The following is a 57,671-nucleotide window of genomic DNA, read 5'->3' on the forward strand; positions in this document are numbered from 1 at the left end:
TGAATTATGGTTGGTTTTGACTATGTCAAAACCCGCACTCTGGCATATGTTCAATCATATGATTGATTACCTATCATTGTTCAGTTTTCAAAGATCTGTTATCAATTTGCACTACTTCATTATTAAGTACTGTCGTAATTGACGACTTGATTATAATAACATTATGACCACTTTCATGTCAACACATTTTATAATCTTTTTTGAAGTTCATTTTAAACCTCTAAGTGTATTGCTACACTCATTAAGAAACAGCCGCTCAAACGACTGTATGCATATTATAGTACAATGAAAATATAATCGCAACCCCCAATTCTCAATTTTACAAAATCTTCATTTTATTTTCATTTTTAACTATAAACCTAATAATTGATTTTACACAATTAATCATGTACAATGTAGCTGTAATAAAGAACTTTCAGCACAAATTAGTTTTCTTTTATAAGCGTTTACCAATATGAATATTACATTATTGTAAGGAGATTGAGTATGAAACTATCAAAACATTTATTATCAAAAGCTGTAGCTATAGCTACTATATGTGCTACTATGGGAACTACCACATTAGCTGCACCACAGGGCACATTTGATACTTCAGAAATTAATATTACTGGTCAATCGTCTCGATCTGTAGCACCTAACTATGCGATTTTAACCCTTGGTATTACAAGCCAAAATACCAATATCAATGCTGCAAAATCTAATAATGATCGTATTATGAGTAATTTAATTAGTCAATTAGCTAACTTAGGTGTTGCCAAAAAAGACATCTATACATCTAGCATTTCCATCAATCCAACGAGTGACTATCAAGACGGCAAACGCATCAATACAGGTTACAATGTATCAAATCATGTAACAGTTAAGATCAATAACCTTGATAACGTAGGAAAGGTTGTCGATGCCGCTGTTAGCGCTGGTGCTAACGACATCAACAACCTTTCATTCCAAAATGATGTGTCTCAACAATTATCTGATTCTTTAACTACAGAAGCGATTCAAAACGGTCGCCATAAAGCAGAAGTTATCGCAGCTGCCCTCGGTCGTACATTGGGACCAGTAAAAACTGTTTCCATTAGCACAACTGAAACTAGCACAATGGACTCTGGTTACTATCGTAACCCAGTAATGCTAAAAGCAGCTCTCGAAACTGCTACACCTGTAGAAAAAGGCTCTTTAATAGTTTCCCAAGACGCTAACATCACTTATTATCTACAATAGAATTTTCCGGTACCACACCTTCGTGTACAGCTACAATGCCGCCTGTCAATTCATGATAGGTGGCATTTTCATATCCTAGAGATTTCCAGATTTCTAAAATCTCACTTTGATGAGGGTATCTACGTAAAGATTCTGGAAGCCAGGCATAGGAAGAGTTATCTTTGCTCAATTTTCCTATAATAGGCAATATATATGAAAAATAGAAGTTATATAACTGTTTAAACCCAAACATACTTGGTTTTGCAAGTTCTAACACCACAACCTTCCCCCCTGGTTTTACCACGCGTTGCATTTCAGACAATACCTGCTTAATATCTGGAACATTTCGCATTGCAAAGCCACTCATTGCAGCATCAAATGTATTATCCTCATATGGTAAGGCCATGGCATCACCTTGTACTAAATTTACTTGATTAAGTAAACCAGCAGCCTCAATACGAACACGACCTTGATTTAACATTTCACTATTAAAATCTAATGCCTCTACCTTCAAAGTGGGCTCTTGACATAATGCTTCCTTCGTAAATACACAAGTGCCACATGCCACATCAAGTACATATTGGTGAGGACCGATATTCATCGCTTTTACAGAGAATTTACGCCAAAAATAATCTTGTCCAAAGCTTAACACCGTATTCATTAAGTCATAGTTTTTTGCAATATTAGAAAAAACGCCTTGTACAAATTTCTCTTTATCTGCATACGTTTTAAATTCTTTAGTATTCATTATGGACCTTTCACAAATCAAGAACTATGTTCAAGAATTATATATGGCATAGTATACCACACTATAGGAACGCTAAAAAGAATCCTAATATATATACTCTATATAGTGACTATGTAATATATACATACCTACTAAAAACACTGGTATTTAGTATTTTCCGCTACATAATATAAAACTAAACACACATATCTATTTTTTACCTATATTCATAATAAATATATACGACTATCGATTATAATATCTATTGCCACCATTTCATGTTCGTTGTATAATGACATATGTCCATGTTGAAAGGATACTTTATCATGGGATTTTATTTGTTTTTATATAAGTATTGGAGTGTACTATGAATCGATTTGTAAAATCAATCAATAGAGTCAGTCTAATCCAACAAATTATCATAGGTTTGATTATTGGTATTTTAACTGCTCTTTATGTGCCCGATGTGGCCAATGAACTTGCTTTATTAGGAGTCCTCTTCGTTGGAGCGCTAAAAGGTATCGCCCCTATCCTCGTATTTTTCTTAGTAATTGCTGCGATTAGTAAACATCGCTCTGGACAAAAAACAGGTATGGGCTCTGTTATAACCTTATATTTACTAGGTACATTCCTATCTGCGGCTTTAGCAGTAATCGTAAGTTTCTTTTTCCCTACTACATTACACCTAGCAACAGGTGCAGCCGATGCCGCACCACCTCAAGGTATCGTAGAGGTTATGACAACATTACTAAAAAATGTAGTTGATAATCCTGTAAAAGCATTAATGACTGCTAACTACATCGGTATTTTAGGTTGGGCACTTATCATTGGTGGTGCTTTACGCCATGCACCAATGAATACGAAGGAAGTTATGGAGTCCATTGCACAAGCTATTACTACTGTAGTAGGTTGGATCATTCGATTCGCCCCTCTTGGTATTATGGGCCTTGTAGCAGAATCCATTGCTACTAACGGCATCGAAGCCTTGATTGGGTACTTTCAATTACTCGTATTATTACTTGGTTCTATGATCTTTGTAGCACTAGTAATCAATCCAATTTTATCCTTTATTTACCTTCGTCGTAATCCATACCCATTGGTATTCAAATGCTTACGAGAATCTGCAATCTATGCGTTCTTTACACGTAGTTCTGCTGCAAACATTCCCGTAAACCTTGATTTAGCCAAACGATTGAAACTTAATCCAGATATGTATTCCGTATCCATTCCATTAGGAGCTACAATCAATATGGGTGGTGCAGCAATTACAATCACAATCATGACATTAGCTGCGGCGCATACATTAGGTATCGTTGTAGATATTCCTACCGCAATCCTATTATCTGTTATTGCCACTATTGGTGCATGTGGGGCTTCCGGTGTTGCAGGCGGTTCCTTGTTACTCATTCCATTGGCTTGTTCCCTATTCGGTATATCCAATGATGTAGCAATGCAAGTTGTAGGCGTAGGCTTTATTATCGGCGTATTACAAGATTCCACGGAAACTGCACTTAACTCTAGCACAGATATCCTCTTCACTGCTACTGCTGATTATGCAAAACGCGGTTATCATCAAGATTGGAACTAAAATTTTTTTAGACGGTCCTTTGGGGCCGTCTTTTTTTTGTAAACTAATTGTACATTCTTTTATAGGACTTTGTGAAAGTTACATATATCCGCGCCTCTTAATTTTCTGGAAATAATATTATGTATTTGGATCAACTAAATATAAACTTTCACCAATCACTAACAAACTATATTGATTTTCTTCAATGTAGTGGTATAATATAGTTAATGATAATAACTATTAGTAGATATATAGGAAGGAATCAACATGAAACAATACGATATTATTGTAGTTGGTACAGGCGGCGCAACCATCGTAGCTGATGCTGCGCTCAAAAAAGGCCTTAAAGTGGCAATCATAGAAAAAGGTAAATTTGGTGGTACATGTCTAACTCGCGGTTGTATTCCTACAAAAGTTATGGTTACAGCAGCTAATGCAATTCAAGAAACAAAAGAATTCAAAAAAATTGGCGTTAACGTTGGACCTGCTACTATGGACTGGCATACTGTGTCCAAGCGTACTTGGCATAAAATTGACGAATCTGCAGGCATCTATGATTATTACAATGCCTATGACAACGTAGATGTGTATCGTGGTGCAGCAAGCTTTGTATCTGATAAAGTGATGAACATCCATCTTAACGATGGGTCTGGCATTGTAGAAATTACAGCGCCTACAATTATCCTTGGTACTGGTGGCTATAGTAATGTACCTAATGTACCAGGTCTTCAAGAATCAGGGTTCCTTACTAGTGAAAGTCTCTTTGGTGATAAATTCCCTAAACAGCCATATAAATCCCTTGCTGTACTTGGTGCGGGTCCGATTGGTGTTGAGTTCGCTCATGTATTTGATTCCGCTGGTACAAAAGTAACAATTCTACAACATAATGTACGTTTAGTTCCTAAAGAAGATGCAGATATATCGGAACACTTGCTTAACAACTACAGAGAACGTGGTATTAACGTACTTCTAAACCAAGACACTGTTGAAATCCGTCAAGAAGATGGCCTTAAAGTGGTAGTTACTAAAGATCGTACTACTGGCCAAATTACAGAAACTAAAGTTGAAGAAATCCTTGTAGCTGCAGGTATCCGTCCAGCTGTGGAAGAGCTTCACCTTGAAAATACTGGTATCGAAACATGGCCTAAAGGCTGGATTAAAACTAATGAATTCTTAGAAACATCCGTTGATGGTATCTACGCTTTAGGTGATGTAAATGGTGAACCTGCATTCCGTCACCGTGCAAACTACGAAGCAGATATCATTGCTCACAATCTCTTCTATGCAACAAGTGAAGAGGATTACCGTTGGGCAAGGTATGATACATTACCTAAGGTTACATTCTCCTATCCTGAAATTGGTAGTGTAGGTCTCACAGAGGCAGAAGCTATCAAAGCAGGTTACAATGTAGGGGTTGGGAAGAACTTCTACTCCTCCACTGCAAAAGGCTATGCAATGGGTATCAACCCTGGAGATGTAAACGATGGCTTTGTAAAAATTGTAGTAGATAAAGACACCAACCATATCCTTGGTATGCATGTCGTAGGTCCTCAAGCCTCTATCCTCTTCCAGCCTTATGTGAACCTTATGAATAGTGGTGTAACTCCGTTGACAGCCATCAATGAAGAAATCGCTTCTGAACGCACTAAACGTTTACGTGAAAAAGGTATTACTCGTGAAATGGACCCTAGATCCGTTATCACTGTAGGCGAAACTATGAGCCCACATCCATCCCTCGTCGAGGTTATCATGTGGACACAAGTGTACTACGAAAATCGTTGGTAATACAACTATAGTTATAAATAATAAAAGGACTAAACCTAGGCGCAGTCCTTTTGTTGCAAACATATCTATTGTAAAAAAAATATTCTAACATAAGAGCACTATCAACCGATATTTTATAGTATCGGAATCGCAAAAAAGAGCCAAAGGCATTGCCTTCGGCTCTTTTCTTATTAATCATCAATAGATAGGTTAGCGGCCCATATCTATATCAGAACCCCAAACGAGATTTGTTTTACGACCATCAAAGCCTTGATCTGGCTCAGGTGGTAATTTATAGGATTTAGATTGTTCTACATAAGCACCTGTCTCAGCATCTACTGTAACAACTACTTTTTTACCATCTTGATGCATAGTCACATAGTATAAAACTTTACCATTATGAGCTTCAATTTTCCAGCCCTTCATAACAGCATCATTTCCAAGTTGTTGTTTTGCAACACGTTCTGCTTGTGTTGATTCAATAACTTTATCTTTATTGAAAATCTCACCAATAACTTTCTTAGGTTTGCCCCCCTCTTCCATATCAGAAGCATTACCAGTGATTACGTCAATTTTCATCTTGTACTGATGATACTTACTATAACCAACTACTTTATAACCATAGTTCAAGTCATTAGAGTTGAGCTCTACAGAATGAAGCGCCGCATTTGGATAGCGATTTTGAAAAATAGTTCCAATTTGGCTCATAGTCATAACTATGGACTCGCCAGGTGCACGTTTTACAGAAATATCCGTACTTGTTTCAGGCTTTGTTTTGCGTGCATCTGCCACACTTGGTGTAGCAACGGATAACATGCCCACTGCTAATACCCCCGTTAATGCCATAGAAATCAACTTTTTATTCATTATAATCCTCCTACTAGATACTATGCTTCTATTAATCAAACTATTAGTACACTAGAATTTCTATAAGTTCATGCTATATTCAGCAACACGAAAAATATGTAAATAGTCATATCATTTAGACAATATACTATAAACCTTCATTAGATGCAAGTCGTCCATCTACATCAGTCATAATCAATTTATAGCATGTAGCCACTAAAGGTACACCGATCAACATACCAGTAACCCCCATCAAACTACCGCCTACGATAACAGCAGCAAATACCCACAAACCTGGTAATCCAACAGAGTTACCTACAATTTTAGGATAAATAAAGTTACTTTCAATTTGATGAAGTACCTCTAAAATAATTACATAGATGAGAGCATCCATAGGGCTAACAGTAAGTAGCATAACGGCTCCAATGATACCACCAACATAAATACCTAATAGTGGAATCAATCCAGTTAGACCAATTACACAGGCAATCGTTGTAGCATATTCAATATTAAATAGCCATAAAGTAATTCCTACCATCACGCCTAGAACCAAGGCATCTATAAACTGACCTACAAAAAAATTGCTGAATGTTTGAACTGCTACGCGAGTTACATAACTAACTCGATTTACCCACTCATCTGATGCATATGCCTTTAATATACGTTTACCTTGTAACATAAGGCGTTCCTTATCAAGCAACATATAAACAGCAAAAATTAAGCCAAGACCTATGTTCAAAGTCCAAGACAATACGGTGCCCATTGCATTTACAATATATGTGCCACCTTTTGTCCCCCATTCACGAGTATATTTAGCAAGATTCTCTCCACTTAGGGCATCTATAATCGTTTGATTCGACGCCATTGGAATTGTTTCTGTAATATGTTGCATCCATGTTTGGAAGTCCGTATACAATTGCGGTGATGCAGCTACAATAATCGACATAGAATGAATCAATTGAGGTAAAGCCAACCGAGCAATAAAATACACAATAACGCTAATTGTTACAAAGGATAGCAAAAGACTCAACGGGCGACGTATTTTATACTTCCATCCAGAGTCACACTTAGGCCATAGCCATCGTTCATAACGAACGACTAGAATATCCAATACGAAAGCAATACAAGCACCCACAATGAGCGGAACAAAGGCCGTAAAGATAGCGTCAAGACCACTAGCAATATCACTTATACGTAGTGCCATCATAATCATAATGCCCGCTAGTATAATAGCTCCTATGAGCTGTTTGTAATATTTGAATTCTTTCATAATAACCTACTTCACATAACACTATTAATAAGCTACACCTATATAACTATACGATTCTCACATCGCATACATTACCAAAGCATAATGAACATTGTATGACCTAGGATTGTATGCAATTTTAGTATAACACAAAAGTCCACCTTATCGCATGCTCGAATTCTCGATAAATAAGAGAGCATGATTGAAGGTGGACTTATTGTAGGCCTAATCTAGATTAGTCTAGAGATTAGCGATGAATATAAACGTCTACACGACGGTTTTCAGCTTTACCTGCTGCTGTAGAGTTAGTTGCAACTGGTTTAACATCACCATTAGCAATACCGATAAGACGATCGGCAGATACACCATGGTTAACTAAATATTGAGCCACATGTTGTACGCGGCGTTCAGACAAAGCAATGTTGTATTGAGGATTTGCATCAGTATCAGCGTTACCCATCAATTTAACTTGGTCTTGAGAATATTGGTTAGCAGCATTTACAGCAGCTGTTAAGTTTGGATATTGGTCTGCACGAGCAACATCTTGGTCGGAGTCAAAGTAGATAGATTGTACATAGTAATCCAATTTAGGAGTTTTATATGCAGGCGCTTCTACAGTAGGAGCTGGAGCCGGAGTGTATACAGGAGCTGGTGCTGGAGTGTATACAGGAGCTACGGATTTGTGACCACCGAAACGGTAAGATAATCCTACTACAGGACCTTGGAAGGAAATATTAGACTTATCATCACGTTTAGTATTGATATAACGATACCCTGCATTAATATCCCAGTCTTGGTTAACTTTATAACCTAAACCTGCTTCCCAAGTAGTAGTTCTCTTAGTCCCTACACCCGCTTTACCATAAACGTCTACTTTGGAGCCAAGGTTAGCTTTACCAATTACACCCAATTGAGCAATATTATTTGCTTTAGGGAATGTATCACCAGAAATGTGAGCATAACCGCCATATACTGCGAAATTTTTGTTCAAGGATTGAATCAAATTAACTTCTTGCATTCTGTCACTATAGCTCATACCGTTATATTTATCGTTCAAACCATGGTATTGGTATTGCAACGCTGTTTTATCTGTGAAAGCGTATGTTACACCACCATCAAAGTTCCATTTTGCATCAGAAGTCCAATCTTTAGTTTTTGCTTTAGAATCAGACGCACCAAGATCAACTTGAAACTCACCTTTATTGAATTGAGTTTGAGGAGTTGCACCTGCTACGGACACACCTACAGCAGCAACTGCCAATAAAGCTAATATTTTTTTATTCATTATAATTCCCTCCAAAAACAGCCCTTATAATACTTAGGCTTTGGTAATAATATGCTTATATTTTACACAATTTTTCAATATAATTCAACATTCTTCATGAATATTTGATGAATTTTTAGTTATATCTATCTATAAATATTATAAATATAAATATTTAAACCCTCTCTATTGCCGAATCACTGCGATTCTCTGCACATATTACATTCCCGAAATTATAATACTATTTATCTTTTTTAAGATTCTCTAACAATAATAAAATTACTGGTCTTATAAGTTCATCAAAATCATTATTATATATACTAATAGATCTAACTATAATTGAACGAATAAAAGCTCCCTTATGCACTAAGGAAGCTTTTATCATTTCATATGTATATCCCTTACATATATACGTGAAATCAGAAGTTTCTGGTCAGATAACACATTCCCCAATGTGTCATTTTTTTCACATTACGTATTGTACATCAAAAATTTTTAATAGACAAGAGTTTATTCACTTCTTTTTCATGAATCCTTCTAAAACTTTCAATGTGAAAAAGAATTTACATCTCATTAAACAACCTTATGTTGCCATGTTCCTCGAATAAATCTCAAATAAGAACAACATAATCTTAGAGACTGATCGAAGCACAAAGATAACCATGCCCCAAAAAGCCCTAAACCTAGTGTAATGCACAATAAATAAGTAATAATAGGACGAATGATTGCTACGCTTACAAGAGAATATTTCATGATGTAATATGTATCTCCTGCCCCTTTCAACACACCGGAATACACTTGCTGTAATGCTTGAGGGAATGCAGCGATAGCCATAATGCCCATCAAAGTGGCTGAAAGTGTAACAACATCACTTTCACGAGTATATAACTGTACTAAAAAATCACCAGGACCAATAAAGATTAATGCACTTACAAGGCCCACGACTAAACCAATACGAGCACCAATTTTACCATAAGTACGTGCAATATCTGGTCGTTTGTGTCCCAGACTTTGCCCCGTATGTGATGCACCTGCAAATCCAAGACCCATCGCAAAATAGTAAAATATATCCATTAAATTCATACATACGTAATGTGCTGCTAAAGGTACCGCACCTAAGGAAGCAACAATCATAGTGTATGTATACATACCGAACCGCTCAAAGAACTGTTCTCCTAAAGAACTGCCACCGACATGAAACATTGTATGTAATACGGGCCTTTCAAAAGTCCATTTCGACGGATGGCGCAATGTTAATCCAGTAGAAGTATGTTGTGAAATCGTACGCAACAACAATAATGCAATAATAGCACTACTGATCATAGTGGATACACCTGCCCCCATAACGCCAAGTTCAGGGAAGAAACCAATACCATAAATCAAGAAGAAATTCATTATCGTATTCAAAATATTCCCTACTACATTAGATTTAAAAATAACTTTAGTGTTACCATATCCAATGAGTGCAGCCCCTACGATTTGGCTAAAGGACTGAAATATTAAGCTAATAACTATGAAACGACCATACCAAACGGCTGTTTCAATATAGCCATCTTCAGCACCCGTAAAACGTAGAATATGCTCTAAATTCAAGAAACATATCAATAATAACGGTACATAAATAAAAAAATTCAATAAAATAGATTGCTTGAGTACGGCATTCATACCATCTACATCACCTTCACCATGACGACGAGCTATAATTGCCGTCACAGCAATGGATAAGGCTCGACAAAAGATGAGCATTACCATCTCAGGTTGACCCATAATGCCTACCGAAGCAAGAGCTGACGCACCTAAGGCACCAACCATCGCCAAATCAATGGCAGTCATAAATTGTAACATCAAGCCTTGTAATGTAGCTGGCCAAGCTATTTTTAAATAATTACCATATAGCTGCTTTGTAGTTCCTACAGGTCCTAATCGTTCTGCAACAGGCAACATGGTATCTACTGAAAGCCATCGTTGTATACGGTCTAACATCCTATCTCCTATTCATGTAAGATCATATAGTAAAGGCATTACTTCACCTCTTATATCTATTGTATTATATCATATAACATATGAGAAATCATTCATATGTTATGCTTTTTAAATAAGAATATATATCAAAATAGCAAAAAAGAACCTCTTAGACGAAATGTATATACCCTATCAAGTAGAACAATGTATAAGAGGTTCTTTAGTTTTACAGGAAAATAACTATCTTAGACTATTATCAAAATTAGTTCTCAACTCTTAACCTTTAGAGGCTAATAATTGATTTACTACGGCACGCAAGTCATCTAAGCCTTGTTTAGTTTCAGCCAATTCTTGACGTTGACGTTCATTTTCAGCTTCTAATGTATTTAAACGTGCTGCTTGATTAGCAATAACAGTTTTCTGATTACTATTTTCTTTTTTGAGACTAGATACTTCATCTTGCATTACATAAACAGAGCTAATAGGACCTGCTTTATAACGCTCTGGGATAGCGTCTTTTCTTTCACGACTACCACCAAATTTATGCGTTACACCTGCATTTACCATGTTATGGCTAGTGCCAAGTGAAACACCTACGTTGAACATAGTATCTTCAGTTCGGTAGTGAGCAATACCGATGGCACCCGCAGTTTCACCACGGTAGTTACCGATACCAGCCATAATTTGTGTTGGTTCCAATGGATCATATTGAATTGGTTTCAACGCTGCCATAGCTGCCGCATGAGCACCAACACGTTGTGTTTCAGTACCGACACGGTTAACAGCTTCTTGTAAACCAGCATTAGATGCTTTCAATTGGCTAACATTTACTGCATCAGTATCAGCTGTGCCAGGCGCTACTCCATGAATTTTGTTGCCACCATTATTTAAGCCATCTACAGTAAGTGATACAGAGCTAGCTGCTGTATCTGCAGGAGTAATAGTCATACCACCCCCATTAATTGTAGTAGAGTTGCCAGCTGCATCTTTCACAGTTGTACCTGCAGGAGTGATTTTAGTAGATACACCGTTTTCATCACCTACAGTAACACTGTTTAGGCCTTTTAAGTCTTTAGCCAAGCCATATGTGAAAGTAGTTCTATCTTGGTTAACTACAAGATTATCACCAGCTTGGAATTTTACGGTATCACTACCTTGTACTTTTTCAACAGTACCTCCTGCAGCTGTTACCTTCCATGCAGATATATCTTTAACTTGTTGTTTACCAGCATCTGTCAAGTTGCTCAAGTCTTGATTTGCTGCATTATCAATTTTGCCTTTAGTTGCATCATCGAGTTTAACAGTTACATCGTCGCCATTAGCAACCGTAGTAAGGCCATTTTCACCTTTCACATTAAATTTCACATCACCTGTGCTCAACGATTTTTCATCGGTAGAACCAGTATTACCACCTAAAGAAATCTTGCGAGCAATAGCTGTCGTGTTTTTGTCGATATTAGCTTTATTGGTTGCGATGTTATCCTTATTAGTTGCAATATCACTAGTATTTTTAGTGATGGCCGCTTTGTTATCAGCAATATTGTCCTTATTAGTTGCAATATCAGCAGCATTTCTATCAATTGCAGCTTTATTATTAGCTATTTTTTGCTTGTTATCCGCAATGGCATCAGCATTTTTACCAATCTTATCTGTATTATCAGCAATGTTGGCTTTGTTTTCTGCTACTTGATCATCAACATGTTTCAATTGATCTTCTGTGGCGGCACGTCCAGAGACAGGCTGTGTTTGACCCGGAGTCCATGCAGTGTTAGTCAAACCCGTTACTTGAGGTGTTTCTACACCTTCTGTAGCTTTCACTTTTGGTGCTGTAATTGTTTGATTTGCTTTTACAGTATTGAAAGTTACGTCTTGTTTAGTAGCAATTGTGAAATCTTTACCATTTTGAGTAATGGAAATGTTATCACCATCGATAAACTTAACTGTATTGCCACCTTCAACTTTTTCGGCAGTATTACCATTAGCTACTACGTTCCATGCGGATAAATCTTTAACTTGTTGTTTACCAGCATCTGTTAAGTTGCTCAAATCCGTATTTGCTGCATTGTTGATTTTATTAGCCGTAGCATCATCTAATTTGACAGTTACATCGTCTCCATTAGCTTCAGTAACAATACCATTTTGCCCTTTAATATTGAATTTCACATCGCCTGTACTTAAGGATTTCTCATCGGTTGAACCAGTATTACCACCTAAGGAAATCTTACGACCGATAGCTTCTGTATTTTTATCAATATTAGCTTTATTGGTTGCAATATCGCCGGCATTTTTAGTGATGGCCGCTTTGTTATCAGCAATATTCTGTTTATTCGTCGCAATATCGTCTCTATTGGTAGCAATATCAGCAGCATTTTTATCAATTGCAGCTTTATTATCAGCTATTTTTTGTTTGTTATCCGCAATAGCAACAGTATTTTTACCAATCTTATCTGTATTATCAACAATATTGGCTTTGTTTTCTGCTACTTGATCATCAACGTGTTTCAATTGGTCTTCTGTGGCTGCACGACCAGATACAGGTTGTGTTTGCCCCGGAGTCCACGCAGTGTTAGTCAAGCCTGTTACTTGAGGTGTTTCAACTCCAGTTGTCGCTTTCACTTTTGGCGCTGTAATCGTTTGTATAGCTGTTACCGTGTCAAAGGTTACGTCTTTTTTAGTGGAAATGGTAAAGTCTTTACCATTTTGAGTAATAGAAATGTTATCACCATCAATAAATTTAACAGTATTACCACCTTCAACCTTTTCAGCCGTCTCATTATTAGCTACTACATGCCATGCTGCTAAATCTTTAACTTGTTGCTTACCAGCATCTGTTAAGTTGCTCAAGTCTCGATCAGCTGCATTCTCGATTTTACCTTTAGTCGCGTCATCGAGTTTAACAGTCACATCGTCACCATTAGCAACCGTAGTAAGACCGTTCTCACCTTTAACATTGAATTTCACATCACCTGTACTCAAGGATTTTTCATCAGTCGAACCAGAGTTACCACCTAAAGAAATCTTACGACCGATAGCTGTCGTGTTTTTGTCGATGTTAGCTTTATTGGTTGCGATGTTATCCTTATTAGTAGCAATATCTGTTTTGTTCGCAGCAATATTGTCTTTGTTAGTGGCAATATCTACTGCATTTTTATCAATTGCTGTTTTATTGTCAGCTATTTTTTGCTTGTTATCCGCAATGGCATCAGCATTTTTGCCAATCTTATCTGTATTATCAGCAATATTGGCTTTGTTTTCTGCTACTTGATCATCAACGTGTTTCAATTGATCTTCTGTGGCAGCACGACCAGATACAGGTTGTGTTTGACCTAGAACCCATGTAGTGTTAGTCAATCCTGTTACTTGAGGTGTTTCGACCCCAGTTGTCGCTTTCACTTTTGGCGCTGTAATAGTTTGAGTAGCTGTTACCGTATCGAAAGTTACATCTTTTTTAGTGGAAATGGTAAAGTCTTTACCATTTTGAGTAATGGAAATATTATCTCCATCGATGAATTTAACAGTGTTACCACCTTCAACCTTTTCAGCAGTCTCATTATTAGCAACTACGTTCCAAGCTGCTAAACCCTTAACTTGTTGCTTACCGTCAGGAGTCAAATTGCTCAAGTCTCGATCAGCTGCATTGTCGACTTTACCTTTAGTTGCATCATCAAGTTTAACAGTCACATCGTCGCCATTAGCCACCGTAGTAAGACCATTTTCACCTTTTACGTTAAATTTCACATCACCTGTGCTCAAGGATTTTTCGTCGGTAGAACCAGAGTTACCACCTAAAGAAATCTTACGACCGACAGCTGTCGTGTTTTTGTCGATATTAGCTTTATTAGTTGCGATGTTATCTTTGTTAGTTGAAATGTCAGCTTTATTTGTAGCAATGTCACCAGTATTTTTATCAATTGCAGTTTTATTATCAGCTATTTTTTGCTTGTTCGCAGCAATATTGTCTTTATTGGTAGCAATGTCTGTTTTGTTTGTCGCAATATCGCCTGCATTTTTATCAATTGCAGCTTTATTGTCCGCAATCTTTTGCTTGTTATCGGCAATATTATCTTTATTCGTAGCAATATCTGTTTTGTTTGTCGCAATATCGCCTGAATTTTTATCAATTGCAGTTTTATTGTCTGCTATTTTTTGCTTGTTATCAGCAATAGCATCAGCGTTTTTGCCAATCTTATCTGTATTATCAGCAATATTGGCTTTATTCTCTGCTACTTGATCATCAACGTGTTTCAATTGATCTTCTGTGGCAGCACGACCAGATACAGGTTGTGTTTGACCTGGAACCCAAGCAGTGTTAGTCAAGCCAGTTACTTGAGGTGTTTCAACGCCAGTTGTCGCTTTCACTTTTGGCGCTGTAATTGTTTGTGTAGCTGTTACCGTATCAAAAGTTACATCTTTTTTAGTAGAAATAGTAAAGTCTTTACCATTTTGAGTAATGGAAATGTTATCACCATCGATGAATTTAACAGTGTTACCACCTTCAACCTTTTCAGCCGTTTCATTATTAGCGACTACGTTCCATGCTGCTAAATCCTTAACCTGTTGCTTACCGTCAGGAGTCAAATTGCTCAAGTCTCGATCAGCTGCATTATCGATTTTGCCTTTAGTCGTGTCATCAAGTTTAACAGTCACATCGTCGCCATTAGCAACAGTAGTAAGACCGTTCTCGCCTTTAACATTGAATTTCACATCACCTGTACTCAAGGATTTTTCATCGGTAGAACCAGAGTTACCACCTAAGGAAATTTTACGTCCGATAGCTGTCGTGTTTTTATCGATATTAGCTTTATTGGTTGCGATATCAGCTTTGTTTGTAGCAATATTGTCCTTATTAGTAGCAATATCTGTTTTGTTTGTCACAATATCGCCTGCATTCTTATCAATTGCAGTTTTATTGTCAGCAATTTTTTGTTTATTCGTCGCAATATTGTCTTTATTGGTTGCAATATCAGACTTATTTGTTACAATATCGCCTGCATTTTTAGTGATTGCAGTTTTATTTGTATCAATAGCAGTTTTATTAGCTTCTGCTTTATTGTCAACTTTTTTCAATTGAGATACATTGACAGCATCTTTATCAGCAACACCATCTGCTACATTCGTAACTTTCAAATTCCCAGCATTGATACCTTTGTCACCATCAATTTTAACGGTTTCATTACCACCAGCATTATTGAAAGAAGCACTGTTTAATTTAGAAAGATCTTTTTTCAAAGCTACAGAGATTTTCTTATCATTTCTAGCAACCGCAACATTATCGTCACCAGAAAAATCTACTGTATTACCTTTTTCAACCGCTAATGGTGTAGCTTCACCATTAGCAGAAAGATTCCAACCGTATTTATTTTGATCAATCGCTTGATTAATCACATTAGCTACGTTAGCAGAATCCGCCATACCAGCCGAGGCTGTAGCGTTACCATTTGCTACAGTAATGTCTTGCTTTTTACCAGAAACTGTAATTTTCTTACCATTAGCTGTAGTTGTAATGTATGTATTATCACCATTTACAGCCAATTTACTATTAGCAAGGTTCACATCACCTGTACCAGTATCACCTGTAAAAGCTAGATTAACACTCTTTAATTGCGCCACGTTTACTGCATCTGTATCAGCAGTACCAGCAGCAACATAGTTAATTTGACGTGTTTGGTTTGTCGTACCAATAGCAACACCACCTAATTTAGACGTTAGGGCAGCACCACTTAAACCAGCATATATATCTGTACGACTAGTATTAACATTATAGCCCGCTACGCCTGAAGCAATATCAGCTGTAGATTTTGAACCAACAGCTACACCATCTACGACTTTACCTCTAGCACCATCACCAACAGCTACAGAACGACTCGCAGATACGTCTGTTGCGGCATTTGGGCCAATAGCAATAGAATTAGCCGCCGTAGCACCAGTATTATCTTTATTAGCAATATCAGAAGATTTTATAGATATATATTTATAAGCGATTTGGTCTACAATAGCACTAAGTTGAGAGCCATTAATTGCATCTGTGGAAGTAGCACTTACTTCACCTGGAGCCACATGTTTCAACTGACGTTCATACCCTTTAGAACCAAAAGATACAACGTCACCTGGCAATGTTTTATCACCACCAGCCCAGGAAGCAACAACGTTATTTGGCAAAGTATAACTAGATTGTTTTGTACCGCCTACATCAGTGTTAGAACCACCACCGATGGCAATAGCATTATCACGATTTGCCCTAGCCCCTGTACCAATAGCAATAGCATTTGTTACATCATTATTGGCTTGACCAGAAGCACCACTAGAAGTTCCTGATAAACGATCCTTCGCATTTGCACCTGTACCAATGGCAATGCCCACATTGCCTGACTGACCTTTCATGCCTAATGTGATACCAGATTCACCAGCCGTTGCCGATGTATATAGTGGGTTTCTCATATCAAATCCTGTTAAGCTTTGAACTGCACTACGCAAATCCCCAGTTTTATTCTCACCATTATTCGTAGTGTAAATAACTTTTACACTATCGGCTTTAACTACATCATCGCCACCAATAACAATAGAAGAGTTACCTTGAGCTATTGTATTTCCCCCAATGGCAATTGCTTGCTCCCCAATTACTCTTGCACCTTCATTAGCAGTATTACCACCACCAATAGCGATTCCTTGTGGACTGTTAACACTGGTACTAGAATTAGAACCTATTGCAATAGAATATCCACCAGCAGCTGCTGCATTTTGACCGAAACCTACAGCTTTGTCACCAGTAACAGAAGCACCATCCCCCAAGCCTACTGCTGTTGCATGCAGATTTGTAGGCAAAGTATTTGCCGCCATAGAGATGCTAGCATTAGTCATTGCTAATACAGCCAAGATTGCTGCTACAACAATTTTCTTTTTACCACTATTATTCTTAGCGAACTCAGATACTACTACGTAACAGTTTTTTGATTTGCTCCAAACCACTTTAAAAATCTTATTCATACTTTCTCCTATAAACTAGATTAATATTAATGCTCCCTCGATGTTTTATCATATGGTAAGTCATACGAGAATTTCAAAATCTTCAATATTATAAGTATACCAAAACCTTTAATATACTATCAAGTTTTTTCATTTATTTTTCATAACTATAGGCATTGCACAAACAGCGTAGTAATGGGCATTATAGTGATTCATGTCACAAATTTATATAAAATATGGGCTTATTTTATACCATATCAAAGAGATAAAATGAATATAAATTCATAATCATTATTTTAAACTTATTTTATAAGATTATATTTTCCCACCACCTCATCAATTCATCTTACTTTACATAACAAAAAGCTATCTCATAGAAATGACAATCTACGAGATAGCTTTATTACTAAATTGTATAATTAAATTAGGTAACGAATTAGCTTACTTTAAAAACATATAAACTTTGTTCGTGTGCTAATTCTATTCGCTTATGCAAGTGTCTAATATATGTACGATATATTTCTTGTGCTTCTTCAACGGATATAATATCAAAATGAATTCCATCCCCTACTGGCAATTGGCTTAACCTAGGTAAATCGGCGGTAATGACAGTACCAATCTTTGTATAGCCGCCCGTTGTTTGTCGGTCCGCCATGAGGACTATTGGATTTCCATCTGACGGAACTTGAATAGAGCCAAATACAGCACCATCAGAAATAATGTCTGCACTATCGATATGCTCTATGACAGGGCCATCTAAGCGGAAGCCCATGCGATCACATTGTACGGTCAATGTATATATTTTACTACCAAAGGTCTTAATCCCTTTCTCGGTAAAATACTTTGCTTGCTCTCCTAGTACTACACGCAAAGGTTCGTGACACTCACGACCGCCGCGGTTATATAAAGCGGTATTGAATAATTTATGAGTTCCATAGAAGTCGCACACATTCACTTCGTGTCTAGTAAATGCTTTAATGCCAAACTGATCACCCGCTTGTAATGAACGCCCCTCAAAACCACCTATGTTAGCCTTTGTATGAGTGGATACGCTACCGTTAATAGTGCGAACATCAATACCACCAGAGAAAGCAATATACATACGCACGCCACATTGGCTAAAGCCACCAGAAATAATATCCCCGTCGTGACAAATAAAAGGTATATATCGAGGCACGACTACATTGTTAATGGTTGGGTGCATGTCGGCCCCTGTAAAAGCAACAATACATGTGCCTTGAACAATTAGCGTAGGAGGTAACACGGTACATTCTAAAGCACCTAGAGGTTCCTTGTTTCCTACTAGAGCCTGTCCCAATAGATAGCTTTCACTATCCATAGGACCTGCCACAGGCATACCATATTGTTGAAAGCCAATACGCCCTACATCTTGAATCGTTGTATACATACCCGGAGCATCTACGCAGATTAAAGCACGCTGAAACTCATTTATATCCACGCAAATCACCACTTTCTATTTCATATATAGATGGAATATATTCCATACCCAAGGATTTAATCCTATGGAATTCGTTTTCATCGATAGGCACATAACGAACGTAGTCCCCTGCCCTTAATAGGGCAGCTTGCTTTTTAGACATGTCATACATAGTCAAAGGTGTGCGTCCAATAATCTGCCAGCCCCCTGGAGAATCTGATGGATATGTACCAGTCTGTTCCCCTGCAATACCTACAGAACCGGCAGGAATCAAAGTTCTTGGTGAAGACAACCGCGGCGTTGCAATGCGTGGGTCCATCCCTCCTAAATAGGTAAATCCAGGAATAAAGCCTAGCATATAAACTAAATAATCTGTACCACTATGAATGGATACGACCTCATCTTCACTTATATGATTATGAGAGGCTATAAAGCCTAAATCTGGACCAAACTCACCACCATATACGGTAGGTATTTCAACAATCATAACACGTTCAATTACGCTGTCTGTTACAGATTCTTGTAATATAGGATCAAGAATTCTACAAATGTCTGAATACGTATACACCATTGCATCATATTGAACAAGCAATGCACAGTATGTAGGAACTAGTTCAATAATTCCATCTAGCTGTAAGACTTTAATCTGCTCTATAACTTGTCGGATTTGTCGATTAATCTTTGGATCGATTACTTGACCAAAATCAATAGAGATAGCGCAATCCCCTACAGGTGAAATTGTAGGTTTCATATGTACCTCCTGCTATAACTAGAAAGGACCATCACATTCAAGCCGAACGTAATGGTGCTTTCACAGATAATTAATTAACCTAGTAACTTAGCAATGCCTTTTAAAGATGTAACACCAATGTAAGATGTTACGAGCACTACAATCCACCCTGTATAATATAAAAGTTTATTGTGTTTGTATGCCCCTACGATTTCGGATTTATGAGTAGCAACGAGCATAACTGCCAACGTAACAGGCAAGATTAGACCGTTTACAGAGCCCGCTAAAATCAATAGAGATGCTGGTTTACCAATAAAGATTAAGATACATGTAGAAATAAAAATAAACGCCATAATAGTCAATTTTTCATTTCGCTCTACAATCTTAAATAATGTTTTTAAGAAGGATACTGATGTGTAGGCAGCCCCTACTACAGAGGTCAATGCAGCACAGAAGAACACTATACCAAATAATTTATGTCCGATTTCACCAGCGCCGAGAAGAAACGCAGAGCCTGCTGGGTCTTTAGAATCTAGCACAAAGCCCATGGATACTACACCTAAAACGGCTAAGAACAATAACACTCGAACTAATGCATCTACAGACATTCCCATAATTGCTGCACGACGTACATCTTTTAAATGCTCTTGACCTGTAATACCTGCATCAATGAGGCGGTGACCACCAGAAAATGTAATGTAACCACCTACAGTGCCTCCAATAAGTGTAATCGTTGCTAACCACGGCACATGCTCTGGAATCACAGAATGAGACAAGGCTTCTCCTACTGGTGGATTCGTAGAGAATGCTACGTAGGCGATAAGAACAAGCATAACAGTACCGAGTACTTTAGCCGTATTATCTAAAACACCACCCATCTTCTTAGATGTAAATAATAAGATACCCAAGATACCGCTAATAGCGGCCGCTGTTGTTGTGTCGATACCAAATATAATATTGAGGCCCATAGAAGCACCACCAATATTACCGATATTAAAGGCCAATCCACCAAGGGAAATTAAAAATGCCACTATATAACCAAGGCCTGGCAATACCTTATTCGCAATATCTTGACCACGCATTTGGGATACACCAATAATCGTCCACACATTAAGCTGTGCAATAATTGAGAAAATAACGGATACAACGATAGCAAATGCAAAGTCTGCTTTCAACTCATTTGTAAATGCTGCCGTTTGTAACATAAAGCCAGGTCCAATGGAAGACGTGGCCATTAAGAAAGCTGCCCCTAATAGGACAGAGAAACTCGCTTTACCTGTAATTGGTTTCATAGGAACCTCCACATATAATAATTAATCTATGCCATACTTATTTCTTAAAGCTCATACTTACATGTAATACTTACTTTTAATACTTATATTTGCATTTTCTGTTAGTATTAATTAAGCATTTATTTTAATGTATTTAATAATGTTATCGGTGTTGAAAATTTGCCACCGTTACACCAGCTTTTGTGAGCCCCTCCCGAATATACCTTGTGAAAGCTATCGCTTCTGGGTTATCACCATGAACACATACGGAGTCGGCCACAATATCAATGGTCTTCCCTGTATTAGTAACAACCTTACCCTTTGTAACCATCATGAGAACTCGGTCTAAAGCCTCTTGTGGGTCTTTAATGAAAGCACCTGCTTCTGTACGAGGGACCAATGTTCCCTCCTCTGTATAGCCACGATCAGCAAACACTTCCTGTATAACAGGAATACCTCGTCGTTGTGCCTCTTGAGCAATATAGCTACCACTCAATACCATGGCCGCGATATTAGAATTTACCGCTTGTAAACCATCTAAAATTGCATCGGCTAGTACAGGCGTAACACAGGCTGTATTGTAAAAAGCACCATGTAGTTTCATATGCTGTAAACTAATGTCATAACTATCACAAAAAGCTTGTAGTGCGCCCAGTTGGTATATCATATAGGCTTTTGCCTCCGCAGGATTTACTGCCATCGCACGACGACCAAATCCCATCAAATCTGGATAACCAGGGTGTGCCCCTACGGCTACGCCCTTTTCTTTACACATGCGGACAGTCGCATCCATAATAAGAGGATCTCCAGCGTGCCAACCACAAGCAATATTAGCACTTGTTACGTGATTTAATACTTCACTATCCATACCTAATGTATAATTACCAAAACTTTCGCCTAAATCACTATTTAAATCTACATAATGAGACATATACTATTACCTCTCCATCTTCATCTATTTTATAAATTCTATAGAATATCGAATTTAATGATACGATTATACTAAATAAACCTATATCTTAGCAAGGATATTTATCAAATCTACAAAATTATTTTATAAATACAAAAACCACAAGATTAAAATCTTGTGGTTTGTATGTATACTCTTTTTTATCTGACCCTACTATATCCCATCATGAGCTCATAAATAGTATTTTGTATATTATCCGATTCTGTTATTTCAGAAACGGCACAAATAAAATCGGGATGCGCTTGCCAAACGGTATCAGCATTTGTGGTTTTAATGCCCCCAACAGCAACAATGGGAGCCTTACTAAACTGCTTTGCCCAATATATATAAGAAATGCCTACAGGATTAGCATTGGGTTTTGTCTGTGTAGAAAAAATAGGCCCTACCCCAATATTACCTATAGTAAATGTATCCAATATATCAATTACCTCCTACAAAGCTAACGATTTCTAATCTGTCAGCAGCCGTTAATTTAGTGGTTGTATATGCTTCCTTACTAAGAATCTCTCCATTAAGCTCAACTACAAAGTGTTTACCAGAATAGCCTAATTCATCAAGAATCAAATGAAGTTGCTCACCTACAACATACTTTGGCTCTCCATTAACAATCAAATCTATAATGACCTCCCATATGAAAAAGCTTATAAAATATCAATATATTCTTCTTGTAAAGCTTTATTCATACTGCGTACAGCACAAAACTTGCCACACATCGAACAGGTTTCACTATGGTCTTCCTCCGGTGCTCTACTTTCACGAATAGAACGAGCCCGTTCAGGATCAAGGGCACAAGCATATTGTGCCTCCCAATCGAGAACTTGACGTGCCTTAGCCATAGTGTCATCTATATCTCTTGCATTAGGAATACCACGAGCAATATCTGCAGCATGCGCCGCTATTTTGAAAGCCATAATTCCGTCTTTTACATCATCTGCATTTGGTAAGGCTAAATGTTCCGCTGGTGTAACGTAGCATAAGAAGGATGCACCATACATACCCGCTACAGCGCCACCAATAGCAGCCGTAATATGGTCATAGCCTGGAGCAATATCTGTGACGAGCGGTCCCAACACATAGAATGGCGCTCCATCACACAAGGACTCTTGTATCTCCATATTCATTTGTATTTGATGTAAAGGTACATGCCCAGGTCCTTCAATCATAGCTTGTACACCATATTGTTTCGCTCGTTTTGCCAATTCACCAAGCCTTACAAGCTCTTCAATTTGGCACACATCAGTGGCATCCGCCAAGCAACCTGGACGACAAGCATCACCTAAAGACAACGTAACATCATATTCTTTGCAAATCTTTAAGATTTCATCATAGTATTCGTAGAATGGATTTTCATGGCCTGTCATGCTCATCCACGCAAATACCAAACTACCTCCGCGGCTAACAATATTAAGCAACCGTTTATGATTCTTGATTTGATCTATTGTTTTTCTCGTAATACCACTGTGGATAGTAATAAAATCTACACCATCTTGAGCGTGTAATCGGATAGTGTCCAAGAAGTCTTGAGCCGTTAATTCACCTAAATCTTTTTGATGATGAATGACACTATCATAAATAGGCACCGTACCAATCATTACTGGTGATGTCTCGATTAATTTACGTCTAAAAATACGAGTATCACCATGAGTTGAAAGATCCATGATTGACTCTGCTCCAAGTCGAATAGCTCGATTAACCTTTTCAATTTCGCTATCATAATCAGTAACGTCTTTTGATGTACCTAAATTAACATTGACTTTCGTTCTAAGACGCTTACCAATCCCCTCTGGCGAAATGCTAGTATGTTGCTTGTTACAAGGAATAACAACCTTGCCTGAGGCCACTAGGGAACGTAATACCTCTTCATCCATACGTTCTTTTTCCGCGACAACTTTCATTTCCTTCGTAACTACACCAGCCACAGCCGATTCCAATTGTGTCATAAACATTTTTACATCCTCCTATATAAAAGACATATATAGTTAGGTATGCAAAAATGGGTATCGAACAAAATGATCGATACCCATATTAAGTATTAGCGTGCTTCCTACGCGGGCATGATCCCGATCAGGTATAAAGGTCAGGTGCTCGCAGCCCTTTCTCAGCCTATATAATAGGCTCCCTTGCATACTCACTATATAATTATGCTATTAATATTACTACTTTATTCAGATTTGTCAAATGATTATTCCGACACTTTTACGTCTATTATTTATTTCTCAGCCTTATCTTGGTCTTTGCTATCATCGGAATCTGCTTTTTCAGAGATTACAATATGACCATCCTTAACATCGGCAAGCAAGTGTTTAGCATCGATGTGATCCAAGTAGAAATCAGTTACATTATCGCGGATTTCAGATTCGATAACACGACGTAATGGACGAGCGCCCATAGTTTTGTCATACCCTTGTTCCATCAACAATTCTTTAGCTGCATCTGTTACATCAAGAGTGATATCTTTTTTAGCTAAAGTTTTATTCACTTGATCAAGCATCAAATCTACAATTTTTTTCAAATCTTCTTTGCTCAATTGATTGAACTCGATAACTGCGTTGAAGCGATTCAAGAACTCTGGACGGAAGAATGGAGCGATGCGTTCCATTACATCTACTTTATTTTCATCATCATTGTCATTACCATAACCAAAACCCGCATTGGATGTAGCGATGATAACGGTATTTTTAAAGTTTACTGTGTTACCTTGACCATCTGTTAAGCGACCATCGTCCAATACTTGTAAAAGTAATGTAATAACTTGAGGGTCTGCTTTTTCGATTTCATCGAATAATACGATGGAATAAGGATTACGACGTACGCGTTCAGTCAATGTGTTAGAGTTATCTTCATAACCAACATAACCAGCTGTAGCACCGATTAATTTAGATACGGCTGTGCGATCACTATATTCGGACATATCCAAGCGAATGATTGCATCTTTGTTACCAAACATATCTAGAGCTAATTGTTTAGCTAATTCTGTTTTACCAACGCCAGTAGGACCTACGAATAAGAAGCTACCGATTGGACGGTTGCCTTCGTCAAAGCCTGCACGGTTACGACGAATTGCTTTAGATACAGCTTCTACTGCTTTATCTTGACCAATTACATGAGCTTCTAAACGAGATTTCATGTCTTTCAAGCGCTCGATATCGGATGCCCCCATTTGAGATACAGGAATACCAGTCATTCTTTCAACGGCTTCTGCTACATCGTTAACCTTAGCCACTACCTTTTGATTTTCTGTATGGTTATCAAGCTCTGCTTGTAACTTTTGAATACGCATTTTTTCATTAATCGCAGATTCATAGTCTTCTTTTTGAGCATATTCCTCTTGTTTTGCTTTAGCATCAGCAATATCTGCTTCCAATGTTTTAATATCTGTTACAGGATGTTGAGATGCCAAGTGAGCTGCTGTTACATCGATTAAATCAATAGCTTTATCAGGCAAGCTACGTTGTGGAATATACTGTACGGAATAATCTACAGCTGCTTTCAACACCGCATCTGGCAATTCAATATTATGATGCGCTTCGTACAATGGACGAATGCCTTGTAAGATTTTGAAAGTATCCTCTGCAGATGGCGCGTTTACCTTTACCTCATTAAAACGACGAGCGAGAGCCGCGTTTTTCATGATTGTATTACGGTATTCATCTTGTGTTGTAGCACCAATAACAGTCATTTCACCACGAGACAAAGCAGGTTTTAAGATATCTGCCAAGCCTTTGGAGCCTTGACCATCACCGGTAGAACCAGCACCCAAAATTTGGTGGATTTCGTCGAAGAACAAGATAATATTGCCAGCGGCTTTTACCTCTTTAATAAGGTTTTGAATGTTTTCTTCAAAGGAACCACGGTATTGAGTACCAGCTTCCAATCCGGAAATATCGATGGAAATGATTTCTTTATTTTTAATAGCTGCTGGAACATCACCATTTACAATAGCTTGTGCCAAGCCTTCTACTACTGCAGTTTTACCAACACCAGCATCACCTACAAGTACTGGATTGTTTTTAGTACGACGCGCTAAGATTTCTGCTGTTTCTTGGATTTCTTTATTACGACCAATGACAGGATCGAGTTTACCATCACGAGCTTGTTGAGTTAAGTTTGTCCCCAAACGAGCAAGGATTCCATCTTGTTTAATTTTACCTTGTTGCGCAGCTTGGGCAGCTTGCATTTCTTCATTAGATGGTAAACGACCAGTTTGACGATAAAACGCAAACTCTTCTGGAGTTACTTCGCGACCGTTAATCTTATAACTACGTCGTTCCGTGGAATAACCACCCATATTACCCATCAATTGATTAAATAAATCATTCATGCTAGAAAATTCATTACCAAAGTTGTTAAAGTTGTTGTTCATATAAATTACCTCACTTTTTTAACTACAAGTATATCAGTTTGACTTTTTAAGTCTGTTTAATTTCTTGCTTTATTTCTAGGTTTCTTCAACCTTATATCATTATAATAATCTGATTAAGTCAAAAAGTCAATAGGTCAAAGTAAATTTTTTGACTTTTTTTGACTTTTATTTTGACTAATTTGATTTATGTACCAAGAATGCAGATAAATACTGGGTTTATAGTGGGTAATTAATTTTGAACTTTTGAATTATTTCTTATAAATCAATGACTTTCTCATTGCTTTAAACCTTTAATTCTTTAATTTTCTCATTAATTTTTCGTTTTTTTAATTGTAGTTTTGATATTTCCTGATTTATATTACTTATCTTCTTATAAAAACAACAGTTAACTAGTTTTTGACTTAATCTATTATACCAATCAATATATGACAAATGCTTATTTAGTAATGCTCCGCCAATAGGTATTAAAGTAGAAACAGTTACCTGAATTGCCATATAATTGTCAACTCCTATAGACAGTCTAATATATTCATTATTCCGATAAAACAATCCCATTATTCCAAATATCATCACCCCTATAATTAATAATATAATAAAATCTAAAAACATACTAATCCTTAGACAACAGCTTTCTAAAGATGCCCTCCTTTTCTCCAGATCATTTAATTTATCTGTGACTTCTTCTAACTGATCATGTAAATCATCAATTCGTTGCTTTTTTAACATCTTAATTTCATTATCTTTACTAAATAAATCTTCAGAGTGCTTTTCAATAAGAGAATCTTTTTTATTAATATACTCTTTTATTTCTATATTTTCGCGTTTTATCTCTGCTAACTCTCGCTCATTTTCTACATATCGTGCTTGTAACTCTTCAATCGACTCTTCTTTAATCAAAAATAAAATATCATCCACGTTGATACTATCTATTTCATCGGGGGTCTTATAATTTTCCTTTAATGCAACAATATAACGCTTAACACCTGCTTCATCTAAATCACCACTATCAAAGCGGCTTTTTACCTTTCTATATTGTTCAGCAATAGACTCATCTAACTCAGTAGATAAAGCCAATTGTGACTTTATCCATATATCCATACTAGAAGGAATATCGTTACCCCCAAAGCCCTTATTAAGGTCAAACCATAAACGCCTAGTAATAGCCCCCATCGTAAAAGCTAGTGGCATCTTATTTTTTGAAGGTTCTTGTGAGCAAATTCGTTGACTTAAACTCAATATCTTTCGAGTTTCTGTAAGTAATATAAATTTTGCTTTTTTAAATCTGTCGTCTCCGATCCTCTACGAAGTAGACTTATATTATTTAGATGCTCTATATATCTATAAGGAATCTGCTGTTGTTCTAACTCTCGTCCTAAATTTATATCAATAGCATTGTATTCCGTTAATTCTGAATTTGTTACATTAGATATATCTATTTCCGTAATACCATATTGACTTAGCATTTCAAAGAAATCACTCTGCTTTTCAATAATGTCTGCCTCTTCATTACATCCCAATAAAATATAATTCATGGCCGCTTGTTCTACAGTAGGATACGAATGATTCTTTAATTTTTTTATTGCAGCATAAAAAAAAGCTTGTATATCCGTTTTGGTATCAGGAAAATATGCTAGTTTTATTACATATTTTTTAGCCTTTTTGTTCATCTCGTTTATTAATTTAACTAAATCCTCAATCAACTTCTTGAATACATGCCCATTATACCCTGCTAAATAAAACAAAATTTCTTGTTCCAAACAAATGACTATTGGTTCTGACCATATCATACTATTAGATATATCAGCATTATAGTTTAATCCTGTATATAAAATACAACCCTCAGATAAAAGTTCAATATATCGCCTTACTTCATCATCATCTTTATTTTTCAAAATAAATGCACTTATATACTTAGAATAGTTATTCTTTCTATCATCATTAATAATAAAATCAGCAAATGCCTTAATAACACTATTTTGATCTACCGTATGTTCATGTTCTAAGATGAATGTATTTAATCGAGAGATTACAACTTCGCCAAGTCTTTTTGCTTCATCAAAATACTTAATAATATGAGTATCTTTTTTATTAGTAATCGTATCAGCGCTATAGTAAACTTGATGTGAAAGAGTTAGTAATTCACTTTTATTAAGACAAGTCTTAATAACGGCCTCAGGAAAATCAAATTCGAATTCATCTTTTAAAGCTTTTTGTATCTCTTCAGCACGAAAGGACTGCCAATTACGTTGTACTATAATATATTCTATAAATTTTGTAATAATTGAAAAAATCTCATTAGTATTACTCTTAAATAACTGTCTAAAAGTAACATATGATGCTAACGCATTTTTATTATCACTCATCATTCCCCACCTATATATCTTACCTACATATCTATAAATTAGTTAATTTAGTAATAAATAAGAGACCCCTCCTCTTACAAAAAATCCAATATAACTAGCCCTCAGCTCTAACTTTCACTTATCTAAAAAAAATATTCTATCCCATTACAACAAGCAACTCCTATTAATATAAAAACCTTTTTCTATATCATATTTTAAGGTCGAAAAAACTATCTTCATCCCCATTTTCCTACACACAGTAATCAGCTCAATAAAATCATTACTTTCCTCATTAAGAAAAAGTCTATTACATAAAGGGTTTAAGCTCACAAACCAGTAATAAACATTATGACCTTCTTCTAATAAGAGTTTAATTTTTTGTAGTTGAGCGATTACTCTCTCCATCTTAACATTTGGATAACTAGCAACTTTATCTTCAGATAATATTGTCTTACCTTCAATAATTATATCTTGACTAGATATATACAAATCAGCTCTATAACCATTCCCTAAAGTTTTTTCATAAGAAATCTCGCCTTTTAAATTCTCAAATTTTCTTTGTCTTCTTAAATAATCTCCAATTATAACATTTATTGCTTGCAATTCTAATAAGATAGGACCTCTCTCTTTTTTTACGGCATAAAGCATATATTTAAATTTACTTTTTTTCTTAATAGATTTTAACCATACTTCTTCCCCATTTAAATTGATAAGTTGTCCTAACTTACAATTACTGGCAATATAACAGTCTTCTATTTTATTATTTACTTTCACTGTACCAGAAAATCGAAATTTTCCTTCCTTAATAAACTCTCCAATAATCAAGTTTCTGTTAAAATTTATATTATCCACACTCATATAAAATATACTCCATTAAATTATATACATTTTGAAACAATAATAAACCCTCATATATATCTTGACATTATTCCGAGAAAAGAATAATATTAGCTTATTAAAATTATCTAAGGAGTTTATCTATGAGTTATATGACTATAAAGAAAGCTGCAGAACTTTGGTCTATAAGCGAACGCCGTTTAACCAAACTATGCAACGAAAATAGAATCCCAGGCGCACAAAAATTTGGATGGAGTTGGGCCATTCCAGAAGATGCAGAAAAGCCCTACGATGGCAGGCGAAAAAAAATATCTCAAAGAAATAAAGATTCACATTCAAAAGAATCAGAAAAACTAATCGCCCCAATAATAGAGAGAAAATGGGCTATGCCTAATAAAAACACATTTTCTATAAAACCTATAAAAGAATTAATATTTGATGAACTAACTGAAGGAATTTGGATTGATCCATTTGCCAACTCTAATAAGCTAGCAACCATAACTAATGACTTAAATGTTGAATACGATACAGATTATCATATGGATGCTTTAGATTTTTTAAAATTATTTCCTGATAATTCCATAGATGGAATTTTATATGATCCACCATACTCTCCCCGGCAAGTAAGTGAATGTTACAATAATGTGGGATTAAGTGTAACTTGGGATACAACAAAATCCTCCTTCTGGTCCAATCATAAGAGAGAAATTTCACGTATATTAAAATTAAATGGAAAAGTTATAACATTCGGTTGGAATAGTGGTGGCATTGGCGCCTCAAATGGTTTTACTATAAAACGCATATTATTAGTTCCACATGGAGGCTGGCATAACGACACAATTTGTACTGTAGAAGTAAAAACTAGTACAGCAAAGCTATCACCTAAGAAATTAAAGGAAAAGGATTTAACCCCTGTGAAAAATACACCTAAACACACAAAGGAAGACTGTTTACTAATTCAATGGTTGAAGGAGTTACCAGAAAATTTTTGGGACTTTAAAAACGAAGATACAAATGCTTTCACGCATGGATTACATACATATCCCGCTACAATGATTTATCCTATCAGTAGAAATATCATATCGAAGGTAAAAGAGATATATCCTATTAACTCGTTACTCGATCCCTTTAGCGGCTCTGGGACTGTCCCAGTAGAAGGTGTATTGGCAGGAATTCCTAACATTTATGCTACAGATATGAATCCTTTAGCTATTTTATTAACAGAAGTCAAATCAAATGCTTTATCTCCAAAGAAACTCAGCCAAGACTTTAAAGTTTTACAAGAATCTATTAACTCTAATTATAAATATCATAATGAAATACTTGATACTATTGATGATTTTATACTATCCCAAAACTTAGATATAACCGACAAAAAAACTTGGGGTGAAAATGCTCCAGCCTATATAAAGCAATTTTTACAACAAAAACGTTCAACACTAAATGTACCAAACTTTAAAAATATAGGTTATTGGTTCAAACCTAATATACTATTAGAGTTATCACTAATTGCTCAAGAAATACAAAAAGTTAACAATATAGAATTCAAAAAATTCTATATTGTTGCCTTTAGCGAACTACTAAGATTAGTCTCTAATAGAAGAAATGGCGAATTTAAAATGTATCGAATGCCCGTAGAGAAAATAATAACTTTCAATCCAAATGTTCTCGATACTTTTTATTCAATTTTACTAAAAAACATCAAGAAAATGGAGGAGTTTTATACCCAAACAAAAACCTTATCCCCCTCTAATTCACATATCAAACTAGATAATGCTAAAGAGTTAATAAGTGTTCCTGATAATAGTATAGATTTACTAATAACTTCTCCACCATATGGAGATAGCCGTACTACAGTAGCTTATGGTCAATTTAGTCGTCTTACACTACAATGGAATGATTTTTTAGAAAATAAAGACGATATTAGTAACGAAAGCATGAAACTAGATAATAAACTTATGGGGGGTATTAAATATAGAAACGGATATGCTTATGAGTTATCTAGTCCAACTTTAAAAACGGCTTTAAATAATATTGTTTCTAAAGATTTAGAACGTTCTGGAGATGTATTTAGCTTCTATAAAGATTTAGATATGTGCTTAGAAGCAACCTCAAAAAAATCCAAGAAGGGAACCTATCAATTTTGGGTAGTTGGTAATAGAACCGTCAAAGAGGTTTATTTAGAAACTGATAAAATTTTAGCGGAATTAGCGCAAGCTCATAATCTACAATACATTACGACATTTACTCGTAATATTCACAACAAAGTAATGCCTTCAAAAAATTCTCCATCTAACAAAGCTGGAGCAACTATTTCAACAATGCTAAATGAATATATTGTTATACTAAAAAAGCTGTAGGAATCCTACAGCTTTTTGCTATCCAATAACTCACTTTGGAACATTAGAGGAAAATCCTTAGTCGCTAGTCTAAATGCAGTGCCATGATCATGAATACGCCCATCCGAATATTGGCCTATTCTAATATCTACTTTTATTATTCCTTGTTCTAGAAAGTTAATCATAGAATCATAGTCAAATCCAGACAATAAATACGCTTCAAGATACTTAAATTCTTCTTTATCTCCAGTGCCTCTGCTATCTGATTTTACATAAACTAATTTATTCTTATACTTTTTATTAAAAGCTTTTTCTAAATTATCTTTACTCCAATAAATATCTTCTATTCTATCATTTGATTGAATGGAGATTTTTTCTTCATCACAATGAAGCTTTAATTGAACTCCCGACCCTTCAATATTTGTAAATCTATCCGCAGATAAAGTTGCATGAAGTACTTTCTTACCATTATCATATTTATCACTACTATAGCCAAACTTATCTAATAATACCCTATTAGATCTAGCTGGTTCTGGCGCTTTAGTAAACATTGTTAACATACTATTATTATTTTTTCGAGCAGCTTTTAATTCGTACTCACCAAAATCGGGTTCATCAAGATTGTTTTCTGGTATTTCCAATAAATCTTCCAAGGTTTTTCCAACACCAGTAGGACCACTTCTATGCGTTTGCACCCAATTTAATAATTTTACTTCATCAAAAGCATCAATAAAATCTTCTAAATCTTCAATCATCTTTACGCTCCCTTAACAAATCAATTACAGGAATCCCTAACGCATTAGCAATTCTATCTATATTATCTATTGATATATTCCGTAGTCCCCGTTCTACGGAACTAATATAGGTGCGATGCAATCCCGCTTTAGCTGCCAATGCTTCTTGAGAAATATCTGCTTTTAATCGATAATATTTCAGATTAGCCCTAAAAATATCTCTTAATAACATTATTTCTACCTCCTAAGATTATTTTCTAAAAATGCACTCTTTATGTCTACAGACAATAAGTTTCATTCTATGCACCATTTCAAAATCAAATTTAAAATAGCTATATTATATTCAATATTAAATAATTACTAATAAAACTACTAAAGTTTATAAAAAAACGGATAGCTCATTATGAACTATCCGCTTATTTCTTTGGTGATCCAGGAGGGATTCGAACCCCCGACCCACGGCTTAGAAGGCCGTTGCTCTATCCAACTGAGCTACTGAACCATGTGGATTACCTATATATGTAATTATCTATTATAGTATAAATTATGTACTATGTATCGTCAACTACACCCTATCTTAGTATACCCTAAAAAAGGCAAAAAAAAATGGAGCGGGTGAAGGGAATCGAACCCTCGCGACCAGCTTGGAAGGCTGGGGCTCTACCATTGAGCTACACCCGCAAATAAAAAATGGTCGGAGCAGCAGGATTCGAACCTGCGACCCCCTGGTCCCAAGCCAGGTGCGCTACCAAACTGCGCTATGCCCCGTCATTAATTACTTTGCTATTATAGCAAACCCGGTAGTTGATGTCAACCACTACTCTTGCTGAGTTCTTACTCTCTCGAGTATCGCTCTGCAACGAAAATTATTATATCATTGATAGAAACTAGTGACAAGTACTTTTTTACAACTTCATTAATTTTTTTACTTATACATTAATACATTCTTTAATATTTATCTATCCTTACTTCTATTATCCTATACGCCTACGCCTCCATATCATTTTAATCTATAAATTATTCGCCCTAATAGTATAAAGCCAATCATATGCTTAATTAAGCATATAAAAACATGCACCCCTTTCGAGGTGCATGTTGTATTGTTCTATAGTTATATAAGATTTTAAAATGCTAGTAAAGCAAATAGATTAACCTTCGTAGCTACCATCTTCTACTACTTGAGGATTTTTTGCGATACCTTGTTTTACAGCAACTTCAGCAACTGCTTTAGCAACTGCTGGAGCTACACGAGGATCGAATACGGATGGCATTACGTTTTCTTCGTTCAATTCGCTATCAGGAATCAAGTGAGCCAAAGCGTCAGCAGCAGCTAATTTCATTTCGTCAGTGATTTGAGCCGCACGAACGTCGATAGCGCCGCGGAATACGCCAGGGAATACTGCTACGTTGTTGATTTGGTTAGGAGCGTCGGAACGACCTGTACCAGCAACGCGGATACCAGCAGCTTTCATATCAGCATATGTAGCTTCTGGGTTAGGGTTAGCCATTGCAAATACGATTGCATCGTCAGCCAAGTTTTCCAAAATTTCTTTTGTGAAAGCACCTGCTGCAGATACACCAAGAAGAATGTCGGCGCCTTTAGCATTTTCAGCCAAGTTGCCATGTTTTTCTTCAAGTTTGAGCAAATCAATCAATTCAGCTTGCAAAGAGTCAAGTCGTTTGTAGTCTTTGTGCAATACGCCAGAGGATACCAACAATGTGATATCACGAGCACCTGCAAGGTACAATAAGCGAGCAATGTTTGCACCAGCAGCACCAGCACCGTTTACAACGATTTTAGCAGTAGCTAAATCTTTTTTAACTAAACGAAGAGCACCTTTTACACCAGCTAAACATGCAATTGCAGTACCGTGTTGGTCATCATGGAATACAGGAATTTCCAATTCTTCTTTCAAACGATTTTCAACTTCATAGCATTTAGGAGAGGAAATATCTTCTAAATTAATACCAGCAAAGTTTTTTTGCAATAATTTTACTGTATTGATCAATGTATCAGCATCTTTTGTATCTACAACCAATGGAATGCAGTCTACATCACCGAATTTTTTGAACAATAAGGATTTACCTTCCATTACTGGCAATGCTGCTGCAGCGCCAATATCACCAAGACCAAGTACACGAGTACCGTCAGATACAACGGCAACCATGTTGGAACGGCAAGTTAATTCGAAGGATTCTGCTTCATTATCTTTAATACGCAAACATGGTTCTGCTACACCTGGTGTGTAAGCTACAGATAAATCATGAGCGTCTTTTAATTCATATTTAGTTCCTACAGTAAGGAAACCTTTTAATTCACGTTTTTTTTGTACAGCTAATTCACGTACGTCCATAACAATTCTCCTTTGTGGATACACTCGGACTCTTTAGAGTCGGTAATTTATACCTTTAACTAATTGTATTATACAAAATGCTAAATCATAATTCAAGTTTTTTCGATATAGTTTTTCGAAATTTTTAAAAACTACTATCATTAAGCTCCAGTAGTAATAAAGATTAAGCTCTAATAGTTATAAAGTAAATTATAAAAAAGTAGATAAACCATATAAGGCTTATCTACTTCAAATCTATCTTCGTATTATACGCTAAAAGCTGTCACAACAATGTTATAAAAGCGGTCTTTAAGCTTTCACAGATGGCAAATTACGTCCATAAAAGATTTCCATCATTTCTTGTTTTAATTGATGTTTAATTTGCTTGATTTCACGATCGCTCAACTCAGCTTCAGTGATGCCAAAGAGATAATTATCTAAATCAAATTCTTTTAACATCATCTTTGTATGGAAAATATTTTCTTGATATACATTTACATCAATCATGTTGTACATGTTGCGAGTTTTTGCACTAATGTAATTTTGAATGGAATTGATACGATGATCGATATAAATTTTCTTACCAGATACGTCACGAGTAAAACCACGCACATGATAATCCAAGGTAAGAATATCAGAGTCAAAACTTTGAATTAAATAATTCAGTGCATTTAGCGGTGAGATTTGTCCACATGTAGAAACTTCAATGTCGGCACGGAATGTACTAATCCCTTTGTGCGGATGGCTTTCAGGATAAGTATGTACAGTAAGATGCGATTTATCTAGATGCATAACTACATCTTCTTTTTCAATTTCCTCTTCAGAAATCAAAATCGTAACAGATGCACCTTGAGGATCATAATCTTGTTTCGCTACATTAAGGATGTTAGCGCCAATAATATGGCTAACTTCCGTCAAAATAGCCGTTAAACGATCCGCATTGTATACTTCATCAATGTACTGAATGTATTGTTTTTTCTCTTCTTCCGTACGAGTATAACAAATATCATAAATATTAAAACTCAATGTCTTTGTGAGATTGTTAAAACCATATAACTTCATTTTAGGCTTTGCTTTAACTGGTGTATCCATGATATGTCATAACCCTTTCCATGCATAGACTTACTATTTCTTTTGAAAGTTTCGCAAACGAAGCTTTCACCATATAACTAAACAATATCTTGTTTATACACAAACTCTACATCAAACTGTCCATTATCGTAGGTAACGATGGCAAAGGTACCACCGGAGCGATCACGAGCCAAAGAAATACTGCCAGGATTTACAAATACCGCATCACGGGCACGAACCTCACCATGATGATGGCTATGACCGGACACGATGAGTCGTGCACCCATGTCAGTTCCTAACTCAATCAGTTTTTGTATTCGATTGTAATATGATACCTCATGACCATGTGTCATGTAAATATAGGTATCTTCAAGAGGAATTAATTGCTCTCGTGGTTCAAGCGGTTGCACACGGTCGTTGTTCCCACGCACAGCATATACAGGAATATCCGTATGTTCCTGCATATAGCGTGCGTCATCTCCAAAATCGCCAGCATGAAGCCACATATCGATGTCTTGATCAGCAGTAGCAGCCAAAACGAGGTCGATATCCTCTAGATACCCATGAGTGTCACTTAAAATGCCAATTCGTTTCATTGTATTTAATCTCTAATGCCACTATATTATATATTTATATGAACTATACCATATAGTTCGAAAATATCAAAGCTTGTTAATTAATTCACGTAGTGCACGGCCACGATGACTAATCGTTTCCTTCTCTTCTATACTTAACTCTGCCATAGTCTTTTTAAACTCAGGCACATAGAAGTACGGATCATAGCCAAAGCCATTCTCCCCTTTTGGCTCATCTTGAACGAGTCCATCACAATACCCTTCCGCAGTAACTTCTCGGCCATCAGGATATACAAGCGCTAAAGCGCATACATAATGACCTGTACGGTTACTTTTCCCTTGTAGTTCACGAATTAACTTCTCGTTGTTTGCATTGTCATCACCATGACGACCTGCATAACGCGCAGAATATACACCTGGTGCACCATTGAGGACATCAACCGTAATGCCAGAATCATCAGCAAGGCATGGGCGATTCGTAGCCTTCGCATAGTAACGAGCCTTCAACAGAGCATTTTCCATAAAGGTTGTACCAGTTTCCTCAGGCTCCTCAATGGAAATCACAGCTTTTACAGGTACACAATCGATAGATAAATGGGAAAAAGCCTCAGAGAACTCACGAATTTTTCCTTTATTGCCTGTAGCAAGCACAATTTGTTCCATTTTATACCTCCGGAGCTGTAGGATACTCTTTACCTACTTTATCTGCTGTCGCACCAAGTACTTCACGTTGTTTAACCATGAGCTCATCTGTAGCAGCCTCTGCTAAATCAAGTAAAGCGTTAAGCTCATCACGATTAAATGTACCGTGTTCCCCTGTACCTTGTACTTCAACCATATTACCAGAACCGGTACGGACTACATTCATATCTACAATGGCTGCACTATCCTCTTCGTAACAAAGGTCCGTAATAGGACCGTCAGGACCAATACCTACGGAGATGGCTGCACAGAAGTCAGTAATTGGAAATTTGCCAGCTCCGCCAAAGGTGAAGTCCACCGCATCAACGAGGGCTACAAAGGCGCCTGTAATAGATGCTGTTCGTGTACCACCATCCGCTTGGATCACATCGCAGTCAATAGTGATAGAACGTTCGCCAAGTGCTTCAAGGTCTACGACAGCACGCAAAGCACGACCGATAAGGCGTTGAATTTCTACAGTCCGTCCTGTTTGTTTTCCCTTTGCAGCCTCACGGCTCACGCGAGTTTGCGTAGAACGTGGCAATAATGAGTATTCCGCAGTTACCCATCCTTGCCCAGAACCTTTTAGCCAGCGTGGCACAGAATCCTCAACAGTAGCCGTACAGATAACCTTGGTCTTACCACACTCAATAAGTACAGAACCTTCAGCAAACTCTGTAAAATTCCGTGTTATTTTAGTAGGTCGCAATTGACCCGCTGTTCTATTATCACTGCGCATAGGAACCTCACCATTCTAAAACTAAATATTAGAACGCCCCTTACACAAAGGGGCGTTATTACTTATATTATATCACAATTTTACTATTTTTTAGCATTACGAATTATATTGTAATTCGCGATTCTAACATGATAACTGGCGTTATCATTTACGGAGATTAACATTATAGTTCATATTGGCCGTTGCCGAGTGGATCCACCACAACATAACGGCTAGCTCCCCCTTCTGCTTTGGCTCGTTTTGCTTCTACAATAGCATCTTGACGCGTTCCTTCATCTGCTTGCCAAGGGATGAACATAGCATATACGCTTTGCGGTCCATACGGTCCATATTGTCCTCGTGAAAGTACACTATACCAGCCTACCTTGTCTTCGTACATGCGCACCCTTTCAAGGCGCTCCTCTTGTACGCCCGTTTCATCGTAATACACATTGTAACGATTTGACCAAATATCACCTACACTAGCACGTTCTTCTTCTGCTATACGATATCGATTAGCCCATTGTACCTTCCACTTAGCGATAAGCTCATCTATATAATTTGTTACACTTTGACTTTGCTTATATTTAACAGGGTCAAAGGCAGGTTCTACGACCTTACTGTAATCAAGGCCTGCCATGGATAAAATGATACCTGTATTCACGTATGGTAATGCTTCCTGTACGGAATAGCCTCCTTCTAAGACTGCTATATCTGCTTGTAATAAATCGACTAGCTCTGCATAGCCCTTTGCAGTTACCTGCATATTAGCCAACGGATCACTAAAGTGATTATCTTGCCCAGCCGAATTAATGACAATATCTGGATCAAACTCTTCAAGGATAGGCAATACAAGCTCACGCATGACCTTCATCAAGCCTTCGTCACCGGTACCTGGCGGTAGTGGAATATCTATATTACCACCGATGGCCTGAGGTCCACCAAATTCATCCATAAATCCTGTGCCAGGATATAAAGTACGTCCATCTTGATGGAAGCTAATATACAACGTATCAGGATCATGGTAAAACACATCTTGAGAACCATCACCATGGTGTACATCGGTATCTACTACGGCAACGCGTTTGATTCCATAAGTTTGACGTATGTGTTGAATCATAACGGCTTCAATATTAATCGTACAGAAGCCGCGAATACCATGAACCATAGCCATTGCATGGTGACCTGGTGGTCTTACTAACGCAAAAGCACGGTCTACTTCACCACGTATGACCGCATCAGCTGCCGCAATAGCACCTCCAGCAGATACACGATGGGCTTCCGTCACCCAAGACTCTAAATCTGGAGCGCCAACGTGAACTCGCTCTATTGTATCCCAATCCGCTACTATTGGATTATATTCTCTAATATTGGGTATATCTAATAAACCTTCCTCTACGATTTGATCTCGCGTATAGAGTAAACGCTCTTGTCGTTCAGGATGTGTTTCAGAAATTTTCCAGTCAAAAGCAGGGAAAAAGACAAGGCCTAAACTGTGATGATATTTAGCTTTATTAATAGTAGAGCTCGTAGCCTCATCCTGTTTAGTATCCATATTCAGAATACCATGACGCTCTCGATAGGATAGTCCTTTATTCCACATAGTGTTTCACCCCCGCCGCCAGTTGTACTTTCACAGTAATTAAACGCTCCATAGATTGCCATCCCTCTACTACAGGGAAATCCTCAATGTTAATGACCTCTATCTCTTGCACCGTATCTAAACCTAAACGTATCGCCTCTTCACTAAGAGTTTCTTTTGCTCGTTCCACAACTTGTTCCGCTCGTTTCAAAGTACAGTTTTTTTGTTTAACACCTAATTCAGGAATGACTAGCAACCGACGTTTTGTGTCTACATGAACAGTGAGTTCGATGGTAGATAAAGCTAGTGCAGCGCCTATAGCATTTGCTACGGCAGCATTCTCAGGAATCGTAACAGGTAACTCTAGATACTCCCCGATACTCGGACCTAAACTTGGTGCTGTGCCCCCTACCACAACGATATGTTCTGGTACAAATACATCAGGATTTACAATATCTGCTACCACATAAATAGGTCGTTTATTTTCTACTTTTACGACCTCGTTAATACCATGTTGAATCGTTTGCAACACTTTTTCTACGATTAGTCGTGCTACATCAGAGGCAGTCTTAATAAGAGTTAATTGATTATTTGAGGTATTTACATTTTTAGATCGTAATGTAGCCTGTATAGCATCCGCTAAATCTTGTAAAGCTCGTGATGCCAGATTAAAGTCACCATAGTTTGCATGACCGAGCACGATAAGTGCATCCCCCAAGGTAGGTTCTATACCACCTAGAGCCACTGATGGTCCCACTCGTTCAGGACCTACGGTAAGATTACCATTTTTAAGGCGAATTACAGATTCCCCACCAATACCGACGGAAGTAACGGCAAAGGATCGCACTGCACTTGGATACTCACGGATAGATACACCATTTTTTGTCATCAATGGTTTACCATGCTTCCAAAGGGATATATCCGTTGTAGTACCCCCAATATCTAGAGCCACTGTATGCTTATTACCTATAACGCCGAGAGCCGATAGTCCAAGAACTGTTGCAGCAGGGCCTGTAAAGGCAGTCTCTACTGGACGACTCACCATATGCTCCATAGGTAGAGAACCACCATCGGCCTTTAAAATGTGAAGTGGAGCCAATATATTCCGTGCACTGAGAGCATCTTCAACATTTTTCTTAAACACCGTAAATACGGGTGTCACAGCGCTATTAAAATAAGCACTAATAGTACGACGAGGGAAATTTAAAGAACCACTTAATAAACTGCCATTAGAAATTGTATGATACGTATTTTTCAATTCCTCTGTAATAGATAGTTCTTCTTGAGGATTCCGCACCCCAAATTTAGCGGACACAGCAGCCAAATCGGTACCACTACGTGCTTGAACCATGTTGGCTATACCACGTACAGCATCAGCAGGGGTACGCTCTACAACGATACCTCTATGATCTGTATAACCTTGAAGATATATAGGTTCCACGGGGAATATATCATCTACATTACGGCCTGGACCTGTAATCACATAGAGATCTACTACTTGCTCCTTCGCTTCTACGATGGTATTTGTCACCACGGTAGTAGATAAGGTTACTTGTTCAATATTTGATGTATCATAGCCCTCCAAAACCGCATCTAAGGCCTCACCTATACCATTCATTAGATTATCCTTTGTAGTCCGCCTCTTCGCAGTTGCCACTACACGATGGGCATCAATGATAACCGCATCGGTAAAAGTTCCACCTACGTCTAACCCTAGTAACATATAACCTCCTTTTAGTATTAATAAAGAATCCATACAAACTCAAAACGTAGTAAAGAAAACTCCATTTAAGCTACCATATACTCTCTATTTGATCTAATATGCAATCCCTATTCAAATCTGCGTATAGTCCATATTCAGGCTCATTATATAAAAAAGCTGTACCCATCTCTATGTGATGAGTACAGCCTTCTGTTATTTACCAGATACAGATGCGTAATTTTTGATGATAACAATCGGAGTCATTTGACTATCGTTACCAAATGGATTATCAATCAACAATTGTGCAATTTTTTTAGCGTCAATTCCACGACTTGTACCTAAAATAGCGGACCGTTTCAAATCATTAACATCAGCTACAACGGCACCGTAACAACCAGTGCGAGATACAATTTTCTCAGCCACTTTATCCGGATCCTTTGGACCAAATACAATGTGCTTATCAAATGGAGGCATAGTCCCCGTTACATCATCTGTTAAGGATGCAGCCCGAGCAATTGCATAGAATACCCCTGGTTTACGGAAAATTTTAGCAATAGCGCCTAAAATAAAAGCACCTAATACCTTCCATTTACCATCCAAATTCATAGCCGATTGCATACCATAAATAGATGCCATGGATCCATCTGGATGGATAAAACGATTAATTAAACGAGCTTGCCAGCACACATTTAGCTCTTCAGGACGTGTAAAACGACCTTGCGTAATAGCTACTACAGATTCAGCAACGCATACGATATCTTCAGGTCCAATATTATGTCCGCCAAATTCAACGATAGCATCAACGATGTCATCATTATCTGTAAGGATACGTGTTGGCACACATACTAACTCTAATTCTGCCATTGTTATGCCTCCTTATTGAACCATTGCTGCTTGAACTTCTTCAGCAGTCAAACGAATACGCTGTTTATCAATATGATAGTCTGTCCGGCCTACGATTTGGTAGTAAATATCGATGTCCATATAAGGGAATCCCTTAATATCTTCTCGAATATTGCCAGTTTTACCTGTTAATGTAACATATACACGAATTGTGCCACCTTTGCGTGGTTTGATAATTATAGCTTCAAAATATCCATCTTGACGCGGACGATTAATATCCATAGCCCAAGCATTTACTTTAACGGCATCAAAATGTTCTTCCGGTAATAATGGACGTGGAAATAAGTCCATTATTGTGCCCAATTGGCGCCCTTTATTTACAAATGGTATATCACAGAACAAAGTAATGGACTCAAAACTACGATCAGACACTTGGAAGTTCGTTGCCCGTTTCGCTAATAAGACAATATTTTCATTACCTTGTTTCAACACAAACAAACGGAATAATAAGTACAGAGCTGCAACAGCCACAATAATAGCTATTACTGCACTGAGGATGTTATAAAACCACATAGGGTATCTCCTTTATAATGTAATATGTTCAATGGTACGACGGCTTGTATCAAGGAAGGATGCACTCAACGTATCACCAAGTTCGACATCCTTTGTAAAATACAATGTCACGGTGCCTACAGTATCTTGATGATTGAAAAGATTTTTACTCTCTAGTCTGTGACGAACCAATTCACTTGTTTCAAAAGCAGGATCAATGAACTGAATGCGACACGATGTTAGTTCCTCTAGTAAAGGTTGTACAAATGGAAAATGAGTACACCCCAAAACAACAACCTCAATTTCTCGAGATAATAAAGGTTCTAAATAATCCTTGCATACTTCACGAACAAAGTAATCATCTAAATGACCTTGTTCAATAAGCCCCGCCAACTCTGGACAAGGTTGTTCCCAAACAAAAACCTCATGATCAACTTCTAAAGCCACATGCTTATGAATATGACTATTTACAGTGGCCACGGTCGCCATAATACCGATAGTCTTGCTTTTACTTTTATTAATAGCTGTTTTTACACCTTGTGATACACCAATAACTGGCACAGATACAAGTTCACGTACCGCATCAAGAGCCACAACGGTGAAGGTGTTACAAGCAATCACCATCAACTTAACAGGCTGCTTTTCTAGCGTCTCCGCAATACGGCACGCTAAATAAGTGATTTCATCATCACTGCGATTACCTACAGGATTATTCGCATTATCACCGATATAGATAAAATCTTCGTTAGGAAATTGTTCTTGTAATACCTTTAACACAGATAATCCGCCTACACCAGAGTCAAATACACCGATAGGCAATTGTTGTACATTACTCATGCGGCATCTCCTCAACAGCTGCTAACATAGGCAGATAAAAAGTATCGTCTAATCGCACAATCTTTCCTGTTGATTTTGACATAAAAGCGTTCTTAGTTTCCCCCGTAGCAAGTAACGCTCCATCACTAGCACGGCGCATGCGATAGCGAAACACCATTTGAGCCCTTGTCATCTTAACCAAATACGTTTCGATGTGAAGTTCATCATCGAAATTCGCAGGTTCTTTATAATTGCAAGATACATTCATGATGGGAAATACAATATCCTCATTCATCATATCCCACAAAGTGACACCGATCTTACGAAGGAATTCAATGCGCGCCATTTCAAACCATCTAAAATGGTTACTATGGTGAGCAATCCCCATCATATCAGTTTCATAAAATCGTACATTTACTGAAGCAATATGCATAAATTCTGTCCTTTTTAAATAGTATACAATTTTTATTCTATATCTATTACTTTAGTGTGTCAAATAAATAAAGGCAGTTCAATCACTGTGGATCAAACTGCCTAAAATGGTAAAAGTTAGCGACTGCTACCAAATGGAAAGAATTTTTTTGCCTCTTCTTGATGACTCGTTTTGATATAACGATTCGCAATCTTAAAGGCTAATCCGAGTACTGCCACATCATCTACCCAACCTAATACAGCAATCGCATCCGGCACAATATCAATAGGTAATACCAAATACCCTAAGGCACCTGCAATGACCGCTTTTACATATTTGGGAGTATCCTTGTCACGAAAACAAAGGAACAAGGTTACTGCTTGTTGTACAAAGGCAAGTTTCTTACCATATCGACCAAGAAACCCTAAAAATCTTGATTCGCTAAAATACTTACCATATTTAATAATATTAAATGGATTCATAGTAATAATAATCCTTCAGCGTTTATTTACGCAAACCGCCAATTTTTTCTTTCGCTGTATTAACAGTGTTTGTAGCAACATCTTTTGCTGTCTCTACGGCATCAGAAGCTTTAGTTTTTGCAGTTTCTACTGCTACTTGTGCAGAAGCTTTTGCCACTTCTACACCACCTTTTGCGAATTCTTTGGCTACTTCAATACCTTCTTTAGCAGAATCAATTTTTTCTTTCGCTGCATCAGAAACCTTTGCTACAACCTCTGCTGCGTTATCATGGATTTGGTATTTTGTTTCATTATTCCATTTATTGATGGCAGGTGTTACTTTTTCATCGTAAACTTGCTTTAAAGATTCTTTAGCAAGACCTGTTTCGTTAGCAATCCCAGCCCATACGTCACGTTGACCTTGAGTGAAAGGAATGCTAGCACTTGCATCACGAACGATTTCAGAAGCAATGGCTTTGCCATTTTCAAGGAATTCAGCAACCATCGGTTTGTAACGTTCGATATCAGAAGGCATGCCATCTTGAATCCAAATATGTGCAATTTTACCAATAGCATAAGTTAAACCGATAGCTACAGGAACGCGAACAGCTTTAATTGGAATTAGAAGGGATACTGCAGCTGTACCTACAGCTGTGCTAAGACCACCTACTAAACCAACTACAGCACCTGCTTGCAATTCTACATCATAAAGATGAGCAATGCGAGTTACCATGTACGTAGCATTGGCGCACAAAGCGACACTGCTGAATTTAGAGGATAATGCCAATGCTGCTGCACGACCTGCCCCCCAGAAGATAAATTGTTCAACTTGATAGTCACGATCTTGAGATCCATCCGTAAGGGGCTCAAGTGTTACGCCATTATATTCTGCCATAAGTATTCTCCTTTGTTGTAAACCAACTATAGGTCTTATTATTAGTATTATTATACCATTCTATTGATAGAAGTGAAATGAATTTTTCTAATTATCCATATATAATAGCTTCTAATATTTTCTATATTACCAACTTGTGAGTCCTCCATCGATTGTCCAGGCTGCACCTGTCACAAAAGACGCCTTATTACTCAACAAAAATACAATTACTTCGCCAATTTCATGAGGCTTAGCAATACGACCTAATGGGTAATGTTGGCCCATTTCAGCCTTAGCAGCCGCCGCATCTTGGTGGGCATTAGCAATCTGTTTATCTACTAATGATGTATCTACATCACCAGGACACACACAGTTTACACGAACACTGTGAGGTGCCATTTCAAGGGATAGAGATTTTGTAAAGCTCACTACAGCTCCCTTTGACGCACCATATACAGAACACGCTACATTACCTTGTAAACCTGCATCACTAGCAATCGTTACAATACTGCCCTTTGAGGCTCGTAAATAGGGAAGCGCCGCTTGACATAAGAATACAGTACCTTTTACATTGGTCCCAAACATTTCATCAAAAGCTGCTTCTGTAACATCAGCTAGTAACTCTTCTTCATAATAGCCTGCAGCTGTTACAAGAGCAGACACCCCACCAAATAAATCTACTGTTTCTTTTACAATTCGCTGACAGTCCTCAATTTTAGATACATCACCTTGAATATATTGTACCTTAGAGGAATAACGACGTAGCTTAGTTTTAGCCTTTTGACCAACTTTTTCATTTCGACCATTGATGACTACACACCAACCTTCTTTGAGTAAAAGCTTTGCCGTAGCAAATCCAATACCCGATGTACCACCACTAATCAAGGCCACTTGAACATCACTTTTATGAGGCATACCTTGCCCTCCTATAATGTTGAAATATAGTCATAGACTAATTTCAACAACATAACTGTCGTTACCGACAAGAATACAACTCGCACCAAAGATGAGCCCTTCGCAATTGCCAAATGCGAGCCTAAATAAGCACCTATAATTTGACCTGCCCCGGTGGCAAGACCATACGTAATATTGACATGTCCTAAATATAAAAATACTAATAAAGACGCCAAATTACTAGTAAAATTCAATATTTTTGCATTAGCAGAAGCATGCAAGAAATCAAAACCTGTAAAGATAAAGCCCATAATCAAAAATGTACCTGTACCAGGGCCTATAAAGCCATCATATATACCGATACCAAGAGCAAAAGCCATACAAATATATAGCGCTTTTCCTGCTACCTGAGATGTACGATTGATTTCACCCCAGTCTTTTTTGAACACCACAAAGAGTGTTACGCAAACAAGTAATATGATGATAATAGGCTTTACATATAGCGGTGGTAAAGAAACAACCGCCAATGTCCCCATCATAGATCCCACAAAGGTAAAAGGCAATAATTTGCGAACTAGGGAAAAATCAACCATGTGATTTCTTAAAAATGTAATCGATGCACTGCCAGCACCAAAAATACTGGATAATTTATTGCTGCCCAGAGCCATACTAGGTGGAAGATTTGTTAATAACATGGCAGGTACAGAAATGAGGCCTCCCCCGCCTACAATGGAGTCTACAAAGCCAGCAAACGCACCAGCTACGGCAAGTAAAACGAGTATAAGGATATCAAATGGTAAACCTGTTACCGCAATGAGCCACTCCATAATAAACCTCCTACAGATAGCACATCAACGGTCGCCAAAGGCCACCGTTGTCATGCTAATTTATTTTATTTTGCACCTAGACGATCGAGGGCCAATGTATAACCATCCGCACCATATACTAAACAGCGCTTTACACGACTAATCGTAGCAGTACTCGCACCCGTTTCTTCTACGATTTTCTCATAGCTATCCCCTGCGCGAAGCATTTTTGCTACTTGTAAGCGTTGAGATAATGCTTTTAATTCGTTAATCGTACAGATATCTTCAAAAAATGCATAGCATTCCTCTGTATTTTCAAGCGTTAAAATGGCGGTGAACAATTCGTCATTTTGTTGACTTCTCAATTTTTCATTGATACTCATAGGATCCTCCTACTTCTTATTCATCGCTTTAGACCAAGCATCACCAATCATTTGTACAACTTGTACCAATACAATCAAGATGATGATTGTAGCGATCATAATATCGGCTTGGAAACGTTGGTAACCATATCGGATAGCAATATCCCCAAGGCCACCACCACCAATAGCACCAGCCATCGCAGAGTAACCGATGAGGTTAACGATAAGCACCGTTACATTGTCAATAATTGTTGGCAATGCTTCTGGTAATAATACTTTCCAAATGATTTGTAATGGGCTTGCCCCCATAGATTGAGCCGCCTCGATAACACCAAAATTGATGTCCTTAATAGACGTTTCTACAAGGCGTGCCAAAAACGGAATTGCCGCAATGGTCAATGGCACACATGCTGCAGTTGTACCAATGGATGTACCTACCACCATACGAGTAAACGGAATGATGGCAACCATCAAGATGATGAAAGGTACAGAACGTGTAGCATTGACAATGGCACCCAATACTTTATTGAGTGTTACATTTTCCAAGATATGACCTTTAGAAGTAACGACCAGAACAACACCAAGAGGAATACCTAATAACATTGCCATTATGGTAGAAATTATCGTCATTTGCAATGTATCAAGGGTACCAGTTATGAGTAGATTAATGATTTGCTCTGACATAACCGATCACCTCGCTTTCAATTGGTAAGGTTTTGATGTAGTCTAAACCTTCTTGCGCATTTTCTGGGTCACCATTCAAGATAACGATGAGGCGACCAACGCTCGTATTTTGGATGTAATCAATGCCGCCAAAAAGGATGCTTACATCTAAATTAAAGCGTCTTACAAGGCCTGCTACTACAGGCTCATCTGTTGCTTGTCCTGTAAATTTGAGACGCACTAAAGGTGCTGTCCCTGCAATCCATTGATCATGCAACTCTAGATGTTCCAATGCTTCTGGAGGTAAGTTATCACTCACTACAGAGCTAATAAACTCTTTTGTCGTATTTTCGCGGGGATGTGTGAATACTTCAATAGTACTACCTTCTTCGAGAATGACACCACCTTCAATAACCGCCACGCGATCACAGATTTCACGGATAACGTGCATCTCATGTGTAATGAGCACAATAGTGAGCCCCATCTTCTCATTAATATTTTTCAACAATTTCAAAATAGAATCTGTTGTTTGAGGATCAAGGGCAGATGTAGCTTCGTCACAAAGGAGAACCTTTGGATTAGAGGCCAATGCACGAGCAATACCAACACGTTGTTTTTGACCACCAGACAATTGAGATGGATAGTTGTTCATCCGGTCTGTAAGGCCTACAATATCAAGAATTGGCTCAATGCGTTCCTTGATTTCAGATTTGCTCATTCCTTGTAATTCCAACGGAAATGCCACATTGTCATATACGGTACGAGAGGACAATAGGTTAAAATGTTGGAAAATCATGCCAATATCTTTGCGCGCTTTACGCAAATCAGATTTGCTAAGTGTTGTTAAATCTGTACCATTTACGATAACAGAGCCAGATGTAGGTGCTTCGAGCATGTTGATGCAACGAATCAATGTGGATTTGCCGGCACCGGATTGACCGATAATGCCAAAGATTTCGCCTTCTTTCACATTTAGGCTAATATCTTTCAACGCTTCCACACGAGTAGCGCCTTCATAGACTTTACTAATGTGTTCTAATTGTATCAAAATAATTTCCTTTCTTAAGGTAAATGTTTAACATTTGATGAAAGCAGCTTATCTATCAAGGTAGTCCTTCTTCCATCAATTTTTCTAGAGCTTCGCGTAGACGAAGTGTAATAGCACCTGGTTTACCACCAGATACTGGATTTCTGTCTAGCTTAGTAATTGGGATGACACCACCAATTGTATCGGTAAAGAATAGTTCATCCGCTTCATCTACAAAGGTGCGGTCAAATTCTTTCTCAATAATGGTAATACCTAAAGATGGTGCTACACGGGTTAAGATCATTTGGCGCGTAATACCTTTTAAGATATGATTATCCGCTGGATGCGTGTACAAGATACCATCTTTAACAGCAAACACATTAGATGTAGCGCCCTCTGTACAAATGCCATCACGGAACAAGATGGCTGTATAGGCAAATTTCTTATCTGCTTTTGTTTGCGCCAAAATATTCGGGATCAAGTTAGTAGTCTTAATATCTACATGTTCCCAACGTTCATCAGGCAAAGCTATCGCTTTTACACCTTCACCCAATTTATTGACTTCATCTAAATCCAAGGTACGGATAGACATAAGCATTTGTGGTTCTAATTTGGAGCGATCATAAGCATGATGACGTGGTGCTACACCACGAGAGATTTGTAAATAAATATAGCCCTCTTTGATTTCACTTTGCTCGATCAAAATTTCGTGCAATTCTGTCAAATCATCAGGGGTCATTTTTACAGGGATATCCATTTCACGCATAGAGCGATACAAGCGATCTTGGTGGTAAGACAAAGCGAAACAACGGCCTTTTACGACACGAACAACTTCATATACAGAGTCACCAAACAAATAGCCACGGTCATCAATGCTAATAACTTTGGCACCTGGTTCGACGAATTCACCGTTAAAATATGTTAATTCTTGCATAGGAGCACCTCTTTTTCTATTTCGTTACTCTATCAAGTGGTAATCATCATGGACTTATTATAACACAATTACTTTTAAATTTTCACACTTTACTTTGTGAAAGATATTAATTCGATATACAAAAATCCGCTAGGATACCATAGTTAAAAACTATATCCTAGCGGATGTATAACAAATATTATTTTTATACTAAATCAGCACTACAAAACTAACTAAAACTACATACACCATTAATGTACTAGCACCAATTAGGTCTCTCAATAAAATAGTTCTCATACTAAACTAATGCCCCAGTATAAATTTACGGATAGATTTAGGCACATAATTAAGGCCCACTGTAGTCAAATAAGATAATGCTAACGCCATACCATACATAATTAGCACGTTGGTCACCGTATACAAGAGATTATATTTAGCCATCACACCAGAAATGATTAACAACCAAAATGGATGCGCTAAATAAATACCATACGATTTATCGCCTATCTCAGACCAAATGGACTCCATAGTCACGTTCATAGGTAGCCTTTGGAATAGGAACAAACTAAACATCGTTCCCAATCCTGTATAAAGAACGCCCATAGGACTCATTTGATGTACCGTATAAATTGCTTCCAACACAGTGTAATGCCATACGTCCATGACATAGTAATAAGAGCCAAGCATCAATAATATAGAGCTTACCGCACTGACGCCTAAAACGTAACGATAACGCCACATATATTCGCAGACGATTTCATATCGTTCAGCACATACGGCACCTAAAAGGAAAATCCACACATAATGAATAACCCAATAGTTGAGTCGCATATCAAAAAGATATTTAAGAACTGGCTGATTGCTTAGATTTTCTGTTACCCAACGGCCAAGCATGTAAGACGAAACATAATCGATACCAACTTGGATGACAAATAGTAACACCAGCCAAAATACAGGCCGTTTTAAGATGACTTTCACCATGGCCCGCCATAATGGCATCATCACGTAGAACCATAGCAAAATAACCATAAAATATAGATGATACATAGAGGTACCAAAGAGTAGATTTATCGCCAACGGCCCTGGATGTAAATTGCCAAGGTTATGAGCTGTCATCCCTGTATATAGCAAGTAAAAGATGGACCACGTAATATATGGAAATAGCACCACCTGAATGCGGCGGTGCATAAATTCCTTATATGAGAATGGTCCCTCTACCGAGGTATGATAAAACAAGCCAAATGCAGAGAGGAAGAAAAACGCAGGCACTCCAAAGCGAGAGAGAATTTCTAACACGCTGATGAGTTCTAAATTTACAAAAGGATTTTGCAATGCATAAGATCCTACATGAATGCCAATAACACCGAGCATACAGAGGCCTCGCATATAAGTAATTTCCGGTAAAAACGCTTTTTTCATAGCCATTCCCTATTCACTATTGACCAGGTACAGCGGCAGGTGTTGGTACCACACGTGGACCTTGAGACTCTGTAGCTGGTTGTTTAACTACCGGAGGTGTAGATGCAGGTGTTTGAGGCGTTGCAGCTTTTTCAGGTTGCGCTGCTTGTGCTGGTACAGCCTGACCATTTGCTTTAGCAGCCGCTTCTGCCTTAGCCTTAGCTTCTGCTTCAGCCTTAGCTTTTGCTTCAGCTTCTCGTTTCAAGCGTAATTCTTTTTCAAGAGGTACCACTGGTTTGTCGTAAACGGTAATATCCGTTTCAAATAGACGGCCCCATGGGAATGTAGCTTTTACTGTACGAGGATTGATTTTAAGGTATTTTTCAGCGAAATCTTGAATGCGTTCACCTAAGTAACTTTCAAGACGTTCATTTAATTCACCAGAGTAACGAACATTGTCTGTTCTGATAGAATCTTGCATACGATAAATATCTTTACGAATATTTGCTTGATATGCCCAGTTATCCAAATATTGTTGCGTCAACATATCACGATGACCTTCTGGACTCATAGATTTAAGCAATAATCCTTGAGCAATAGCGTAACCTACGGTGTTACTTGCTGTATTCCAACCATTATACGCACCGATTTTGTACAATAAATCTCGTTTGTACATAGCGGATACCAATGTATTATCTGCACCATTATTGAAAGCAATATCTGCAACGCTTACGTTCACACCAGAGTCAACAGCTTGTTGAATACGATCTACGAAAGCATTTGTAGAGTTGGAGATCATTGGGAAGTTTTCGAAGTTTTCAGACTCGCCTGTGCTCGTTGTAAGAGGTGTATTAACAGCCAATAATACAGTTGGTTTACCTTGTGTCACCATTGTGCCACCTACAGCCTCAACGTGTTGAGCAATTGTTTTATCAATCGTTTGATCTTCGTAACCTGGTAATGTTTTACCTCCGCCACCGAGTGGATAAATTACGGAGAATGTAGGTTTTTCTGTGCTCACATCGGTACGGGAACGCGCCATCAACAAGAGACCAAGTTGGTCAGCACCAGGGAAGCTACCGTATTTTTCAACAGAAATATCCTTGGAATATTTGTTGAGGTAACGACCTTCTAGTGCGGATTGAGATAATTGAGAGGTATCATCATGACCTAATGCAAAGTAGTCGAATACACCACTGCGAGTTTCATCAATCAACTCTTTGTTGATTTTCATATTTTTTTGACGGCGGTCAAACCAGTCTTGCAAGTATTCCACAGGAACAGAGGCTTGTAGGCTCATCAATTTTTGAGTTTCTTCTTGCGTTAAAGAGCCAGAATCTAATTTATCTTGTAATGCAGCGATTTGGAAGATAGTTGGGCCATATTCCGCATAGTAGGCCGGTTCAGTACCACCACCACTCGCGCGTGGGGAACGCATTACGGTACCAAATCCATAGATGCGTACATTTTTATTACGCGCTTTTAAACCTTCAATACGTTTCAAGCGATTTTGCAACGTGCTAAGAGGAATATTATGTTTGCGAGAATCTACAAGACCTCCATAAATAAGAGTATCCGTACTTAATACCATAACATCAGCACGACCTGCATTTTGCTCTACCCAAGCCATAATTTGATCAGCTTGACCTTGGTACGTCTTACCAGAAATCAAGTGTTGAGGTGGTGTCAACACAGTCATACCCGCCTCACGAGCTGTATCAACTGTATATTGCAAACTTACAGGACGATCATCTTGAGGTACATATAATACGGTTTCTGCATCGATTTTGATGGATGTACCTGTAGCAATGGCTGTAACCATTAATGCTACTTTCAACCATTTATTTGTCATAAAGCAAATCTCCTTCTGTGTACACGAGTACTCTCGACTCGAAAATTAACTCTTATATAATACTCTTTTTTTCTGACACTTTTATGAAATACTTAATAGTATAATTATATCATTTACCTGTTATTTCTCAAATGTAGTGCCTTTAGCTTTAGCGCACTTTGGGTAAGCTCCAATTATATTTAATAGCTAGTAAACGGATAACTAGTACAACGGTAAAAGCACCATATACAGCCTCTCCAACCCAGTTAGAAATAACCATTAAGTAATAAACGATGCCCCCAATAACACTAGGCAGAGCATACACATCTTCTTTTAAAACAGACGGAATCCGTTGAGCCAGCATATCTCGGATAATACCACCTCCAACGGCAGTAATAGTTCCTAATAAAACAATGAAAATTGGCAACTCTGGATATAGTTTAAACCCTGCAGATGCTCCGGTTACTGTAAAAGATGCCAACCCGACTGCATCGGCTAATAAATAGCTTGCTCGGCTACGAGGGCCCATAGCATGCTTGCGATAACGGCTGTTATAGATAATAAATACGATAATTGTTACGGAAATAACCACAGTTACATATACAATATTGCGTAACGAATTCGGCGGAAAATACCCCAAGAGAACATCACGTACAATTCCACCACCGATTGCCGTAGCCAGTGCCAATACAGCCATACCAAATATATCCATTCTCCGCGCCACCCCAACAAGTGCTCCGGAGATAGCAAAGGCAATAGTGCCAATCATATCAAATATATACCAAATAATATCCATAATACCCTCACACAATCTATTCGCATAACTGCGCACACTATGATAGACTTTATGTAAGATATTATACATTAAGAGGTATGAGAATGACAAAGAACATTACACCTATAGAGATTAAAAATATGGATGAGCGTAGCCGTGATGAATATTTTATGGGTTTTGCCCTAGAGGAGGCCCACAAAGCTTATGCTCTAGGAGAAATTCCTATCGGCGCCATTTTAGTTCAAAACAATACAATCATTTCACGCCACCATAATCGCCGCGAATTAGATCACGATGCAACGGCTCATGCAGAAGTGCTCGTCATCCGCGAAGCATGCGATGTACTCAAGCGTTGGCGGTTGACTGGTTGTACCCTGTATGTTACGATAGAGCCGTGTCCGATGTGCGCTGGAGCCATCATCAACAGTCGTATTGACCGTGTTGTATATGGTGCAAGTGATTACAAAGGAGGCGCTGTAGAGTCTCTTTTCAATGTACTCTCTCACCCTGGTTTAAATCATGAACCCGAATTAGCATCGGGGGTCCTTGGTGATGAATGTAGTCAAATCATGAAAGACTTTTTTAAAGAGCGCCGTAAAACACGGAGGAGTACCCAAGAGGCTGAAGGGTCCGCACTCGAAATGCGGTAGGTCGGGCAACCGGCGCGGGGGTTCAAATCCCTCCTCCTCTGCCATTCTTTTAAATGATAATGATAGAGATACAATAGATAAACCTAGATACACATAATACAGATGTTATCTAGGTTTTCTTATATAATTGAGTAATTTTTATGTATCAATCATTCTCTATTATATGGTGGTATTTGCCCCATTTATTGCCCCATAAAATTTATAAACTCATATAATTACCTCTTTACCATTATATCCAATAAAACAAAAAAAGAGCTACAGTCTTAAATATATAAAAATAAGACTGTAGCTCTTTTTTTTGCAGCTAAACCGCTTATGAAAATTTTAGTATGAGGCTAAACCTCTTAATTATATATTAATTACTTTACTTTTCTCATTCATTAGCCGCTACAAAAGAAAAACCTCGCTTACATAAAATAAGTGAGGTCGGTGGCCAGTACAACGTACTAGTAAGCCAATGAACTACTTATATTATATAGTATGATTCTATAAAAATCAATTAGTTCCTGTTTAGCTTGAACCGGCTCACTATGTTATACATTGGAAGTTTTACTTTGCCCCATTTGTCGGCCTCCTCAGAAATTTTAATACTTTTTTCTTTATTGGATTCCATCACTTTATTTAGGCGATTAAATTCTTTCGCTACGGATTGTAATGCTGTAGTTTTCATAATTAAACACTCCTTTTAATTAGAAATATTATTCACTTTACCTTCCATATTCTAGGTAAATATGTATCTATATCTTGACATTCTTTAATAATTTCCTCAGACCATTTATTAAGCCACATACGCGGAGCCTTAATTTTCCCATGCATATAACGAATTAAAAAGTTTATTCCTTTTTCATTGATCGGTAAATCATATATATAATTACAACACTTTACATAAGCCTCATTCACAGCCATATAAGACATCCTTTTATCATCTCTAATAACTAATAAATCTGATAAATCTTTTTTGCGATTTTTAGCACGTGGACTGGCTTTTAATTGTGAGGTTGTAGGATCATAAAGATTCATACCTTTCAACTCATCTAATAATACTCTACGCTGCATACCAATTAAAGCATATTCTTTTAATCTACTTATAACATGCCATTTTAACTCCTCATTCATATATGTCCTCACATTAGCAAAATAAGCTACCTTTAATATCATTCTTTTTGCAATATATGCTATGTAATTCTTGCAACTCTTTAACCGCTTTTTCTTGCTCACCTTCATGATCGGATAAGCAGCGTTTTAATAACTCCGTTGATACACTAGCCCAAAATTTTAAGCGATGCGTCTCTTTTCTTGCTAGTTCCTTACGAATAATCCTTTGATTTACCTTTTTAGTTAATTTATTCAGCAAATTCATTTACTAACTCCTCTAGCTTCTCTATTTGCTTTTGCTGCTCGTCCAATCTAATAGCGCCTAAGATAGCATTAGCCCCTACTATAATAGTATTTGCTTTCTTACTATCCATTTCGCCATTAGCCACCATATTATTTATGCGGCTTAATGATTTGCGTACTTGCTGTGGCGTAGAAAACCGGAACGATAAACGCTTATTCTCTTTCATGTTATGCCTTTCTTTATATAGAGAAAGAGGGCGAATGACTTCGCCCTCTTAATGTCATTTTGCTTTGTGTACGTAGATACCTTTAGTTTTATTTTCTAATACAAAGGCATCATATGCGATTCTACCTTCTACTAAATCGCCACTAATTCCGGGTGGATCCTGATGAATTTTATAATCAGAAAGTTTAACCGGAGCAACAGTTGCGGACGGATGAACCAAAACAAAATTAACGTCCTCAGGTAGTCTATTCTTTGGCACTTTAATAATTGCCGCACCGTCTAACATACCAATAACGCCTAATTTACGCATATCCTGACCTACATCTGTAGCCATAACAATAGAGGCGTTCTTTTTCATGATTGTATATGTATCAGGAGTTACCAATAAAACACGGTTTGTTTCAGGTACTTCAGCAGCATCAAGCACTTCAGTAGCTTTTAAAATTGCGTCATATACATTCTTATCAGTTAATGAACCTGTTTCTGTAGTACCTGCACCGGCTACAACCTTACCATATACATAAGTATCAACTTCAGGAATTACTACTTCTCTAAGTTGTCGAGCAAGTGCTGCAGCTGCTTCTAATGATGCTTTTGTTTCATCTACATCTAATTTATCAATAGCGAATGTAAAAGAACGGTCTCTCTTTAGTGGAAACTCTTCAGTTGTAGCATCTAATCCTTGAATTTGACCGTAGCGGCTATAGTTTGAACCTTTACCCTCACGATCATAATCATTCATAGCGCTTGTTGTAACTTTGTATACTTTGACGCTATGAGCACCTGTAAATTCAAAATCATTATTTGTGATTACTTGCCGTTTAGATTCTGCTTTAAATTGCTCATCCACATACGGCAAAAATTGTGTTGCTAAGTCGATAGCCATGTTATGCCTTTCCTAGTCAAGGCCAAAGGCATTGCGTAATTCATCATTTCCTATAGATTGATAACTACATGACGAACCATTTCCAGAACCACTACCAGGCTTTTGATTATCCTTAATTGCCCATGTTGATTTACTAGCCCATTCTTTTATGTGTTCGCCAATAGGTACACTATTCCCGCTATCATCGGTATATACTACGCTGCCCGTATCGTCTACACTTGCATTATTAATAAATAATCGTGCGAGCTCTGTAGGGTTAATGCCGTTAGCCTTTTCTAATTCTTGAATAATAGTTTTATTAACCTGTTCCGCTTTTAATGCAGTTGCTTTAACCTCATTATCAGCCTTGATAGCTTGCAATTCCGCCCGTACCTGTACAAGTTCCTTTTGTAGATTTTCTACAGTATCAATATCCGTATTATAGCGTTTTCGCTCACGTTCTAGACGGTCCTTTATAATATTGTCGACTTCGGCCTGCGTAAACAGTTTTTCATTGTTTTTATTTTCCATATATTTTCTCCTATTTTCCTGTTAGTTCAGTGAAAATGCCTATATAAGTCATTAATGGAGGTTTTAAAGTAAAATCAATGACCTTTAAGGCTATATCATCAAATACATGCACTTACGATATATAATCATATAAATATGGGGAGAATTCATACGATCATAACTTATCCTTACAATAGCAAAAGAAAAAGCACAGGAATAAATAAGTTTAG

The 57,671-nt window shown here is 37.5% G+C and carries 52 protein-coding genes, 4 tRNA genes and 1 riboswitch; of the genes, 6 read left to right on the forward strand and 50 right to left on the reverse strand.

Annotation, left to right across the window (positions count from 1 at the left end; genetic code table 11):
* The first annotated feature begins 486 nt into the window (after nt 1–486).
* Nucleotides 487–1,218: an SIMPL domain-containing protein gene (locus E7B10_RS06920; RefSeq protein WP_278617858.1), complete on the forward strand. Its 732-nt coding sequence runs from the start codon at nt 487–489 to the stop codon at nt 1,216–1,218.
* Here the strand turns inward: E7B10_RS06920 and E7B10_RS06925 are convergent.
* A complete protein-coding gene (locus E7B10_RS06925) occupies nt 1,199–1,945 on the reverse strand; it encodes a ubiquinone/menaquinone biosynthesis methyltransferase (protein ID WP_077708221.1) in 747 nt (248 codons plus the stop codon). The genes E7B10_RS06920 and E7B10_RS06925 overlap by 20 nt on opposite strands.
* Before the next feature lie 346 nt (nt 1,946–2,291).
* Between E7B10_RS06925 and sstT the strand changes: the two genes are divergently transcribed.
* Both sstT and E7B10_RS06935 read left to right on the forward strand, forming a co-directional pair.
* The gene (gene sstT, locus E7B10_RS06930; protein WP_278617857.1) at nt 2,292–3,512 is read left to right on the forward strand and encodes a serine/threonine transporter SstT; all 1,221 of its coding nucleotides are present in this window, start codon (nt 2,292–2,294) and stop codon (nt 3,510–3,512) included.
* A 246-nt stretch (nt 3,513–3,758) separates the two neighbouring features.
* Nucleotides 3,759–5,276 carry an NAD(P)/FAD-dependent oxidoreductase gene (locus E7B10_RS06935; protein WP_287510974.1) on the forward strand — a complete coding sequence of 506 codons (1,518 nt, stop codon included), beginning with the start codon at nt 3,759–3,761 and terminating at the stop codon, nt 5,274–5,276.
* A gap of 189 nt (nt 5,277–5,465) precedes the next feature.
* Here the strand turns inward: E7B10_RS06935 and E7B10_RS06940 are convergent, their stop codons facing one another.
* From E7B10_RS06940 to E7B10_RS07015, 16 genes are all read right to left on the reverse strand, one after another.
* Nucleotides 5,466–6,122 (reverse strand): PepSY domain-containing protein, encoded by a 657-nt coding sequence (locus E7B10_RS06940; RefSeq protein WP_004692962.1) that lies wholly within the window; start codon nt 6,120–6,122, stop codon nt 5,466–5,468.
* Nucleotides 6,123–6,249: 127 nt separating this feature from the next.
* Entirely contained in the window at nt 6,250–7,371 is a 1,122-nt protein-coding gene (locus E7B10_RS06945; protein WP_012864013.1) for an AI-2E family transporter, read from the reverse strand.
* 226 nt (nt 7,372–7,597) lie between these two features.
* Nucleotides 7,598–8,635 carry an OmpA family protein gene (locus E7B10_RS06950; RefSeq protein WP_287510972.1) on the reverse strand — a complete coding sequence of 346 codons (1,038 nt, stop codon included), beginning with the start codon at nt 8,633–8,635 and terminating at the stop codon, nt 7,598–7,600.
* Nucleotides 8,636–9,187: 552 nt separating this feature from the next.
* Nucleotides 9,188–10,597, reverse strand: coding sequence for an MATE family efflux transporter (locus tag E7B10_RS06955; RefSeq protein ID WP_287510970.1), 1,410 nt, complete (start codon nt 10,595–10,597; stop codon nt 9,188–9,190).
* 255 nt (nt 10,598–10,852) lie between these two features.
* Nucleotides 10,853–17,560 (reverse strand): ESPR-type extended signal peptide-containing protein, encoded by a 6,708-nt coding sequence (locus E7B10_RS06960; protein ID WP_316055550.1) that lies wholly within the window; start codon nt 17,558–17,560, stop codon nt 10,853–10,855.
* 415 nt (nt 17,561–17,975) lie between these two features.
* A complete protein-coding gene (locus tag E7B10_RS06965; RefSeq protein ID WP_399427866.1) occupies nt 17,976–18,947 on the reverse strand; it encodes a biotin-dependent carboxyltransferase family protein in 972 nt (323 codons plus the stop codon).
* Between the two features lie 37 nt (nt 18,948–18,984).
* A complete protein-coding gene (pxpB, locus tag E7B10_RS06970) occupies nt 18,985–19,728 on the reverse strand; it encodes a 5-oxoprolinase subunit PxpB (protein WP_287510962.1) in 744 nt (247 codons plus the stop codon).
* 74 nt (nt 19,729–19,802) lie between these two features.
* Nucleotides 19,803–20,999, reverse strand: a complete 1,197-nt coding sequence (locus tag E7B10_RS06975) for a divalent metal cation transporter (RefSeq protein WP_287510961.1) — start codon at nt 20,997–20,999, stop codon at nt 19,803–19,805.
* Between the two features lie 142 nt (nt 21,000–21,141).
* Nucleotides 21,142–21,909 (reverse strand): 5-oxoprolinase subunit PxpA, encoded by a 768-nt coding sequence (locus E7B10_RS06980; RefSeq protein WP_287507141.1) that lies wholly within the window; start codon nt 21,907–21,909, stop codon nt 21,142–21,144.
* 179 nt (nt 21,910–22,088) lie between these two features.
* Nucleotides 22,089–22,364: a thiamine phosphate synthase gene (locus E7B10_RS06985; RefSeq protein WP_165851648.1), complete on the reverse strand. Its 276-nt coding sequence runs from the start codon at nt 22,362–22,364 to the stop codon at nt 22,089–22,091.
* 4 nt (nt 22,365–22,368) lie between these two features.
* The gene (gene thiS, locus E7B10_RS06990; RefSeq protein ID WP_287510958.1) at nt 22,369–22,560 is read right to left on the reverse strand and encodes a sulfur carrier protein ThiS; all 192 of its coding nucleotides are present in this window, start codon (nt 22,558–22,560) and stop codon (nt 22,369–22,371) included.
* A 29-nt stretch (nt 22,561–22,589) separates the two neighbouring features.
* Nucleotides 22,590–23,894: a phosphomethylpyrimidine synthase ThiC gene (thiC, locus tag E7B10_RS06995; protein WP_287510957.1), complete on the reverse strand. Its 1,305-nt coding sequence runs from the start codon at nt 23,892–23,894 to the stop codon at nt 22,590–22,592.
* Nucleotides 23,895–23,972: 78 nt separating this feature from the next.
* Nucleotides 23,973–24,080, reverse strand: a riboswitch (TPP riboswitch).
* Nucleotides 24,081–24,157: 77 nt separating this feature from the next.
* Nucleotides 24,158–26,311 (reverse strand): ATP-dependent Clp protease ATP-binding subunit, encoded by a 2,154-nt coding sequence (locus E7B10_RS07000; protein ID WP_008602705.1) that lies wholly within the window; start codon nt 26,309–26,311, stop codon nt 24,158–24,160.
* Between the two features lie 282 nt (nt 26,312–26,593).
* Nucleotides 26,594–27,499 (reverse strand): hypothetical protein, encoded by a 906-nt coding sequence (locus E7B10_RS07005; RefSeq protein ID WP_316055551.1) that lies wholly within the window; start codon nt 27,497–27,499, stop codon nt 26,594–26,596.
* A 44-nt stretch (nt 27,500–27,543) separates the two neighbouring features.
* The gene (locus E7B10_RS07010; protein ID WP_316055552.1) at nt 27,544–28,674 is read right to left on the reverse strand and encodes a hypothetical protein; all 1,131 of its coding nucleotides are present in this window, start codon (nt 28,672–28,674) and stop codon (nt 27,544–27,546) included.
* 144 nt (nt 28,675–28,818) lie between these two features.
* Complete coding sequence (locus E7B10_RS07015) at nt 28,819–29,511, reverse strand: DNA/RNA nuclease SfsA (protein WP_004698378.1); 693 nt, start codon at nt 29,509–29,511, stop codon at nt 28,819–28,821.
* A 122-nt stretch (nt 29,512–29,633) separates the two neighbouring features.
* Between E7B10_RS07015 and E7B10_RS07020 the strand changes: the two genes are divergently transcribed.
* A complete protein-coding gene (locus E7B10_RS07020) occupies nt 29,634–31,850 on the forward strand; it encodes a helix-turn-helix domain-containing protein (RefSeq protein ID WP_004698358.1) in 2,217 nt (738 codons plus the stop codon).
* A gap of 5 nt (nt 31,851–31,855) precedes the next feature.
* Here E7B10_RS07020 and E7B10_RS07025 read toward each other — a convergent pair whose 3' ends face one another.
* The 27 genes from E7B10_RS07025 to E7B10_RS07155 all read right to left on the reverse strand — a co-directional run bounded on the left by E7B10_RS07025 (nt 31,856) and on the right by E7B10_RS07155 (nt 53,873).
* Nucleotides 31,856–32,584 carry an MvaI/BcnI family restriction endonuclease gene (locus E7B10_RS07025; RefSeq protein WP_004698379.1) on the reverse strand — a complete coding sequence of 243 codons (729 nt, stop codon included), beginning with the start codon at nt 32,582–32,584 and terminating at the stop codon, nt 31,856–31,858.
* On the reverse strand, nt 32,577–32,795 hold the full coding sequence (locus E7B10_RS07030) for a helix-turn-helix domain-containing protein (protein ID WP_004698325.1): 219 nt from the start codon (nt 32,793–32,795) through the stop codon (nt 32,577–32,579). The genes E7B10_RS07025 and E7B10_RS07030 overlap by 8 nt, the downstream gene beginning before the upstream one ends.
* A 193-nt stretch (nt 32,796–32,988) precedes the next feature.
* Nucleotides 32,989–33,065: transfer RNA gene (locus E7B10_RS07035), tRNA-Arg, on the reverse strand.
* Nucleotides 33,066–33,170: 105 nt separating this feature from the next.
* A tRNA-Gly gene (locus E7B10_RS07040) sits at nt 33,171–33,244 on the reverse strand.
* A gap of 10 nt (nt 33,245–33,254) precedes the next feature.
* A tRNA-Pro gene (locus E7B10_RS07045) sits at nt 33,255–33,331 on the reverse strand.
* Nucleotides 33,332–33,711: 380 nt separating this feature from the next.
* Complete coding sequence (locus tag E7B10_RS07050; RefSeq protein ID WP_004698365.1) at nt 33,712–34,917, reverse strand: NADP-dependent malic enzyme; 1,206 nt, start codon at nt 34,915–34,917, stop codon at nt 33,712–33,714.
* Between the two features lie 288 nt (nt 34,918–35,205).
* Nucleotides 35,206–35,988, reverse strand: a complete 783-nt coding sequence (gene speD / locus E7B10_RS07055; protein ID WP_004698372.1) for an adenosylmethionine decarboxylase — start codon at nt 35,986–35,988, stop codon at nt 35,206–35,208.
* Nucleotides 35,989–36,065: 77 nt separating this feature from the next.
* Nucleotides 36,066–36,563 (reverse strand): metallophosphoesterase, encoded by a 498-nt coding sequence (locus E7B10_RS07060; protein ID WP_004693585.1) that lies wholly within the window; start codon nt 36,561–36,563, stop codon nt 36,066–36,068.
* Between the two features lie 66 nt (nt 36,564–36,629).
* Nucleotides 36,630–37,205 carry an XTP/dITP diphosphatase gene (locus E7B10_RS07065; protein ID WP_004693587.1) on the reverse strand — a complete coding sequence of 192 codons (576 nt, stop codon included), beginning with the start codon at nt 37,203–37,205 and terminating at the stop codon, nt 36,630–36,632.
* A gap of 1 nt (nt 37,206) precedes the next feature.
* Nucleotides 37,207–37,962, reverse strand: a complete 756-nt coding sequence (gene rph / locus E7B10_RS07070) for a ribonuclease PH (RefSeq protein WP_316055553.1) — start codon at nt 37,960–37,962, stop codon at nt 37,207–37,209.
* 163 nt (nt 37,963–38,125) lie between these two features.
* Complete coding sequence (locus tag E7B10_RS07075) at nt 38,126–39,544, reverse strand: histone deacetylase (RefSeq protein ID WP_287510927.1); 1,419 nt, start codon at nt 39,542–39,544, stop codon at nt 38,126–38,128.
* Nucleotides 39,534–41,246, reverse strand: coding sequence for a hydantoinase/oxoprolinase family protein (locus E7B10_RS07080; RefSeq protein ID WP_287510924.1), 1,713 nt, complete (start codon nt 41,244–41,246; stop codon nt 39,534–39,536). Before E7B10_RS07080 ends, E7B10_RS07075 begins: the two co-directional genes overlap by 11 nt.
* Before the next feature lie 192 nt (nt 41,247–41,438).
* Nucleotides 41,439–42,089 (reverse strand): coenzyme F420-0:L-glutamate ligase, encoded by a 651-nt coding sequence (locus E7B10_RS07085; protein WP_004693597.1) that lies wholly within the window; start codon nt 42,087–42,089, stop codon nt 41,439–41,441.
* Nucleotides 42,090–42,101: 12 nt separating this feature from the next.
* Complete coding sequence (locus E7B10_RS07090; RefSeq protein WP_004693598.1) at nt 42,102–42,641, reverse strand: hypothetical protein; 540 nt, start codon at nt 42,639–42,641, stop codon at nt 42,102–42,104.
* A gap of 12 nt (nt 42,642–42,653) precedes the next feature.
* Nucleotides 42,654–43,457, reverse strand: coding sequence for a glutamate racemase (gene murI, locus E7B10_RS07095; protein ID WP_012863984.1), 804 nt, complete (start codon nt 43,455–43,457; stop codon nt 42,654–42,656).
* Nucleotides 43,450–43,869 carry a thioesterase family protein gene (locus E7B10_RS07100; protein WP_008715645.1) on the reverse strand — a complete coding sequence of 140 codons (420 nt, stop codon included), beginning with the start codon at nt 43,867–43,869 and terminating at the stop codon, nt 43,450–43,452. The genes murI and E7B10_RS07100 overlap by 8 nt, the downstream gene beginning before the upstream one ends.
* 116 nt (nt 43,870–43,985) lie before the next feature.
* Nucleotides 43,986–44,330, reverse strand: a complete 345-nt coding sequence (locus tag E7B10_RS07105) for a YkvA family protein (protein WP_004693603.1) — start codon at nt 44,328–44,330, stop codon at nt 43,986–43,988.
* Nucleotides 44,331–44,352: 22 nt separating this feature from the next.
* A complete protein-coding gene (locus E7B10_RS07110) occupies nt 44,353–45,204 on the reverse strand; it encodes a hypothetical protein (protein WP_004698348.1) in 852 nt (283 codons plus the stop codon).
* A 126-nt stretch (nt 45,205–45,330) separates the two neighbouring features.
* Nucleotides 45,331–46,098: an SDR family NAD(P)-dependent oxidoreductase gene (locus E7B10_RS07115; RefSeq protein WP_004693607.1), complete on the reverse strand. Its 768-nt coding sequence runs from the start codon at nt 46,096–46,098 to the stop codon at nt 45,331–45,333.
* Between the two features lie 11 nt (nt 46,099–46,109).
* Nucleotides 46,110–46,904, reverse strand: coding sequence for a TSUP family transporter (locus E7B10_RS07120; RefSeq protein ID WP_155086405.1), 795 nt, complete (start codon nt 46,902–46,904; stop codon nt 46,110–46,112).
* A gap of 65 nt (nt 46,905–46,969) precedes the next feature.
* Complete coding sequence (locus tag E7B10_RS07125) at nt 46,970–47,266, reverse strand: YerC/YecD family TrpR-related protein (RefSeq protein WP_004693609.1); 297 nt, start codon at nt 47,264–47,266, stop codon at nt 46,970–46,972.
* Nucleotides 47,267–47,275: 9 nt separating this feature from the next.
* Complete coding sequence (locus E7B10_RS07130) at nt 47,276–47,929, reverse strand: methionine ABC transporter permease (RefSeq protein WP_155086404.1); 654 nt, start codon at nt 47,927–47,929, stop codon at nt 47,276–47,278.
* The gene (locus E7B10_RS07135; RefSeq protein ID WP_155086403.1) at nt 47,910–48,956 is read right to left on the reverse strand and encodes a methionine ABC transporter ATP-binding protein; all 1,047 of its coding nucleotides are present in this window, start codon (nt 48,954–48,956) and stop codon (nt 47,910–47,912) included. The genes E7B10_RS07130 and E7B10_RS07135 overlap by 20 nt, the downstream gene beginning before the upstream one ends.
* 55 nt (nt 48,957–49,011) lie before the next feature.
* Nucleotides 49,012–49,869, reverse strand: a complete 858-nt coding sequence (locus E7B10_RS07140; RefSeq protein WP_155086402.1) for an aminotransferase class IV — start codon at nt 49,867–49,869, stop codon at nt 49,012–49,014.
* Nucleotides 49,870–50,151: 282 nt separating this feature from the next.
* The gene (locus E7B10_RS07145) at nt 50,152–51,273 is read right to left on the reverse strand and encodes an acyltransferase (RefSeq protein ID WP_155086401.1); all 1,122 of its coding nucleotides are present in this window, start codon (nt 51,271–51,273) and stop codon (nt 50,152–50,154) included.
* Between the two features lie 10 nt (nt 51,274–51,283).
* The gene (locus tag E7B10_RS07150; RefSeq protein ID WP_105087104.1) at nt 51,284–53,098 is read right to left on the reverse strand and encodes a DUF4127 family protein; all 1,815 of its coding nucleotides are present in this window, start codon (nt 53,096–53,098) and stop codon (nt 51,284–51,286) included.
* A gap of 148 nt (nt 53,099–53,246) precedes the next feature.
* Nucleotides 53,247–53,873, reverse strand: a complete 627-nt coding sequence (locus E7B10_RS07155) for a trimeric intracellular cation channel family protein (protein ID WP_004693621.1) — start codon at nt 53,871–53,873, stop codon at nt 53,247–53,249.
* 83 nt (nt 53,874–53,956) lie between these two features.
* Here E7B10_RS07155 and tadA point away from each other — a divergent pair, with 83 nt between their 5' ends.
* Both tadA and E7B10_RS07165 read left to right on the forward strand, forming a co-directional pair.
* Entirely contained in the window at nt 53,957–54,502 is a 546-nt protein-coding gene (gene tadA / locus E7B10_RS07160; RefSeq protein WP_004693623.1) for a tRNA adenosine(34) deaminase TadA, read from the forward strand.
* Nucleotides 54,456–54,546: transfer RNA gene (locus tag E7B10_RS07165), tRNA-Ser, on the forward strand. Before tadA ends, E7B10_RS07165 begins: the two co-directional genes overlap by 47 nt.
* Nucleotides 54,547–55,001: 455 nt before the next feature.
* On the opposite strand, the gene E7B10_RS07170 is transcribed toward E7B10_RS07165, so the two are convergent.
* The 6 genes from E7B10_RS07170 to E7B10_RS07195 are packed head-to-tail and all read right to left on the reverse strand — an operon-like array spanning nt 55,002 to nt 57,462.
* Entirely contained in the window at nt 55,002–55,172 is a 171-nt protein-coding gene (locus E7B10_RS07170) for a hypothetical protein (protein ID WP_024062166.1), read from the reverse strand.
* Nucleotides 55,173–55,204: 32 nt separating this feature from the next.
* Nucleotides 55,205–55,618, reverse strand: a complete 414-nt coding sequence (locus tag E7B10_RS07175) for a hypothetical protein (RefSeq protein ID WP_101928972.1) — start codon at nt 55,616–55,618, stop codon at nt 55,205–55,207.
* A 13-nt stretch (nt 55,619–55,631) separates the two neighbouring features.
* Entirely contained in the window at nt 55,632–55,862 is a 231-nt protein-coding gene (locus E7B10_RS07180; RefSeq protein ID WP_024062168.1) for a hypothetical protein, read from the reverse strand.
* A complete protein-coding gene (locus tag E7B10_RS07185; protein WP_024062169.1) occupies nt 55,846–56,067 on the reverse strand; it encodes a hypothetical protein in 222 nt (73 codons plus the stop codon). Before E7B10_RS07185 ends, E7B10_RS07180 begins: the two co-directional genes overlap by 17 nt.
* A 54-nt stretch (nt 56,068–56,121) precedes the next feature.
* Complete coding sequence (locus tag E7B10_RS07190; protein WP_024062170.1) at nt 56,122–56,952, reverse strand: hypothetical protein; 831 nt, start codon at nt 56,950–56,952, stop codon at nt 56,122–56,124.
* A 12-nt stretch (nt 56,953–56,964) separates the two neighbouring features.
* Nucleotides 56,965–57,462 carry a hypothetical protein gene (locus tag E7B10_RS07195; RefSeq protein WP_024062171.1) on the reverse strand — a complete coding sequence of 166 codons (498 nt, stop codon included), beginning with the start codon at nt 57,460–57,462 and terminating at the stop codon, nt 56,965–56,967.
* Nucleotides 57,463–57,671: the final 209 nt, after the last annotated feature.

This window comes from Veillonella sp. (assembly GCF_032470285.1).
Lineage (GTDB): Bacteria > Bacillota > Negativicutes > Veillonellales > Veillonellaceae > Veillonella.

What these genes read in the sequence shown, in the direction of transcription:
- E7B10_RS06920 (WP_278617858.1), top strand. Translation starts at nt 487, where the DNA reads ATGAAACTATCAAAACATTTATTATCAAAAGCTGTAGCTATAGCTACT.
- E7B10_RS06925 (WP_077708221.1), bottom strand. Translation starts at nt 1,945, where the DNA reads ATGAATACTAAAGAATTTAAAACGTATGCAGATAAAGAGAAATTTGTA.
- sstT (WP_278617857.1), top strand. Translation starts at nt 2,292, where the DNA reads ATGAATCGATTTGTAAAATCAATCAATAGAGTCAGTCTAATCCAACAA.
- E7B10_RS06935 (WP_287510974.1), top strand. Translation starts at nt 3,759, where the DNA reads ATGAAACAATACGATATTATTGTAGTTGGTACAGGCGGCGCAACCATC.
- E7B10_RS06940 (WP_004692962.1), bottom strand. Translation starts at nt 6,122, where the DNA reads ATGAATAAAAAGTTGATTTCTATGGCATTAACGGGGGTATTAGCAGTG.
- E7B10_RS06945 (WP_012864013.1), bottom strand. Translation starts at nt 7,371, where the DNA reads ATGAAAGAATTCAAATATTACAAACAGCTCATAGGAGCTATTATACTA.
- E7B10_RS06950 (WP_287510972.1), bottom strand. Translation starts at nt 8,635, where the DNA reads ATGAATAAAAAAATATTAGCTTTATTGGCAGTTGCTGCTGTAGGTGTG.
- E7B10_RS06955 (WP_287510970.1), bottom strand. Translation starts at nt 10,597, where the DNA reads ATGTTAGACCGTATACAACGATGGCTTTCAGTAGATACCATGTTGCCT.
- E7B10_RS06960 (WP_316055550.1), bottom strand. Translation starts at nt 17,560, where the DNA reads ATGAATAAGATTTTTAAAGTGGTTTGGAGCAAATCAAAAAACTGTTAC.
- E7B10_RS06965 (WP_399427866.1), bottom strand. Translation starts at nt 18,947, where the DNA reads ATGTATACAACGATTCAAGATGTAGGGCGTATTGGCTTTCAACAATAT.
- pxpB (WP_287510962.1), bottom strand. Translation starts at nt 19,728, where the DNA reads ATGAAACCTACAATTTCACCTGTAGGGGATTGCGCTATCTCTATTGAT.
- E7B10_RS06975 (WP_287510961.1), bottom strand. Translation starts at nt 20,999, where the DNA reads ATGAAACCAATTACAGGTAAAGCGAGTTTCTCTGTCCTATTAGGGGCA.
- E7B10_RS06980 (WP_287507141.1), bottom strand. Translation starts at nt 21,909, where the DNA reads ATGTCTCATTATGTAGATTTAAATAGTGATTTAGGCGAAAGTTTTGGT.
- thiC (WP_287510957.1), bottom strand. Translation starts at nt 23,894, where the DNA reads ATGTTTATGACACAATTGGAATCGGCTGTGGCTGGTGTAGTTACGAAG.
- E7B10_RS07000 (WP_008602705.1), bottom strand. Translation starts at nt 26,311, where the DNA reads ATGAACAACAACTTTAACAACTTTGGTAATGAATTTTCTAGCATGAAT.
- E7B10_RS07005 (WP_316055551.1), bottom strand. Translation starts at nt 27,499, where the DNA reads ATGCCACTAGCTTTTACGATGGGGGCTATTACTAGGCGTTTATGGTTT.
- E7B10_RS07010 (WP_316055552.1), bottom strand. Translation starts at nt 28,674, where the DNA reads ATGAGTGATAATAAAAATGCGTTAGCATCATATGTTACTTTTAGACAG.
- E7B10_RS07015 (WP_004698378.1), bottom strand. Translation starts at nt 29,511, where the DNA reads ATGAGTGTGGATAATATAAATTTTAACAGAAACTTGATTATTGGAGAG.
- E7B10_RS07020 (WP_004698358.1), top strand. Translation starts at nt 29,634, where the DNA reads ATGAGTTATATGACTATAAAGAAAGCTGCAGAACTTTGGTCTATAAGC.
- E7B10_RS07025 (WP_004698379.1), bottom strand. Translation starts at nt 32,584, where the DNA reads ATGATTGAAGATTTAGAAGATTTTATTGATGCTTTTGATGAAGTAAAA.
- E7B10_RS07030 (WP_004698325.1), bottom strand. Translation starts at nt 32,795, where the DNA reads ATGTTATTAAGAGATATTTTTAGGGCTAATCTGAAATATTATCGATTA.
- E7B10_RS07050 (WP_004698365.1), bottom strand. Translation starts at nt 34,917, where the DNA reads ATGGACGTACGTGAATTAGCTGTACAAAAAAAACGTGAATTAAAAGGT.
- speD (WP_004698372.1), bottom strand. Translation starts at nt 35,988, where the DNA reads ATGGATACACCAGTTAAAGCAAAGCCTAAAATGAAGTTATATGGTTTT.
- E7B10_RS07060 (WP_004693585.1), bottom strand. Translation starts at nt 36,563, where the DNA reads ATGAAACGAATTGGCATTTTAAGTGACACTCATGGGTATCTAGAGGAT.
- E7B10_RS07065 (WP_004693587.1), bottom strand. Translation starts at nt 37,205, where the DNA reads ATGGAACAAATTGTGCTTGCTACAGGCAATAAAGGAAAAATTCGTGAG.
- rph (WP_316055553.1), bottom strand. Translation starts at nt 37,962, where the DNA reads ATGCGCAGTGATAATAGAACAGCGGGTCAATTGCGACCTACTAAAATA.
- E7B10_RS07075 (WP_287510927.1), bottom strand. Translation starts at nt 39,544, where the DNA reads ATGTGGAATAAAGGACTATCCTATCGAGAGCGTCATGGTATTCTGAAT.
- E7B10_RS07080 (WP_287510924.1), bottom strand. Translation starts at nt 41,246, where the DNA reads ATGTTACTAGGGTTAGACGTAGGTGGAACTTTTACCGATGCGGTTATC.
- E7B10_RS07085 (WP_004693597.1), bottom strand. Translation starts at nt 42,089, where the DNA reads ATGGCAGAATTAGAGTTAGTATGTGTGCCAACACGTATCCTTACAGAT.
- E7B10_RS07090 (WP_004693598.1), bottom strand. Translation starts at nt 42,641, where the DNA reads ATGTGGTTTTATAACATCCTCAGTGCAGTAATAGCTATTATTGTGGCT.
- murI (WP_012863984.1), bottom strand. Translation starts at nt 43,457, where the DNA reads ATGAGTAATGTACAACAATTGCCTATCGGTGTATTTGACTCTGGTGTA.
- E7B10_RS07100 (WP_008715645.1), bottom strand. Translation starts at nt 43,869, where the DNA reads ATGCATATTGCTTCAGTAAATGTACGATTTTATGAAACTGATATGATG.
- E7B10_RS07105 (WP_004693603.1), bottom strand. Translation starts at nt 44,330, where the DNA reads ATGAATCCATTTAATATTATTAAATATGGTAAGTATTTTAGCGAATCA.
- E7B10_RS07110 (WP_004698348.1), bottom strand. Translation starts at nt 45,204, where the DNA reads ATGGCAGAATATAATGGCGTAACACTTGAGCCCCTTACGGATGGATCT.
- E7B10_RS07115 (WP_004693607.1), bottom strand. Translation starts at nt 46,098, where the DNA reads ATGCCTCATAAAAGTGATGTTCAAGTGGCCTTGATTAGTGGTGGTACA.
- E7B10_RS07120 (WP_155086405.1), bottom strand. Translation starts at nt 46,904, where the DNA reads ATGGAGTGGCTCATTGCGGTAACAGGTTTACCATTTGATATCCTTATA.
- E7B10_RS07125 (WP_004693609.1), bottom strand. Translation starts at nt 47,266, where the DNA reads ATGAGTATCAATGAAAAATTGAGAAGTCAACAAAATGACGAATTGTTC.
- E7B10_RS07130 (WP_155086404.1), bottom strand. Translation starts at nt 47,929, where the DNA reads ATGTCAGAGCAAATCATTAATCTACTCATAACTGGTACCCTTGATACA.
- E7B10_RS07140 (WP_155086402.1), bottom strand. Translation starts at nt 49,869, where the DNA reads ATGCAAGAATTAACATATTTTAACGGTGAATTCGTCGAACCAGGTGCC.
- E7B10_RS07145 (WP_155086401.1), bottom strand. Translation starts at nt 51,273, where the DNA reads ATGGCTATGAAAAAAGCGTTTTTACCGGAAATTACTTATATGCGAGGC.
- E7B10_RS07150 (WP_105087104.1), bottom strand. Translation starts at nt 53,098, where the DNA reads ATGACAAATAAATGGTTGAAAGTAGCATTAATGGTTACAGCCATTGCT.
- E7B10_RS07155 (WP_004693621.1), bottom strand. Translation starts at nt 53,873, where the DNA reads ATGGATATTATTTGGTATATATTTGATATGATTGGCACTATTGCCTTT.
- tadA (WP_004693623.1), top strand. Translation starts at nt 53,957, where the DNA reads ATGACAAAGAACATTACACCTATAGAGATTAAAAATATGGATGAGCGT.
- E7B10_RS07170 (WP_024062166.1), bottom strand. Translation starts at nt 55,172, where the DNA reads ATGAAAACTACAGCATTACAATCCGTAGCGAAAGAATTTAATCGCCTA.
- E7B10_RS07175 (WP_101928972.1), bottom strand. Translation starts at nt 55,618, where the DNA reads ATGAATGAGGAGTTAAAATGGCATGTTATAAGTAGATTAAAAGAATAT.
- E7B10_RS07180 (WP_024062168.1), bottom strand. Translation starts at nt 55,862, where the DNA reads ATGAATTTGCTGAATAAATTAACTAAAAAGGTAAATCAAAGGATTATT.
- E7B10_RS07185 (WP_024062169.1), bottom strand. Translation starts at nt 56,067, where the DNA reads ATGAAAGAGAATAAGCGTTTATCGTTCCGGTTTTCTACGCCACAGCAA.
- E7B10_RS07190 (WP_024062170.1), bottom strand. Translation starts at nt 56,952, where the DNA reads ATGGCTATCGACTTAGCAACACAATTTTTGCCGTATGTGGATGAGCAA.
- E7B10_RS07195 (WP_024062171.1), bottom strand. Translation starts at nt 57,462, where the DNA reads ATGGAAAATAAAAACAATGAAAAACTGTTTACGCAGGCCGAAGTCGAC.